At 63.0% G+C, this 56,516-nt stretch carries 51 protein-coding genes, 1 tRNA gene and 3 pseudogenes (2 of these 55 cut by a window edge); 33 read left to right on the top strand and 22 right to left on the bottom strand.

Features of this window, described 5'->3' with window-relative positions:
- A pseudogene (gene secA / locus ACVDG8_RS23755) lies at positions 1-918 on the top strand (preprotein translocase subunit SecA); it begins 1,814 nt to the left of the window's first position.
- Between the two features lie 80 nt (positions 919-998).
- Here secA and ACVDG8_RS23750 read toward each other — a convergent pair.
- A complete protein-coding gene (locus tag ACVDG8_RS23750) occupies positions 999-3,359 on the bottom strand; it encodes a helix-turn-helix transcriptional regulator (protein WP_455707240.1) in 2,361 nt (786 codons plus the stop codon).
- Positions 3,260-3,595, bottom strand: coding sequence for an ATP-binding protein (locus tag ACVDG8_RS23745; protein ID WP_455707239.1), 336 nt, complete (start codon positions 3,593-3,595; stop codon positions 3,260-3,262). The genes ACVDG8_RS23750 and ACVDG8_RS23745 overlap by 100 nt, the downstream gene beginning before the upstream one ends.
- A 243-nt stretch (positions 3,596-3,838) precedes the next feature.
- Here ACVDG8_RS23745 and ACVDG8_RS23740 point away from each other — a divergent pair, with 243 nt between their 5' ends.
- Positions 3,839-4,111: a DUF4242 domain-containing protein gene (locus ACVDG8_RS23740; RefSeq protein WP_371013070.1), complete on the top strand. Its 273-nt coding sequence runs from the start codon at positions 3,839-3,841 to the stop codon at positions 4,109-4,111.
- 455 nt (positions 4,112-4,566) lie between these two features.
- A complete protein-coding gene (locus ACVDG8_RS23735; protein WP_447257424.1) occupies positions 4,567-4,998 on the top strand; it encodes a hypothetical protein in 432 nt (143 codons plus the stop codon).
- Positions 4,999-5,021: 23 nt separating this feature from the next.
- Here the strand turns inward: ACVDG8_RS23735 and ACVDG8_RS23730 are convergent, their stop codons facing one another.
- Positions 5,022-5,981 (bottom strand): restriction endonuclease, encoded by a 960-nt coding sequence (locus ACVDG8_RS23730; protein WP_455707238.1) that lies wholly within the window; start codon positions 5,979-5,981, stop codon positions 5,022-5,024.
- Positions 5,978-8,839 (bottom strand): type ISP restriction/modification enzyme, encoded by a 2,862-nt coding sequence (locus ACVDG8_RS23725; protein ID WP_455707237.1) that lies wholly within the window; start codon positions 8,837-8,839, stop codon positions 5,978-5,980. The genes ACVDG8_RS23730 and ACVDG8_RS23725 overlap by 4 nt, the downstream gene beginning before the upstream one ends.
- A 250-nt stretch (positions 8,840-9,089) precedes the next feature.
- Between ACVDG8_RS23725 and ACVDG8_RS23720 the strand changes: the two genes are divergently transcribed.
- The 4 genes from ACVDG8_RS23720 to ACVDG8_RS23705 are packed head-to-tail and all read left to right on the top strand — an operon-like array spanning position 9,090 to position 13,787.
- Complete coding sequence (locus ACVDG8_RS23720) at positions 9,090-10,493, top strand: lipopolysaccharide biosynthesis protein (protein WP_447256889.1); 1,404 nt, start codon at positions 9,090-9,092, stop codon at positions 10,491-10,493.
- The gene (locus ACVDG8_RS23715; protein WP_447256888.1) at positions 10,493-11,773 is read left to right on the top strand and encodes a GNAT family N-acetyltransferase; all 1,281 of its coding nucleotides are present in this window, start codon (positions 10,493-10,495) and stop codon (positions 11,771-11,773) included. The genes ACVDG8_RS23720 and ACVDG8_RS23715 overlap by 1 nt, the downstream gene beginning before the upstream one ends.
- Positions 11,770-12,627 carry a creatininase family protein gene (locus tag ACVDG8_RS23710; protein WP_447256887.1) on the top strand — a complete coding sequence of 286 codons (858 nt, stop codon included), beginning with the start codon at positions 11,770-11,772 and terminating at the stop codon, positions 12,625-12,627. The genes ACVDG8_RS23715 and ACVDG8_RS23710 overlap by 4 nt, the downstream gene beginning before the upstream one ends.
- On the top strand, positions 12,624-13,787 hold the full coding sequence (locus tag ACVDG8_RS23705; protein ID WP_447256886.1) for a YVTN family beta-propeller repeat protein: 1,164 nt from the start codon (positions 12,624-12,626) through the stop codon (positions 13,785-13,787). The genes ACVDG8_RS23710 and ACVDG8_RS23705 overlap by 4 nt, the downstream gene beginning before the upstream one ends.
- A 198-nt stretch (positions 13,788-13,985) precedes the next feature.
- Here ACVDG8_RS23705 and ACVDG8_RS23700 read toward each other — a convergent pair whose 3' ends face one another.
- Positions 13,986-14,528, bottom strand: a complete 543-nt coding sequence (locus ACVDG8_RS23700; RefSeq protein WP_447256885.1) for a phosphatase PAP2 family protein — start codon at positions 14,526-14,528, stop codon at positions 13,986-13,988.
- 39 nt (positions 14,529-14,567) lie between these two features.
- On the opposite strand from ACVDG8_RS23700, the gene ACVDG8_RS23695 reads away from it, so the two are divergent.
- Entirely contained in the window at positions 14,568-15,050 is a 483-nt protein-coding gene (locus ACVDG8_RS23695) for a DUF2127 domain-containing protein (protein ID WP_447256884.1), read from the top strand.
- A gap of 337 nt (positions 15,051-15,387) precedes the next feature.
- On the opposite strand, the gene ACVDG8_RS23690 is transcribed toward ACVDG8_RS23695, so the two are convergent.
- Positions 15,388-15,472: transfer RNA gene (locus ACVDG8_RS23690), tRNA-Leu, on the bottom strand.
- Positions 15,473-15,751: 279 nt separating this feature from the next.
- Between ACVDG8_RS23690 and ACVDG8_RS23685 the strand changes: the two genes are divergently transcribed.
- Entirely contained in the window at positions 15,752-16,339 is a 588-nt protein-coding gene (locus ACVDG8_RS23685) for a YqaA family protein (protein WP_447256883.1), read from the top strand.
- Between the two features lie 22 nt (positions 16,340-16,361).
- Positions 16,362-16,880: a disulfide bond formation protein B gene (locus ACVDG8_RS23680; RefSeq protein WP_447256882.1), complete on the top strand. Its 519-nt coding sequence runs from the start codon at positions 16,362-16,364 to the stop codon at positions 16,878-16,880.
- A 159-nt stretch (positions 16,881-17,039) separates the two neighbouring features.
- Here the strand turns inward: ACVDG8_RS23680 and ACVDG8_RS23675 are convergent, their stop codons facing one another.
- Positions 17,040-17,597, bottom strand: a complete 558-nt coding sequence (locus ACVDG8_RS23675; protein ID WP_140533775.1) for an HNH endonuclease — start codon at positions 17,595-17,597, stop codon at positions 17,040-17,042.
- 109 nt (positions 17,598-17,706) lie between these two features.
- Positions 17,707-18,365 (bottom strand): annotated as a pseudogene (locus ACVDG8_RS23670) (DNA-3-methyladenine glycosylase family protein).
- 81 nt (positions 18,366-18,446) lie between these two features.
- Here ACVDG8_RS23670 and gluQRS point away from each other — a divergent pair.
- A complete protein-coding gene (gluQRS, locus tag ACVDG8_RS23665) occupies positions 18,447-19,316 on the top strand; it encodes a tRNA glutamyl-Q(34) synthetase GluQRS (RefSeq protein ID WP_447257423.1) in 870 nt (289 codons plus the stop codon).
- Here gluQRS and ACVDG8_RS23660 read toward each other — a convergent pair whose 3' ends face one another.
- Positions 19,317-19,574, bottom strand: coding sequence for a hypothetical protein (locus ACVDG8_RS23660; protein ID WP_447256881.1), 258 nt, complete (start codon positions 19,572-19,574; stop codon positions 19,317-19,319).
- Between the two features lie 185 nt (positions 19,575-19,759).
- Between ACVDG8_RS23660 and ACVDG8_RS23655 the strand changes: the two genes are divergently transcribed.
- The gene (locus tag ACVDG8_RS23655) at positions 19,760-20,656 is read left to right on the top strand and encodes a DMT family transporter (RefSeq protein WP_447256880.1); all 897 of its coding nucleotides are present in this window, start codon (positions 19,760-19,762) and stop codon (positions 20,654-20,656) included.
- 193 nt (positions 20,657-20,849) lie between these two features.
- On the opposite strand, the gene ACVDG8_RS23650 is transcribed toward ACVDG8_RS23655, so the two are convergent.
- Positions 20,850-21,701, bottom strand: a complete 852-nt coding sequence (locus ACVDG8_RS23650) for a YihY/virulence factor BrkB family protein (protein WP_447256879.1) — start codon at positions 21,699-21,701, stop codon at positions 20,850-20,852.
- 58 nt (positions 21,702-21,759) lie between these two features.
- On the opposite strand from ACVDG8_RS23650, the gene ACVDG8_RS23645 reads away from it, so the two are divergent.
- The 7 genes from ACVDG8_RS23645 (at position 21,760) to ACVDG8_RS23615 (ending at position 27,328) form a co-directional block, all read left to right on the top strand.
- Complete coding sequence (locus ACVDG8_RS23645; RefSeq protein WP_447256878.1) at positions 21,760-22,626, top strand: SDR family oxidoreductase; 867 nt, start codon at positions 21,760-21,762, stop codon at positions 22,624-22,626.
- A gap of 23 nt (positions 22,627-22,649) precedes the next feature.
- Complete coding sequence (locus ACVDG8_RS23640; protein WP_447256877.1) at positions 22,650-22,841, top strand: twin transmembrane helix small protein; 192 nt, start codon at positions 22,650-22,652, stop codon at positions 22,839-22,841.
- A gap of 78 nt (positions 22,842-22,919) precedes the next feature.
- Positions 22,920-23,501, top strand: coding sequence for a cob(I)yrinic acid a,c-diamide adenosyltransferase (locus ACVDG8_RS23635; RefSeq protein WP_447256876.1), 582 nt, complete (start codon positions 22,920-22,922; stop codon positions 23,499-23,501).
- A gap of 21 nt (positions 23,502-23,522) precedes the next feature.
- A complete protein-coding gene (locus tag ACVDG8_RS23630; RefSeq protein ID WP_447256875.1) occupies positions 23,523-24,326 on the top strand; it encodes a rhomboid family intramembrane serine protease in 804 nt (267 codons plus the stop codon).
- A 206-nt stretch (positions 24,327-24,532) separates the two neighbouring features.
- Positions 24,533-25,282, top strand: coding sequence for an electron transfer flavoprotein subunit beta/FixA family protein (locus ACVDG8_RS23625; RefSeq protein ID WP_447256874.1), 750 nt, complete (start codon positions 24,533-24,535; stop codon positions 25,280-25,282).
- 22 nt (positions 25,283-25,304) lie between these two features.
- Positions 25,305-26,234 (top strand): electron transfer flavoprotein subunit alpha/FixB family protein, encoded by a 930-nt coding sequence (locus ACVDG8_RS23620; RefSeq protein ID WP_447256873.1) that lies wholly within the window; start codon positions 25,305-25,307, stop codon positions 26,232-26,234.
- Positions 26,235-26,449: 215 nt separating this feature from the next.
- On the top strand, positions 26,450-27,328 hold the full coding sequence (locus tag ACVDG8_RS23615; protein ID WP_371013049.1) for a 3-hydroxybutyryl-CoA dehydrogenase: 879 nt from the start codon (positions 26,450-26,452) through the stop codon (positions 27,326-27,328).
- Positions 27,329-27,338: 10 nt separating this feature from the next.
- Here ACVDG8_RS23615 and ACVDG8_RS23610 read toward each other — a convergent pair whose 3' ends face one another.
- The 4 genes from ACVDG8_RS23610 to ACVDG8_RS23595 form a co-directional block, all read right to left on the bottom strand.
- Positions 27,339-29,243, bottom strand: coding sequence for a PAS domain S-box protein (locus tag ACVDG8_RS23610; protein ID WP_455707236.1), 1,905 nt, complete (start codon positions 29,241-29,243; stop codon positions 27,339-27,341).
- A gap of 199 nt (positions 29,244-29,442) precedes the next feature.
- Positions 29,443-30,081 (bottom strand): NrsF family protein, encoded by a 639-nt coding sequence (locus ACVDG8_RS23605; protein WP_447256871.1) that lies wholly within the window; start codon positions 30,079-30,081, stop codon positions 29,443-29,445.
- Position 30,082: 1 nt separating this feature from the next.
- Entirely contained in the window at positions 30,083-30,619 is a 537-nt protein-coding gene (locus ACVDG8_RS23600) for a sigma-70 family RNA polymerase sigma factor (protein WP_447256870.1), read from the bottom strand.
- A gap of 109 nt (positions 30,620-30,728) precedes the next feature.
- Complete coding sequence (locus tag ACVDG8_RS23595) at positions 30,729-31,745, bottom strand: hypothetical protein (RefSeq protein WP_447256869.1); 1,017 nt, start codon at positions 31,743-31,745, stop codon at positions 30,729-30,731.
- A 125-nt stretch (positions 31,746-31,870) separates the two neighbouring features.
- Between ACVDG8_RS23595 and ACVDG8_RS23590 the strand changes: the two genes are divergently transcribed.
- From ACVDG8_RS23590 to ACVDG8_RS23570, 5 genes are all read left to right on the top strand, one after another.
- Positions 31,871-32,476 (top strand): hypothetical protein, encoded by a 606-nt coding sequence (locus ACVDG8_RS23590; protein ID WP_447256868.1) that lies wholly within the window; start codon positions 31,871-31,873, stop codon positions 32,474-32,476.
- Between the two features lie 8 nt (positions 32,477-32,484).
- A complete protein-coding gene (locus ACVDG8_RS23585; protein ID WP_447256867.1) occupies positions 32,485-33,699 on the top strand; it encodes a cytochrome P450 in 1,215 nt (404 codons plus the stop codon).
- Positions 33,700-33,845: 146 nt separating this feature from the next.
- A complete protein-coding gene (locus ACVDG8_RS23580; protein ID WP_447256866.1) occupies positions 33,846-34,850 on the top strand; it encodes an iron ABC transporter substrate-binding protein in 1,005 nt (334 codons plus the stop codon).
- 171 nt (positions 34,851-35,021) lie between these two features.
- Positions 35,022-36,596 carry an ABC transporter permease gene (locus tag ACVDG8_RS23575; protein ID WP_447256865.1) on the top strand — a complete coding sequence of 525 codons (1,575 nt, stop codon included), beginning with the start codon at positions 35,022-35,024 and terminating at the stop codon, positions 36,594-36,596.
- A complete protein-coding gene (locus tag ACVDG8_RS23570) occupies positions 36,593-37,675 on the top strand; it encodes an ABC transporter ATP-binding protein (protein ID WP_447256864.1) in 1,083 nt (360 codons plus the stop codon). Before ACVDG8_RS23575 ends, ACVDG8_RS23570 begins: the two co-directional genes overlap by 4 nt.
- Before the next feature lie 154 nt (positions 37,676-37,829).
- On the opposite strand, the gene ACVDG8_RS23565 is transcribed toward ACVDG8_RS23570, so the two are convergent.
- From ACVDG8_RS23565 to ACVDG8_RS23545, 5 genes are all read right to left on the bottom strand, one after another.
- Positions 37,830-38,627, bottom strand: a complete 798-nt coding sequence (locus ACVDG8_RS23565; RefSeq protein ID WP_447256863.1) for a phosphodiesterase — start codon at positions 38,625-38,627, stop codon at positions 37,830-37,832.
- Between the two features lie 46 nt (positions 38,628-38,673).
- A complete protein-coding gene (ugpC, locus tag ACVDG8_RS23560; protein ID WP_447256862.1) occupies positions 38,674-39,774 on the bottom strand; it encodes a sn-glycerol-3-phosphate ABC transporter ATP-binding protein UgpC in 1,101 nt (366 codons plus the stop codon).
- A gap of 10 nt (positions 39,775-39,784) precedes the next feature.
- A complete protein-coding gene (locus ACVDG8_RS23555; protein ID WP_447256861.1) occupies positions 39,785-40,699 on the bottom strand; it encodes an ABC transporter permease subunit in 915 nt (304 codons plus the stop codon).
- A gap of 7 nt (positions 40,700-40,706) precedes the next feature.
- A complete protein-coding gene (locus tag ACVDG8_RS23550; protein ID WP_447256860.1) occupies positions 40,707-41,591 on the bottom strand; it encodes an ABC transporter permease subunit in 885 nt (294 codons plus the stop codon).
- Positions 41,592-41,749: 158 nt separating this feature from the next.
- Positions 41,750-43,102: an extracellular solute-binding protein gene (locus ACVDG8_RS23545; protein WP_447256859.1), complete on the bottom strand. Its 1,353-nt coding sequence runs from the start codon at positions 43,100-43,102 to the stop codon at positions 41,750-41,752.
- A gap of 241 nt (positions 43,103-43,343) precedes the next feature.
- Here ACVDG8_RS23545 and ACVDG8_RS23540 point away from each other — a divergent pair, with 241 nt between their 5' ends.
- A complete protein-coding gene (locus ACVDG8_RS23540) occupies positions 43,344-44,384 on the top strand; it encodes an endonuclease/exonuclease/phosphatase family protein (RefSeq protein WP_447256858.1) in 1,041 nt (346 codons plus the stop codon).
- 180 nt (positions 44,385-44,564) lie between these two features.
- Positions 44,565-47,012 carry a bifunctional diguanylate cyclase/phosphodiesterase gene (locus tag ACVDG8_RS23535; RefSeq protein ID WP_455707235.1) on the top strand — a complete coding sequence of 816 codons (2,448 nt, stop codon included), beginning with the start codon at positions 44,565-44,567 and terminating at the stop codon, positions 47,010-47,012.
- Between the two features lie 7 nt (positions 47,013-47,019).
- Here the strand turns inward: ACVDG8_RS23535 and tlpA are convergent, their stop codons facing one another.
- The gene (tlpA, locus tag ACVDG8_RS23530; protein WP_455707234.1) at positions 47,020-47,700 is read right to left on the bottom strand and encodes a thiol:disulfide interchange protein TlpA; all 681 of its coding nucleotides are present in this window, start codon (positions 47,698-47,700) and stop codon (positions 47,020-47,022) included.
- Positions 47,701-47,734: 34 nt separating this feature from the next.
- Here tlpA and argH point away from each other — a divergent pair, with 34 nt between their 5' ends.
- From argH to lysA, 3 genes and pseudogenes are all read left to right on the top strand, one after another.
- Positions 47,735-49,135 carry an argininosuccinate lyase gene (gene argH, locus ACVDG8_RS23525; protein ID WP_447256855.1) on the top strand — a complete coding sequence of 467 codons (1,401 nt, stop codon included), beginning with the start codon at positions 47,735-47,737 and terminating at the stop codon, positions 49,133-49,135.
- Between the two features lie 73 nt (positions 49,136-49,208).
- Positions 49,209-49,415 (top strand): hypothetical protein, encoded by a 207-nt coding sequence (locus tag ACVDG8_RS23520; RefSeq protein ID WP_447256854.1) that lies wholly within the window; start codon positions 49,209-49,211, stop codon positions 49,413-49,415.
- A gap of 54 nt (positions 49,416-49,469) precedes the next feature.
- Positions 49,470-50,737 (top strand): annotated as a pseudogene (gene lysA / locus ACVDG8_RS23515) (diaminopimelate decarboxylase).
- 21 nt (positions 50,738-50,758) lie between these two features.
- Here the strand turns inward: lysA and ACVDG8_RS23510 are convergent.
- Positions 50,759-51,061 (bottom strand): ArsR/SmtB family transcription factor, encoded by a 303-nt coding sequence (locus tag ACVDG8_RS23510; protein WP_447256852.1) that lies wholly within the window; start codon positions 51,059-51,061, stop codon positions 50,759-50,761.
- Positions 51,062-51,111: 50 nt separating this feature from the next.
- Between ACVDG8_RS23510 and ACVDG8_RS23505 the strand changes: the two genes are divergently transcribed.
- The 3 genes from ACVDG8_RS23505 to ACVDG8_RS23495 all read left to right on the top strand — a co-directional run bounded on the left by ACVDG8_RS23505 (position 51,112) and on the right by ACVDG8_RS23495 (position 55,153).
- Complete coding sequence (locus ACVDG8_RS23505) at positions 51,112-52,053, top strand: threonine/serine dehydratase (protein ID WP_447256851.1); 942 nt, start codon at positions 51,112-51,114, stop codon at positions 52,051-52,053.
- Between the two features lie 115 nt (positions 52,054-52,168).
- The gene (locus tag ACVDG8_RS23500; protein ID WP_447256850.1) at positions 52,169-54,751 is read left to right on the top strand and encodes a TIGR02302 family protein; all 2,583 of its coding nucleotides are present in this window, start codon (positions 52,169-52,171) and stop codon (positions 54,749-54,751) included.
- Between the two features lie 33 nt (positions 54,752-54,784).
- Complete coding sequence (locus ACVDG8_RS23495; protein WP_447256849.1) at positions 54,785-55,153, top strand: glyoxalase superfamily protein; 369 nt, start codon at positions 54,785-54,787, stop codon at positions 55,151-55,153.
- Between the two features lie 30 nt (positions 55,154-55,183).
- Here ACVDG8_RS23495 and ACVDG8_RS23490 read toward each other — a convergent pair whose 3' ends face one another.
- On the bottom strand, positions 55,184-56,068 hold the full coding sequence (locus ACVDG8_RS23490) for a LysR family transcriptional regulator (RefSeq protein ID WP_447256848.1): 885 nt from the start codon (positions 56,066-56,068) through the stop codon (positions 55,184-55,186).
- Between the two features lie 210 nt (positions 56,069-56,278).
- Here ACVDG8_RS23490 and ACVDG8_RS23485 point away from each other — a divergent pair, with 210 nt between their 5' ends.
- A protein-coding gene (locus tag ACVDG8_RS23485) for a DMT family transporter (protein WP_447256847.1) crosses the window boundary here: on the top strand, positions 56,279-56,516 show its 5' end (the start). Its footprint extends 716 nt past the window's final position; only the first 238 of its 954 coding nucleotides appear in the window; its start codon is at positions 56,279-56,281; the stop codon falls past the right edge of the window.

Below are 56,516 nucleotides of genomic sequence, written 5' to 3'. Positions count from 1 at the left end.
GCTCGGCCTCAAGGAAGACGAGGCCATCATCCATCCCTGGATCAACAAGGCGCTGGAAAAGGCGCAGAAGAAGGTCGAGGCGCGCAACTTCGACATCCGCAAGAACCTGTTGAAATATGACGACGTCTCCAACGATCAGCGCAAGGCGGTGTTCCAGCGGCGTATCGAGCTGATGGACGGCGAAGGCCTGACGGAAACGATCGCCGAGATGCGCGAAGGCGTCATCGAGGATATCGTCTCCAAGAACATTCCCGAGAACGCCTATGCCGAGCAGTGGAATGTCGCCGGCCTCAAGGAGGAAGTGGCGCAGTATCTCAACCTCGACCTGCCGGTCGAGGACTGGGTCAAGGAAGAAGGCATTGCCGAGGACGATATCCGCGAGCGCATCACTGCGGCCGCGGACGCTGCCGCCAAGGAACGCGCCGACCGCTTCGGCCCCGACGTCATGAATTATGTCGAGCGCTCGGTGGTGCTGCAGACGCTTGACCATCTGTGGCGCGAGCACATCGTCAATCTCGACCATTTGCGCTCGGTCGTCGGTTTCCGCGGCTATGCCCAGCGCGACCCGCTGCAGGAATATAAGAGCGAAGCCTTCGAGCTGTTCCAGGCCATGCTCGGCAATCTGGAACAGGCCGTCACCGCGCAGTTGATGCGCGTCGAGCTGGTGCGGGAGGCGGCCGAAGCGCCGCCGCCCCAGGCGCCCGACATGTTCGGCAGCCATATCGACGGCAGCACCGGCGAGGACGATTTCCAAGGGGCGAGACAGCGCTTCTGCTGCGCCAGGATACCAACGCTGTCGTCGCACCGGAACACCGCGATCCCAAGAACCCCGCGACCTGGGGCAAGGTCGGCCGCAACGAGGCCTGCCCCTGCGGCTCCGGCAAGAAATACAAGCACTGCCACGGCGCCTTTGCCTGATCCCTTTCCTTCCCCCGTCACTATATGGGGAGAAGGTGTCGCCGAAGGCGACGGATGAGGGGCAGCGCCAGCGATTGTGATTAGGTCATAAACCTCACAAGAGCCCCGACGCGCGCGGCCGCCGCCGCCTCGCCGCGCGAGATGACTTCCAGCTTCTCCAGCACCGCCGAAACATGATGATCGACCGTCTTGGGCGAGATGGTCAGATGCGCGGCGATCTTCTTGTTGGAAAAGCCCCGCTCGAGAAGTTGCAGGACTTCCATCTGGCGTTGTGTGAGGCCCGCCTGATTTGAGCGCGTCGCCTGCCTTGGTCCGCGTGCGATGTGGATCAATCCGCTCTGCCGCATAAGGCCGCGCACATGCTGCGCCACCGGCCTTGCGCCAAGCGTTTCGAAAATGTCGAGCGCTTCGCGCCGCGCCGCCTCGTCGCCCTGCAGCAAGGCGAGCGCCTGCTCGAAGGTTGCGCCCATATCCGCCCAGAGTGCGGCGGCGCGGCGCCAGTCGCCGGCGAGTTGCAGCCGGTGTGGCTCCGCCATGCCGGCAGTGTCCCCAGGATCGCTGCCCGGCAACAGCAGCTGCCGCCATATCGCCAGCTCGCCGAACAGGGCTCTGGTCGGCGACAGGTTCTCGGCGATATCGATCAGGCGCAGCGCCTCGTCTCTCTCCCCCTGCTCCAGCCATGCGCGTTCCGCCATCGCCGCCGCATAGGACACCAGCCGCTGCAGCTCCATGCCCTTGTCCAGGAACCGCTTCATCTCGTCGAGCACCTGCTCCGCCGACGGGTCGCCGCGCCTGATGCGCAGCCGCGCCAGCGCCACCAGCGCCGGATAGCGTACCAGTGCGGTCGTTGCCTCGTCGTCGATGACTTCATGCGCGATTGTCGCCGCGTCGTCCCACAGGCCGCGCCGTAACAACAGCTGCGCCTGCACGCCGCGCATATAATCGCGCCAGGTCGCGAGATCGTTCTCGACGCAATAGGCAATGCCCCGGTCGAGGAAGGATTGGGCGCGGGCAAGACCCTGCTGGTTCATCTCGAGGCAGGCGCTGTTGGTGAAGGCGCGCGCCGCGTGCTCCTGGAAATTCTCTTCCAGTGCGATGTCGAGACTGCGGGCAAGGTCGCGCTGGCCTTTGGCAAGGTCCAGCCATTGCCCGGCGGCGCCGAGATTGTTCAGCGCATGGCACAGGATGTCGCGTCTGTTCAACCGCTCCGCCAGCTCGACCGCCTTACCCCCGAAAGACACCGTCTCGTCCAGCCTTTCGGCCAGCATCGCCAGTTGCGAAAGGTTCGAATAGGCCATCGCGAGCTCGGCGCTGTCGGGCGCCGTTTCCAGAAGCGCGACGGCCTGCGCCCCGAACCGGTCCGCCGCCTCGCGGTCGCCCAGAAGATAGGAGAAGCGCGACAGGCATCTGAGGCTGTCGCCCTCTTTCAGTCGATCTCCGAGCGTCTGTCGCAGCCGGCGCGCCTGGCTTTGGGCTTCTATTGCCGCATCGATGCGGCCGATCAGGTGGCATTCGAAGGCGTGGCCTTCATGGAGTTCCGCGCGGCTCTCCATCGACATCTCGTCGCAATGACGCAAGGCGACCTCGTAATAACCGGCCGCGTCGCGATGCGCGCCGAGGCGGGACGCCTCGCGCGCGGCGAGCGGCGCCAGCTCACGCACCGCCTCCAGGTCCTGCGCTTCCACAGCGTGATGCACCAGCTTCGCCGTGGCGACGTCCGGATTTTCCCGCAGGGCTGCCAGCGCGCGCTGGTTGTACTCGCGCCGCAGGCTCGGCGTCAGCGCCACTTCGACGGCACGGCGAGCGATCTCGTGCCGGAAGGCATAGCCATCGCCATGATCCTCCAGCAGCCCGTGCGAAACACATTCGGCGATTTGCCCCGCGGCTGCGATGCCGCACAGGCCACGCAGCGCCCAGGGGTCGGCGCGGCGTGGAAACACCGAAACCGCATCGAGCATGGAGCGGGCGCCCGACGACAGGCGTTCGGCCCGCGCCAACACGGCGTCGCGCACGCTCGCCGGCAACGCGCCATCGCATTCGGCGGCGAGCAGCTCCGTAACGAAGAAGGCGTTGCCGGCGCTCGCCCGGTAGATTGCGTCGCCGTCGCGCTCGGCCGCCGCAGCAAGCGACTTGACCGCCATTTCGCTGAGCAGCGGCACTTCGATGCGCTGGACATTGCCGGCCGGGATCTCGCCGAGCGCCCGGCGCACGCGCATCTGCCCCTCGCTGCGGTCGGTGCGGGCGGTGACCACAAGCAATATGTGGGTGTTTGCAACACGCCGGCCGAGGAAGCGGACGAAATCGAGCGTGGCGTCGTCAGCCCAGTGCAGGTCCTCGATGATCAGCAGGCTCGGCCCTTTTGCCTCGAAAATGTCGAGCGCGTCGGAAAACAGCGGCAGCCTCTGGGCCTGCCTGGCATCGATGGCGCGCGGCAATTCCACTGCGCTTCGCGGGCAAGGTCGTAGAGCGGCCCCAGTGGATCGGGGATCGACAGGTCTTCACAGGCGCTGCGGAAAACGACCGCGCTCCGGCTGGCAGGGCCCGCGAAGGTCTCGACCAGCGCCGTCTTGCCGGCGCCGGCCTCTCCGAGCAGCGCCGCCACATGGCCATGGCCCCGCGCGGCATCCGCCAAGAGCGCCTCCAATTGCCGCAGTTGCGCCTGTCGTTCCAGAAGCATCGTCACTCTCTCACCGATAGGATTTTACCATGGCGGGCTGTCGTCGCGATAGTATGGGATGGGTGGTCGGAAATGTGACCTTCCACACATTGCGGTGCCACTCTCCACGAAAATAACGTCGCCGACATAGGGAATCGTCCCGCCCAATATGGGGAAAGGCTCCGATGCGCGGCATTTGCGATCGTGGTCTTAGTCCGGCCGCGCTCAAGCCGAGCGTCAGTGAATTACGAAAGGAAGACGATCGTGCCACGTTACCTGATTGAACGGACATTTCCCGACGGCCTCAACATCCCGATGAACGACGCCGGCGCCGACGCGCTCGGCGGCGTGATCATGCGCAATGCCGAAAAAGGAGTTACCTGGGTGCAGTCCTTCGTGACGCCGGACAAGGGCAAGACTTTCTGCATCTACGACGCCCCCTCGCCCGAGGCGATCCGCAGCACTGCGCAGAAAAATTCCCTGCCTGTCGACAAGATCACGGAGGTGCGGGTCCTCGACCCCTACTTTTACCGCTGATCCAGCGGACGAACGGCGGAGCGATGAAGACCACATCCCTGTCGATGGCGGATCTGATGTCCTGCCGGACAGCGCGGGAATATCCGCCACGGATACTCCGGCGCCACGGCGCGGCCTCGTGCGACGGGCTTTGTCGGCGCTGCTTTCGCCATTGCGAAGCCGGCGTCGCATTCGGCCACCGCCGGACCCTATCTGAGACGCGACATCGGGCTCGGCGAGCGCGAGTTGCCGCGCGAATACTGGGAATATTGGTGGCATCACCATTGATCCGGCGACTGACGGATCAGCGTCACCCTTTTGACCAAGGCATCGCAACGATCCGGAGCCGGCCTTGACGGGCCGACCCGCCGTTTGCGTGCCTCAATGAAATTGGAGAGACAATGCGCATTCACAAATTGACCAGATGCCTGATCGGCGCCTCCGCATCGACCGTCTTGCTGGTGGCGAGCGCCGCCATGGCGGAAACGACCAATCCACTTGCCGAAAAGGTGCGCGCGCTCGACAGCCGCTTCAAGGACGTCGCCGTGGCGAAGGCGGAAGGCTACGCCCCAATCCCCTGCGCCAGCGGCCTGACAGGCGGCGCCATGGGCATCCACTACGTCAATGCCGCCTATCTGAAGGACGACGCCATCGACGTCGCCAAGCCCGAGGCGGTGATGTACGAACCGATGGCTGACGGCTCGCTGAAGCTGATCGCCGTCGAATACATCACCTCGAAGGGTCCAGCCTCGCTCGACGGGCAGCTGTTCAATTTCAACACCGCGCCCAACCGCTACGGCCTCGGCCCGTTCTACGAACTGCATGTCTGGGCCTGGAAACGGAATCCGACCGGCGCCTTCGCCGACATGAACCCGAACGTGTCCTGCGACGCGATGAAGGGGATGTAGGCACCTCTCCCTTCTCCCCGTCACTATACGGGGAGAAGGTGGCCCGAAGGGCCGGATGAGGGGCGGCGCCGGCGTTTGACTTGCCACATACTGCACGGCGGAAGGGGATGCCTTTTCGGTTGGCTAAATTCCGCGAAAGCAGCTTGATCCACCGCCACTTCTTCGACCATTTTGACCCGAACCCCGATCTTCTGCTCTTTCAGCAGATCACAAAGTCCGTCACCGTCGATCAGGTCGATGGCGGGTGCTCCGTCCCGCACGGCCTCTCGCCGCGCCTCGGCCGTGAATGTTCCGGTGGTGATAATCAGGCCTTTGTCGGCACGACCTACCATCGCGCCGCGAAAGTCCCGCACAACACCAGCACCAACCGATCCCTTCCAACGCTTGCATTGGAAGAGAACGTGGAACGATAGCAGGTTAACCCGCAATACACCGGTGCCGTCGATACCACCGTCGCCGCTTCTCCCCGTCACCTCAACCTTGATAAACCCCGCCTCTCGGAGGAGCCGCTGGCATAACCGCTCGAAGGCCGCCGGATCTAATGCCAGGAGAACGTCAAGCAATTGCTCGCGCCAGTCCTTCAAAGCGATTTCTGCCGCCTCCGCTTCGGCCTCCGCGCGTTCGGGCGCCACGTTGGCTTTCGACTTGCGTAAGACCGAATCTGCTCGCCTCACGCGCCGAACGATCTCTTCCGAATCAAGTGACAGCGAGGCTCGACCTTCAGGAGTGAGAGTCCAAACGCCGCGTTCGCTATTGTTGGTGAAGCCGGCATTCTTCAGCCAACTCCGCGCCCAGGCGCAACGGTAGTCGAACTTCGACCTTGGCCCATCGCCGACCAGCACCGCTCTTGCCGCATCGGAGATGTTCATCAACGCAGCCGTTTTGTCGTCGATTTCTTCGATCGAAGCTGAGCCGCCAAGGGAGTCCAGTGCTCTGAGGACCGGCACGAAGAAGTCGGCGAAGGGAGGAACGGCCGTCTTCATCGTCTCGCCGCCTTCATCGCCTCGGTGATTGCCACCGTTTCGACGCTCACCCGCGTTACCCGCATTAGCAGATCGATGATCTTCTCCTTATAGTCTGCGAAACGATAGGTGTTGAATTTTTCTCGAATCGTCGGGTCTTTCGGCGTCTTTTCCTTGTATTGGTCGAGAATCCAGTCAAGGGCGGAACGGTTTCCGAGCCCATAGTCCCACGCCTCCGTCGGAACACCGGAAAGCTGCGTTTCTGTGTCAAGCCGAATGACGCCGTTGTCACGGTCGGCCCTCAGCATCGCCTTAGGTGCAACACCTGCGTTGCGCGCCCTCTCGTCTATCGAGTCCAAACGTTCCAGCGGCCATGGCTCGACCGATTCGTAGTTGATATGCAATTCCATTAACTGCTTGCCCCAGCCGGCCCAGCACCAGAAATCCGAATAGAATGGAATGCGCGGAAATTCGCGCTTCAGATTGAGTGCATATTTCTCGCGATAAATCGGGTCGTGCAGAACGCCATAGACATAGTGAAAAATCGAGTTGGGCTCGGAACCGGATTCTCCAAAGAACCTTGTCTGCAGGTACTGAACCTCAATGAGCTTCCCATTGAAGTAGAGCATCAAAGGAAAGAATGGTCGATACGCCGCATTTACTACGATACCTAAGTCCTCGCTATACCGCTTTCCAGCTTGTAGATCTGACTTAACCGATCGTGTCCATTTTATCGAATAGTCCAGATTTGCAGCATCGATACGCATTCCTGATAAAAAAAGTCGCTGCAAATCGGCGTTGTAGACGCTGATTAACGATCGAATTTTCTCAAGTATGCTGTCCGGCGTTTGACCGTACACCCATTCGTCTCGGCTGGTAGAAACCCCCAATGAAAATAACCGAAAGATCGCCTTCTCTTGCGCCTTTCCCTTCGCCGCCTTGGTCTTCTTGTCCGCCACTGGGATCATCTCATCCCAGTCGTTCTCAGTCAGATTGACCCAGTTGGCGTGCTTGTCCGGCTCGACGCGCTGGAACGAAATTGCCGAGGCCGGCGTGTTGCTCAGAAACGCTAGCTTGTCTTCGGCCGTATCCATCTCCGGCCGGCGCGCGTAGAAAATCTTGCAGCCTTTCTGCTTGTGACGCTTGACGAAGAACGAGATCGCCACGCCGGTCTGGATGCCGAAGACATTGTGCTTGGTCCCTGACAGCTTCGGATTGGCCCGCACGTCCCCGCCAAGATCGACGACATGAATCTCATTGAATTCCTGTGCGACCGCCCTGCGGAACCCATCAAAGGTTCGGCTTTCAATGAAGCTGCGATTGGTGATGAACGCCAGCACGCCATCATCGGCCATTCGGTCTGACGCCCAACGGAAGAACCGGGCATACATGTCGTAGACCTTGGTCTTCTGCGCGGTCGAAAGCCTGATGTAGCTCGACTTGATGAGCTGATCGATGCGGGGATATTCGCGGTTCTTGTTGTTGTCGTTCTCGTTAGCCTGGTTCGCATTGTAGGGCGGATTGCCGATGATGACGGAAATCTTGCGCTTATTTTGCCGCCTGACACGCGCGACGTTCTCATCCGACAACCCGGCAAACATGTCGTGCTGATAGCCAGCCTTGATGCCAAGCCCGGCAACATTATCCAGCGTGTCGACAAAACAGAGATTGGGAAACTCCGCGAATTGCCCCGAGATCGCGGCGTAGGTCGCCTCGATATTCAGGTTCGCCACGTAGTAGGGCAGGATCGCCACCTCGTTGGCGTGCAATTCGTTCTTGTACTTGTGCGCCAGCTTCTGCGGCTGGCCGCGAAAGTGCTCCAGCAACTCGCAGATAAAAGTGCCCGTGCCGGTCGCCGGATCGAGAATCTCGACATGCTCGTCGATCAGGTTCCTGCCGAAGTGCTTCTGGGTCAGCCAGTCAGCACCCTCGATCATGAACTTCACGATCTCGTTCGGCGTGTAGACGACGCCCAGCCGGTCGGCCTTCTTCTTGTCGTAGACCTTGTAGAAATTCTCGTAAATCAGCTTCAGGAACTGCTGCTTTTCCTGATGGCTTGAGATCAGCGCCGCGTTGGCGCGGATCGTCGCGTAGTAGGTCTCCAGACGCTTCAGCGTCTCGCGCTTCACCTGGCCGGTGAAGAAGTTCGCCTCCAGCGCGTAAAGTTCCTTCGCGATGTTGTTCTCGCGATGGAAATCGCTGTTGTCGAAGACGTGCGCAAAGATTTCCTCGGTCAATACGTGCTGGATCAGCATCTCGCGCACATCGGCTTCGCCGACCGAAGGGTTGATCGTGTCCTTGGCGTGCTGCAGGAACTTGTCCGCCGCTTCGCGGAAATCGGGATTCTTGTCATAGGCCGCGTCGATGCGTTCGCGAAGTGCGGTCAGCACTGCCGGAATGTCATGCTTGAACTGTTCCACGGCTTTGCGAAAGTCGCGGATTTCCTCCCGCTCATATTTGAAGAACAGCGAGACCAGCTTCAGCAGCTTTTCGGTGTCCGTCATCGAGCAGCGAAAAACTTCTTGCCGATTCTGTATCAGGACCGCCGTGTTCGAATTCTCAAAGATGATGTTGTCTTGCGGATAACCCTTGGCCAACTTCTTGCGGATTTCCTCGTCGAGATCGTCAGCAGTATCTTTTGCTTCCCAATAGCCGAGCGGCACACGCAGATCATGAAGGATTGTACCGTCCGGGCGGATCCTGTTCTTCTGTGGAGACAGGAATTCATACTGGCTAATAAAGTGCAGATTGTGCTGGCGCGCCCACGCCTTCAACAGATCCTTGAACGCCTCCGAGATCACACCCTCGGTGAACGAGCCGGAAAATTTCCGCAACCTGTCGATTTCGTTTAGATATTGCTGAACTAAAAGCTGGCTCATGTCCCCTCCACCCCGGCGGCATTAGAGCCGAACATTTTCGATTGTCAAAGGCCGACTGCATCGTTTGACAGCGGGTTGATCTAGCCGCGCCTGGGGTTCTGTTTTCCAAGCCAGCGCCGCCCCTGATCCGCCCTTCGGGCACCTTCTCCCCGTATAGTGACGGGGAGAAGGAAGCACCCACCCAACCGTTTCTTAATGTGTTTCGCATACACCGAAACCTTGGAAAGAGGCGGAAAACGGAGAGTTGTGGGTGCGCTTTTCCGCGGCAACGACTGCCGGGCGGTTCCTGCCGCAGCGCTGGGCGCTGCGCATGCGTCCGCTGCTTGGCCGTATCGATGCCGCCCTGTTCACCGCCGACGAGCGCGGCGAAGCCGGGCGCATGTCGCTGATCGCATTTTCGATCCGCATCATCAGCGCCTTCATCGCCTTTGTCAGCCAGGTGCTGATGGCGCGCTGGATGGGCTCGTTCGAATACGGCATCTCGGTGCTGGTCTGGGTGACGATGGTCATCGTCGGCAATCTTGCCTGCCTCGGCTTCCACACCTCCGTCATCCGCTTCATTCCCGAATACCGCGAGCGCGGCATGCTGGCCGAACTGCGCGGCATCGTGCTGGCAAGCCGCCTCTTTGTGCTCCTTGCCTCGACGCTGATCGCGGGCTTCGGCGCGCTTGGCGTCTGGCTGTGCTCGGACTGGATAGAGAACTACTACGTCATCCCCTTCATCCTCGGCGTCATCTGCCTGCCGATGATTGCGCTCGGCGATCTCCTGCAGGGCCTGGCGCGCGCGAATTCCTGGGCGCTGCTGGCGCTCTCGCCCACCTATCTGGTGCGGCCGGTGCTGATCTTGGCGTTCATGGCGCTGATGCTCGCCATGCATTATGTGCCCGACGCTAAAACCGCTATCTTCGCCTCGATCGCCGCCACCTATGTCACCACGCTTGGCCAGCTGATGGCCGTCACCTCGCGCATGGACAAGAAAATCCCGGCCGGGCCGATGACGGTGCATTTTCCCCAATGGTTCCTGGTCTCGCTGCCGATCTTCCTGGTCGAGAGCTTTTTCTTCCTGCTCACCAATGCCGACGTGCTGATGGTCGGCGCCTACATGGACCCCAATGACGTCGCCGTCTATTTCGCGACGGTCAAGACGCTGGCGCTGGTGCACTTCGTCTATTTCGCCGTCAAGGCCGGTGTCGCCCAGCGCTACGCGCAGTTCACCCATGGCGAACCGTCGAGGCTCGCCGCCTTCGCCCGCGAAACGGTGTCCTGGACCTTTTGGCCGTCGCTCCTGATGGCGCTCGTCGTGCTGGTGCTCGGCGAGCCGATGCTCGTGCTGTTCGGTCCCGAATTCACCGCCGGCTATCCGCTGCTGTTCCTGCTCGTGCTCGGCGTCGTGGCGCGCGCCGCCGTCGGCCCTTGCGAAAGCCTGCTGACGATGAGCGGCAACCAGAACATCTGCGCCGCCGTCTATGCCATGACGCTTGCCTTCAACATCGGCCTCAATGTGTTTCTGATCCCACACTTCGGCCTCTGGGGCGCGGCGATCGCCACCAGCCTTGCCATGGTGTTCGAGGCCAGCGCGCTGTCCTTCACCGTCTGGCGCAAGCTCGGCATCGTGATGGCGATCTTCGTGCCTGCAAGGAAGGAAATCGCCTGATGGCAGCCATCCCGTTGCTTGAAGAGACCAGCGGCGGCCCTGCCGGCGCCATGGTTTCCAATCTTGCCGGCTTGGCGCGCGAGGCCGATCCCGCCCATATCGAGATCCTTGCCAACAACCGGCCGGAGCGGAAGCTTGCCATCTATCCGGCCTCGGCCGGCTTCGACCTCGTCGAGGAGCTCGACTATCTGTGCGCCCGCACCATCGAGCCCAACGTCTTCTTCAACCCGCGCTTCCTGGCGCCGGCCATGCCCCGGCTGGAAGATCGCGAGGTGCGGCTGGCCGTCATCCGCGACGGCGACGAATTCCGCAACCGTCTGCGGCTTCTGGTGCCGTTCTCGGTCGAGCGGCCGGCAATGCCGCTCGGCGTTCCGGTGATGCGCACCTGGTCGAGCCCGTTCGGCCCGCTCGGCACGCCGCTCGTCGACCGCGACGATCCGATCGGCGTCGTCGAGGACTTCTTCTCCATGCTCTCGCGACCGCACCTCAAGCTGCCCAAGGTCTTCGTGCTGGCCGATATCCGGCTCGACGGCCCGGTGGCCAGCCTGCTCACGTCCTTTGCCGACAGCCGCGGCCTGACCCTGGTCACCACGGGCAAGGTGGAACGCCCGGTGCTGCAAAGCGATGCCGATGGCGAGGACTATCTCAAGGTCTCCTTGCGCGCGCATCATTACCGCGAGTTCCGCCGGCTGAAACGTCGCCTCGGCGACCTCGGCAAGCTCGAGCATGTCGTGGCGCGCGGGCCGGATGAGATCCGCCACGCCATCGAAAGCTTCTTGACGCTGGAGACGGCCGGCTGGAAGGGCCGTGAGCGCACGGCAATGGCGATCGACCGCTACCGCGCCGCCTTCGCCCGCGAGGCCGTCCACAGGCTGGCCGAGCAGGATATGTGCCGCATCCATTCGCTGACGCTGGACGGACGCACCATCGCCTGCCTGGTCGTCTTCGTCGAGGCCGGCGTCGCCTACACCTGGAAGACTGCCTATGACGAGACGCTCGCCGCCTATTCGCCAGGCACGCTGTTGATGATCGAGGTGACCAAGCAACACCTCGACGACCCCAACATCGTCATGACCGATTCCTGCGCGGTGCCGGACCATCCGGTGATGAGTCGGCTGTGGACCGAGCGCAAGCCGGTGGGCACGCTGGTGGTCGGGCTGACCCCGGACGCCGATCGCCTGGCCCGCCAGGCAGCCTCGCAGTTGCACCTCTATCGCGAGACCCGCAACATGGCGCGCATCCTGCGCAACCGTATGAAAAGCCTGCTGAAGCGTCGATGATGGTCAGCGGATTTCGGCGCATGGTTCTTGCAATTGGGGGCGGCATGCTGAGGCTGTTCGTGGCTAGCCTCACTGCGGGGCTGGCCTTGTCTGCGGCGACTCCGGCCCAGGCATCTGTTTTCCTCGAGGACCTCACCTGGACCGAACTGCGCGACCTCGTCGCGGCGGGAACGGACACGATCATCATTCCGATCGGCGGTACCGAGCAGAGTGGCCCGGCAATGGCGCTGGGCAAACACAATGTGCGGGTGAAGTTTCTTGCCGAAAGAATCGCCACGAAACTGGGCAACACGCTGGTCGCGCCGGTCATCGCCTATGTGCCGGAAGGCACCATCGATCCGCCTACCTCTCACATGCGTTTTCCGGGAACCATCACCATTAGCGACGAGACTTTCGAGCAAATGCTCGAGTCAGCGGCACGCAGCTTCAGGCATGCCGGCTTCAAGACCATCGTGCTTCTCGGCGATCACGGCGGCTACCAGGCCGACGAGCGCCACGTAGCAGATCGGCTCAATGCCGAATGGAAGAGGACGCGGGCGCGGGTCTTCGCCGCGGTTGATTACTACGAATTCGCGCAAGCGCCCTTTACCGACAAGCTGCTGGCTGCCGGGGCCACCCGCGCCGAAATCGGAACGCATGCCGGTTTGGCCGATACCTCACTGATGCTCGCCATCGATCCCTCCCTGGTGCGCAAGGATCGACTTGCAGGTCCACCAAAACTCGGACCCGGGGATGGCGTTTTTGGCGGCGATCCAGCAAGGTCTTCGGCAGAGTTCGGGCAGCTTGGGGTAGATCTCATCGTCAACGGGACCACCGACGCGATCCACGCCTTCATCGCAAGTCAGCCAAAATGATCGGGACTTTTCTGCGCGTCATCCGTCTTTGCGTGCCGCTTGCTTTACTGGCGTCGCTGCAGCCCGGCATATCGCATGCCGGTTCCTGCCCGGAGGATTGCAGTGATCCGACGCCCAAGCCGGTCAATATCTACAGCCAGACCACCGCCGGTCACCTGAGCGCCGCCACGGCCGGTGCGCTGCCGCGTGTCTATGTGCCCAACCGGTCATCGAACAGCGTGTCGGTGATCGACACCACGACCCTCAAGCAAGTCGACCGCTTCGAGGTCGGCAGCAAGCCGCAGCATGTCGTCCCGTCGTGGGATCTGAAGACGCTTTGGGTGGCCAACAACGGCACCGGCAGGAATGGCAGCCTGACGCCGATCGACCCGATGACCGGCAAGCCTGGCCAGCAGATTGCGGTCGACGACCCCTACAATCTCTATTTCATGCCGGACGGGAGTGCCGCCATAGTCGTCGACGAAGCCATGAAGCAGCTCGACTTCCGCGATCCGCACACCATGGCGTTGAAATCGAGGCTGCCGACGCCGACCTGCCCCGGGATCAACCATGCCGATTTTTCGGCCGACGGGTCCTATGCGATCTTCACCTGCGAATATGGCGATGGCGGGCTGGCCAAGATCGACCTTAAGAACCAGAAAGTTCTCGGCCATCTCGATCTCTCGAAAATGGGCATGCCGCAGGACATCCGCCTGTCGCCCGACGGCAAGGTCTTTTACGTCGCCGACATGATGAATGACGGCGTGTTCCTGATAGATGGCGACAGTTTCCGGGAGATCGGCTTCATCCCGACCGGCATCGGCACGCACGGATTTGTGGTCAGCCGCGACGGCAAGCGGCTTTATGTCTCGAACCGCGGCTCGCACAAGATGGAGCAGGGCAAGGCGAAGGGTCCTGGCAGCGTGACGGTAATCGACTTCGCCACGCGCTCGGTGGTCGCGCAATGGCCGATCCCTGGCGGCGGCAGCCCAGACATGGGCAATGTCAGCGCCGACGGCAAGCAGCTATGGCTCTCGGGCCGCTTCGACAGCGATGTCTACATGATCGACACGACGAGCGGCGCCGTCACCAAGATCCGCGTCGGCGTCGAGCCGCACGGGCTGACGGTATGGCCGCAGCCCGGGCGGTACTCACAGGGCCATACGGGCAATATGCGATAGCGTCGCCTTTAACGGCCTGCCAGGCCGGTTTGCTGCATCCGACCACACGCCGCGTGGACATCGCGCTGTGCTCTTCTGTGCCCCACCGGGACGGGGAGGCGGGCGTCCATCCGGAAGGATGCGAGTCTCACATAACAAATGATGGTCAATGCCGAGCCGAGGAGGTCGCGGCCCAATGCAATGGCGGAGCCCGTCCGTCTACAGGATTTTGGTTGCGAGATTGTCCAGCCGGGAGTTCTCGTGGTAGGCCAAGCGCACCGCAACGGCGCCTACGATGCCGGTGACGACACCACCGATCACGTCAGTAAGGTAGTGCGTGCCGATGTAAATTCTCGACCAGCAGACCAGAAATGCCAGACCGCCAAGGGCAATCGTTCGGCGCGGCAGAGCTTGCATCGCGAACGCCGCAACGATCGCTACGGTCGCAGTCGCGTGATCTGAGGGGAATGACCAGTCGGCGCTGGGCGAAATCAACAAATGCGTCACCCCGGCATCGTAGGGCCGTATCCGATGCACGAACAACAGTATGAACTGGTTGATCGCCAGACCCAGCAAGAACGCGAGCCCAGCCGACAAGGCCGCATGTCGAACATGGTAACGGTCGGCCTTCACCCACCATTGCAGAGCCACAGCCAACACCATGAGCGGCACGCCTATTTGCGAGACGCCGACCATTGCCCTGTCAAGCACGGGGTGGAACCCGGCAGCCGCGTTGATCCAGTGAGTGAGAGTTGCATCCATTCGTTCTTGCTTCCGTTATGGTGGTTCGTGAGGTGATTTATGAGAGCCGTCGACGAACGCCACATCCATCAGATTTTTGAAGTCAGCGTCTGGCTCAAGGGCGCGCATGCCCTGATCGAATGTCTCGGTGGTGTGCTGCTCTATTTCGTCACCACGGACGCGATTGCGTCGTGGGTCAATGCCCTCACCCAAGATGAGTTGATCGAAGATCCGAACGATTTCATAGCTGGCCATCTGTCGCAGATGGCGAGCCATTTCTCGGTCGCCAGCAAGGAGTTCTACGCCTTCTACCTGCTCAGCCACGGCCTGATTAAGCTGCTGTTGGTTGTCGGCCTTCTGCGAGGCAAGCTGTGGTCCTATCCTGCCTCGCTCGTGGCGCTCGGAGCGTTCATGGTCTACCAAATCTATCGCTGGTCCTACACCCATTCTGCCGGCCTCTTGGTGTTGACCGTCTTTGACGCGGTGGTGATGGTGCTGATCTGGCACGAATGGGGCGTGATGCGGCGACACAAGCCGGCATGATAGCCGAGCTATCGACTCCGCCTTTGCCCAACCCATCTGATGACGGACCAGCACAAAATTGCCCAAGCGGAACCAACGCACCAACCTGCGAGGACATCGGTGGGATAAGTGTACACCGATCACCTCAGCCCAACCCATGATCGTCAAGAACGAGGCGAGCGATACGAAGCAGGCTTCAACACGATGATCAGGACCGCAGCCCGGGCGGTATTCACAAGGCCATACGGGCAATATGCGATTGCGTCGCCTTTAATGGCCTGCCATCCGAAGCTCGGAGCAAAGGATGAGATAGCGTCACTTTTGATGGCCTGCCATCCGAAGCTCGAAGAGCGAAGGATGGTGCCCCTAGCCGGGATCGAACCAGCACTCCTTGCGGAACTCGATTTTGAGTCGAGCGCGTCTACCAATTCCGCCATAGGGGCTCAGGCCGGGCGGCCTGGATGGGCGCGGACTATACGGTTGGACGGCCTTTCGTCAACTGGCCTGTTGCCGATTTTGGCGATGCCGACTGCGCACGAAGCAGGCCTTTTCGCCTTGGGAAGGCTCAACCATTGTGCGGTGCGGAAAATCTTTCTAGAGAAGCCGGAGTTTAAGCCGCTCTGGTCGAAAAGGGCGGCTGCGGCGCTTTGGGCTCTTGTTTCGCGCATGCCCGCAGCCGAAAACCGCTGCGCCGTTCCAGGCGATATGCACTAGGAGAGCCGATGCTACGCGGACTTTACGACTGGACGCTGTCGCTGGCGGCGCGCAAATCCGCCGAATGGTGGCTGGCTTTCATCGCCTTCGTCGAAAGCTCGGTGTTCTTCATTCCGGCCGACGTGCTGTTCCTGCCCATGGCGCTGGCGCGGCCCGAACGCGCCTATCGCTACGCGCTGACCGCCACCGTCGCGTCCGTGCTGGGCGGCATTGCCGGCTGGTTGATCGGCTACTATGCCTACGACACGATAGCACGGCCGATGCTGGAGCATTTCGGCGGCCTTGCCACGTTCGAGAAATGGCAGTCGTCCGGCACCGGGCTGATGCTGGTGCTGCTGGTCACATCCGGCGCTGCGCACCTGCCGCCGATCAAGGTGGTCACCATTCTGGCCGGGGCGCTTCACGTCAATCTTGTTGTCTTCATCGTCTCGGCGATCGCGGCGCGCGGCGCCCGCTTCCTGCTGCTTGCCTGGCTGCTTCGCCGCTATGGCGAATCGATCAAGGAGTTCATCGAAAAACGCCTGGGATTGATTGTCGGCGCCGGCGCCGCTGCCCTTATTTTGCTCTATATCCTCGTCAGATACGCCCACGGATAACCAACCGAGCGGACCAGCCCAGATGACAGCGACCATGACTGCCGACACCGGACGCCAGCGGACGCGCGCCGCGCTGTTTCTCGCCGTTGCCATGGCTGCGACTGTCGGCTCGGCGCTCGCCTTCCAGTATATCGGCGGCTACATCCCTTGCCATCTCTGCCTGGAGCAGCGCACGCCCTATTACATCGGCGTGCCGCTGATGCTGCTGGCGGCGATCGCCTCGATGCTGCATGCGCCGGCCTGGGTGGCGCGTGGCCTGCTCGGCATCGGCGGCCTGCTGATGCTCTACGGCCTCTATCTCGGCGTCTATCATTCCGGCGTCGAATGGCAGTGGTGGGCCGGCCCGGCCGACTGCACGGCGGGCGCCGGCCCGGTCGACACCGGCGGCAAAGGCGTGCTCGACGCGCTCGATAAATTCGTGCCGCCCTCCTGCGACAAGGCGGCGCTCCGCATCCTCGGCCTGTCGCTCGCCGGCTGGAACGCCATCGCCAGCCTCGTCCTAGCCGCCGTCGCCTTCCGCAGCGCGCTGTCGCGCGATTGAAACTTCCAAAGCGCCGACGCAGAGTTCGTCCAGAAATTCGCCAGCCCGGATCGGCTGGCGCAGCTTTCGAGAACCGAAGCGGAGCGTACTTAAGTACGTGAGCATCGGAAGCGCAGAAAGCTGCGTCAGACGGCCGGGCTCGCGGATTTATGCCGAACTCTATGGTTCCAGTTCGACATCCCAGTAGAGATAATCCATCCAGCTTTCATGCAGATGGTTGGGCGGGAACAGGCGGCCGTTGTTGTGCAGATCGTGCACCGTCGGCTGGAACGGCTTCTGCAGCGGCCACATCTTGGCCTGGGCCGGCATCATGCCGCCCTTCCTGAGATTGCAGGGCGAGCAGGCGGCGACGACATTCTCCCAGGTCGTCGCCCCACCGCGATGGCGCGGGATGACGTGGTCGAAGGTCAGATCTTCCGGCGTGCCGCAATACTGGCACTGGAAACGGTCGCGCAGGAACACGTTGAAGCGCGTGAAGGCAGGGTGCCTGGACGGCTTCACATAGGCTTTCAGGCTGACCACGCTCGGCAGCTTCATCGAGAAGGTCGGCGATGAGACGGCATGCTCGTATTCGGCGACAATGTTGACCCGGTCGAGGAAAACAGCCTTGATGGCGTCCTGCCAGGACCAGAGCGACAAAGGGTAATAGCTGAGCGGACGGTAGTCCGCATTCAGCACCAGCGCGGGGAGCCCATCCGGAGATACGGCAACCGTCACGTCTTGGCCTCCTTAATCCAGAACCGAACGGCGCGGATACTGTAAGCCCGACATGACAGGGATGTGAAGCAGATTGTCTCTCGCCGAAAGCCGCAAAAATGCATAATTTTCAGGCTTTTTTGTTGATTTCCGCAGGAGGTGCGGCATCCCTGCCCTTCAATTCACGGTAGTAGGCCCAAAAAAGCCGCGACGCGACCCCCGCCAGGGGCTCCATGATTCGGCGAGGCGAACCAGCATTTTCTCCGGTGGGCGCGGGTCGATCCCAAGCGCATGGCCGACCGCCGTCTGCAGCGCGACGTCGCGCGCGGGAAAGATGTCGGGATGGCCGGCGGCGAATAGAAGATAGACTTCCGCCGTCCACGGACCGATGCCCGGCACGGCCATCATCGCGGCGATCGCCTCCTCGGCGTCGAGCGAGCAGAGGTGGTAGAGGTCGAGCCCGCCGGCCACGGCTTCAGCTACCGCAAGCAGCCCGCGCTGCTTCGGCCGCGAAAGCCCGGCATCGCGAAAGATGTCTTCGCCGGCGGCAAGGATCGCTTCCGGCGTCAACGGATCGACCAGCTTCGTCAGCCGCCCGAAAATGGCGTCGGCGCTCGCGCGGGAAACTTGCTGCGAAACGACGATCGAGGCAAGGCTCCTGAACCCCGGTTCCGACAGCCTGAGCGGCACCTCGCCGGCCATGCCTCGCACCGTCTCCAGCCGCGGATCGATCAGGCAGAGCGCGTCGAGCCCTGTCGTAATGTCGTCGAGCGAAGCGATGCGTTGCACGTTGCTGTTCCCAGGATCGTCGCAAAGTGGCAATTGATGGCTAGATATCAATCGCCTGGCAACCCGAATGCCGCTTCAGACATGACGCTCCTGACATTCCGCTTCGCGCCGAGCCCGAATGGCGAGCTGCATCTCGGCCATGCCTATTCGGCCCTGCTCAATCAGCGCCAGGCGGCGCAAGCCGGCGGCCGGCTGCTCTTGCGCATCGAGGATATCGACATCACCCGCTGCACACCGGAATTCGAAGCCGGCATCTTTCGCGATCTGGAATGGCTGGGGCTGAAGTGGGAGCAACCGGTGCGTCGCCAGTCCGAGCATTTCGCCGAATACCGTGCGGTGCTCGACCGGCTGATCGCCGAGGAACTGGTCTACCCCGCCTTCATGAGCCGTGGCGAAATCCGCGCCTTCATCGCCGAGACCGGCGGCCGCGACTGGCCGCGCGACCCGGATGGCGTGCCGGTCTACCCGTCGCTCGACAAGGCCTTGCCGATGAAGGAACGCAAGCGGCGGATTGCCGAGGACATGCCCTTCGCCTGGCGCCTCGACGTCGAAGCCGCAATTGCGCGCGCCTCCAAGGGTCTGTCATGGAGCGAATTCACCGACGAAACCATGACGGCGACGCGAACGGTTGAGGCGACATCGCGCGAATGGGGCGATGTCATCGTCGCCCGCCGCGACATCCCGACCAGCTACCACCTTGCCGTCATTCTCGACGATGCGCTGCAGGGCGTCAGCCATGTCGTGCGCGGCCTTGACCTCTATTCGGCGACCGGCGTGCAACGCCTGTTGCAGGACCTGCTTGGCCTCGCGCCACCGCGCTACTTCCACCACCGCCTGATCCTGGGGCCGGACGGCAGGAAGCTTTCGAAGAGTTTCAAGGATACCGGCCTCGCCGCCCTGCGTGATGACGGCGCGTCGCCACAGGACGTCCAGCGGCTTGTAGGGTTCTGATTACAGGCGCGCCAGACCCGCCTTCAGGAGCGCCACCGCGCTGATGAACGCGAAGGCGCCGCCAAGACCGCAGGCGGTCGCGAGCCTCAAGTCGTTGAGGGCGATGCCATGCCTGTTCGCGACCAGCACCGCGATGAAAAACCCTGCGATAAAGAGCAAGGTGTTGCCGGTCGGACCGAAACCGCTCTCCTTCAGGATCGCGTCGAGCACGGCACCGAAAAGGAAGCCGAAAGCGGCAATGATCGCGAGCGCGAGCACAAGATCGGTCGTATCGAGATGCAAAAACATGCCCTACCATGGCGCTGCGACACGCCATGCCTCCGTTGGCACCGTTCGTTGAATTCAACTTAGCTTATGGATCAACCGTTTCGCTTTGCTTGCCGGATTGAACGGCATTAGAGCAATTGCCGTCATCAACCTTTCACCCCACCCAGGCTCCGACAATGCAAAGCATCAAGCGGTTCATCCCCGCCTCTTTCGTCGTCCTGTGGGCGACCGGCTTCATCGGCGCGCGCTATGCCATGCCCTGGGCGGAGCCTTTCACCTTCCTCGCCATCCGCTTCGTGCTCGCGGCCATCATCCTGGCCGGCCTGACGGTCCTGCTCGGTTCGCGCCGGTCGACGCGCGCGGAAGCGCTGCACGCGACGATCGCGGGGATGCTCATGCATGGCGTCTATCTCGGTGCCGTCTTCTGGGCGATCCACAGAGGCATGCCGGCCGGGCTTTCGGCATTGATCGTCGGCCTGCAGCCGCTGATCACGGCGGTGCTTGCCGGCAAATTCCTCGGCGAGGCGATCCTGCCGCGCCACTGGGCCGGCCTTGCCGTCGGGCTCATCGGCGTCATCATCGTGCTGTGGCCGAAGCTTGGAGCGATGGGCGGCGGCGTCACGCCGGCAACGCTGATCGCGTCCTTGATTTCGGTGCTCGGCATGAGCGCCGGCACCATCTGGCAGAAGCGCTACGCGTCCGGCGGCGACCTGGTTTCGGCGACCATGTGGCAATATGTCGGCGGCTCGGCCCTGATGATCCTGGGCTCGTTGGCTTTCGAAACGCGCGCCGTCACCATCAATGGCGAGCTCATCTTCGCTTTTGCCTGGCTGGTCTTGGTGCTGTCGATCGGCGCGATCTTCCTGCTTATGGTGATGATCAGGGACGGCGAAATGTCGAAGGTGGCTTCGCTGTTCTACCTGGTGCCGGCCGTCACCGCCGTCATCGCCTGGGCCTTGTTCGGCGAACAGCTCGACGCGCTGCAGATCGCCGGCATGGCGATTGCCACGCTTGGTGTCGGCCTGGCCACCGCGCGGCCAGCCAAGGGAAGAACTGGGGAATTGAGGAATTGAGGAATTGAGGAATTGAGGAACTGAAGAACTGGAGAACTGGAGAACGAGAACTGGAGAAGAAGCACACGGCGGCGGATATGGCCGCTTTTCTCCTCAATTCCTCAGTTCCCCAGTTCCTCAATTCCTCAATTCCTCAATTCCCCAGCTCCTCAATTCCTCAATTCCCCAGTTCCCCAGTTCCCAGTCCGGCATCTCATCCGACCCTGGCGCGCGCTTCGAGATAGCGGCTTATCGAGGCGTTGAGCTCGCCGCCCATGATGAAAATTGCCGACAACATGTACAGGAAGACCACCGCGATCATGATCGAGGCAAGCCCCGCATAGGTCGTCACATAGGACGAGAAGTGGTCGAGATAGGTGGCGAAGACGGTTGAGCCGATCAGCCAGGCGACCAGCGTGAAGGCGATGCCCGGTATGATCGAGACGAACCGGCGTTTGCCGGCCGGCAGCCAGATGTGCACGGCAAACAGCCCGCCGACGATGACGGCGGAAGCAATGACGTAACGCCACAGTGTGATGGTGCCCATATAGGGCTGGATCCCTTCGATATGCGCTTCGGCCAGCCGCGCCAGCAGCGGCGCGAAGATCAGAAGTACGCTGATCGCCAGGAAGCAGGCCGTGGCGATCAACACGAAGATGATGCTCTGCACCCTGCGGTAGATGATGCCGCGCGTCTCCGTCACCCGATAGGCGCGGTTGAGCGAGGTGCGCAGCGCCTCGATGCCGTTCGAGGCGAAATAGGCGGCAAGCAGCACGCCGTAGGTGAGAAGGTCGGTGCGTCTGACGGTCAGCACATTCTGCACCTCCTGCGCGATCGGCTTGGCAATCTGCTCCGGCCAGGTGTCGAAGACCAGATGCACGGCCGTGTCGGCGAAGGCGCGCGCGCCGAGAAAGCTGCCGAGCGTCGTGGCGAAGATCAGGAACGGAAACAGCGCCATCAGCGAGGTGATCGCCAGATGGCTGGCCATCGCCCAGCCGTCATCGGTGTTGAAATGGCCTACCGCATCGTAGAGCACACGCTTGAGGGCGACGATATTCCGCAGCAATTGCCCTCGCTCCGCTCGATTGTGTCGACGCCGCGAATATGGGAAGTGATTGCGGCAAATGGCAACCCCGGTTCAGACAACGATTTCCACCGCCAAAGAGTTGCGCACCGTCATTGTCACCGGTGCCTCCTCCGGGATCGGCGCTTATTGCGCCCGCGCATTGAAGGCGGAAGGCTGGCAAGTGTTCGCCACGGCCCGCAAACCGGACGATATCGCCGCCCTAGCGGCGGACGGCATCGAGGCCTTCTATCTCGACTATCGCGAGCCGGAGTCGATCGCCGCCCTGGTCGATGCGGTGCTGGTTAAGACCGGCGGCACGCTCGATGCGCTGTTCAACAACGGCGCCTACGCGCAGCCCGGCGCGGTCGAGGACTTGCCTGTCGAGGCGCTGCGGGAACAGTTCGAGGCCAATTTCTTCGGCTGGCACGATCTCACCCGGCGCATCGTGCCGGTCATGCGCCGCCAGGGGCACGGCCGCCTTGTCCACTGTTCCTCGATCCTCGGACTGGCACCGGTCCGCTTTCGCGGCGCCTATTCGGCCTCCAAGCACGCCGTCGAGGGCTTGATGCTGTGCATGCGCCAGGAACTCGAAGGCAGTGGTATCCATCTATCGCTGATCGAGCCGGGGCCGGTGACCTCGAAGATCGCCAGCAATGCCCTGCCCTGGCTGCTGAAAAACATCGATGTCGAAAATTCCGCCCATCGCGCCGACTACGAGGCGCAGCTTGCACGCCTGCGGGCCGGCGGCAGCGTGTCGCGGCTGAAACCCGGACCGGAGATCGTGCATGCAGCGCTGCGTCACGCGCTTCTGTCACAGCGCCCGCGCCCGCACTATGTGGTAACGGTGCCGGCTAAGATCGGCGTGGTGCTGAAACGCATCCTGCCGGCGTCCCTGCTCTATCGCGTGCTTGCCAGGCGCGCCTGAGCGAACCGAACTGGAGCCGCCAGATGGTCACCGTCTTCAAAATTCTCGCCGTTGTGGCCATGGCCGCGGTCCTGATCGTGCTGATCCGCGGCCTCATCAACATGATGCGCGGCGGCGACGGCGTCACCTCGAACAAGCTGATGCAGGCGCGCGTGATGTTGCAGGCCGTCGCCTTGGCGCTGCTTCTGCTCGTCGTCTATTTCACCCGCAAATGACGGGCTTGGCAATTCCCGGAAAAGTGGGACAAGGTTTTCCGCCTGGAATTGCGTCAAAAACCGCTTAAGGGGGACGGCGTGGTCAAGCTCAACAAGATCTATACCCGCACCGGGGACGACGGCACCACTGGTCTGGGCACCGGTGAACGGCGGCTGAAATCCGACCTGCGCGTCGAGGCCTATGGCACCGTCGACGAAGCCAATGCCTGCATCGGCATGGCGCGCATCCACACCGGCGCCGGCCACCCCGCGATCGACGCCATGCTGGCGCGCATCCAGAACGACCTCTTCGATCTCGGCGCCGACCTTGCGGTCCCGGATGACGGCAAGCCGCTCGAATACGAACCTTTGCGCATCGTCGCCGCGCAGACCGACCGCGTCGAACGGGATATCGACCTCCTCAACAAGGACCTGCAACCGCTGAAATCCTTCGTGCTGAACGGCGGCACGCCGGCAGCGGCGGCGCTCCATCTGGCCCGCACCGTGGCGCGTCGCGCCGAGCGCCTCATGGTCGCGCTGGCGCAGGATCCAGCCGTGCATGTCAACCGCGAGGCGTTGAAATACATCAACCGCGTCTCGGACTTTCTGTTTGTCGCCGCCCGCGCGGTCAATGACAATGGAAATGCCGACGTGCTATGGGTGCCCGGCAAGAACCGCTGATTTTCGAAGCGGGAGGGTCCGATGTTCATCCCGCTTTACGACACCAACAGGCTGCGCCACATCCGTCTGCAATATGTGACGATCGGCCTGATCGTGGCCAATGCGCTGGTCTTTCTGGCAACCACGATCGGTGGCGAGAACTTCACCAATGCGGCGGTGCTCGGGCTCGGCTTCATTCCTTCGGTGGTCCATGACAAGGTCGAGCTCTCTCCTGAATTCGTCGTCATTCCCGAGAGCCTCAGCTACCTGACCTACTCGTTCCTGCATGCAGATATCTTCCATCTCGGCGGCAACATGCTGTTCCTTTGGGTGTTCGGCGACAATGTCGAGGATGCGCTCGGTCATCTCCGCTATCTGATCTTCTACCTGCTTTGCGCCGTCGCCGGCGCCTTCTTCCAGGGCCTGATGGCCTGGGATTCGCAGACGCCGCTGATTGGCGCCTCCGGTGCCATTGCCGGCGTCGTCGCCGCCTATCTGATCCTGTATCCGCGCGTCAAAGTCTGGGTGCTGGCCTTTGCCCGCATTCCGTTGCGCATCCCGGCCTTCATCCCGCTGATCCTGTGGATCCTGTTCCAGGTGGTGATGTTTGCCGCCGGCGGCGAGAACCAGATCTCCTGGTCCTGCCATATTGGCGGCATCATCGCCGGCTCGATCCTGGTGCTTGTCCTGCGCAGCCGTGGCGTGCCGCTGTTCGCCGGCGCCGATGGCGAGCCGGACCCGACGCCCAACGTCCAGCAGGCGCCGGTCCCGATCGAGCCGCCGGCAGACGACGCCGTCCAGCAGGCGCCGCAATGGGGCCGTGGCGCAACATCGCCTCGGGACTGAACCGATTGAGTGCGTCGTGGGATATTGACGCGCCGGACTGCCGCCACTACGGAAGCCCCACCCGATTAGGCTGTTGAAGACCAGAATTCCGTCCGGCCAGAATTCCGGTTGGCCGGAATTCAGTCAGGAATGTCGGCTTTCGACAACTCTAGGCATATGCGTGCTGCTATAGCGCGCCCGATCTATCTCAGAAGAGGTGACAGGAAATGAAGATCCTTGTGCCCGTGAAGCGGGTTGTGGACGCCAACGTCAAGGTCCGGGTGAAAGCCGACGGACTGGGTGTCGAGCTTGCCAACGTCAAGATGGCGATGAACCCGTTTGACGAAATCGCGGTCGAGGAAGCGATCCGGATCAAGGAAGCCGGCAAGGCGGAAGAGATCATCGTGGTATCGATCGGCCCGCAGCAGGCGCAGGAAACGCTGCGCACGGCGCTCGCCATGGGCGCCGATCGCGCCATCCTGGTCAAGACCGATGAGCAGACCGAGCCGCTGGGCGTCGCCAAGGTGCTGAAGGGCGTGGTCGATGCAGAGAAGCCCGGCCTGGTCATCCTCGGCAAGCAGGCGATCGACGACGATAGCAACCAGACCGGCCAGATGCTGGCGGCACTGCTTGGCTGGGCTCAAGGGACATTCGCTTCCAAGATCGTGCTCGAAGGCGACAAAGCCAAGGTGACGCGCGAAGTCGATGGCGGCTTGCAGACCGTCGAGCTGAAGATGCCGGCTATCGTCACCGCCGACCTGCGCCTCAACCAGCCGCGCTATGCGTCTTTGCCCAACATCATGAAGGCCAAGAAGAAGCCGCTCGACGAGAAGAGCCCGGCGGACTATGGCGCCGACGTCAAGCCGCGCCTCAAGGTGGTCAAGACCGAGGAGCCGAGCGGCCGTAAGGCGGGCGTGAAGGTCAAGAGCGTCGCCGAGCTGGTCGACAAGCTGAAGAACGAAGCCGGCGTGCTCTAAGCGGTCAGGAAAGGACAACGAAATGGCTATTCTCCTCATCGCCGAACACGACAATGCAAGCCTTTCCGATCAGACTGGCAAAGCGCTGACGGCCGCGCTGCAGATCGGCTCCGATGTCGACGTGCTGGTCGCCGGCAAGGGCGCCAAGGGTGCCGCCGAGGCCGCCGCCAAGCTGAAGGGCGTGCGCAAGGTGCTGCTGGCCGAAGCCGACGAGCTTTCCGAGCGTCTCGCTGAACCAACAGCGGCACTCGTCGTATCGCTCGCGGGCGGTTACGACACCATCATCGCGCCGGCCACCTCGTCCGGCAAGAATGTCGCGCCGCGCGTCGCGGCCCTGCTCGACGTCGCCCAGGTGTCGGAAATCATCGAAGTGGTCTCGCCCGACACCTTCAAGCGCCCGATCTATGCCGGCAATGCCATCCAGACCGTGCAGTCGACCGACGCCAAGAAGGTCATCACGGTACGCACCGCCTCGTTCCAGGCGGCGCCTGAAGGCGGTTCAGCCTCGGTCGAAACCGTTGGCGCCGCGGCCAATCCGGGTCTCTCTTCCTTCGTCGAGAACAAGCTCTCGGAGAACGACCGTCCGGAGCTGACCTCGGCCAAGATCATCATCTCCGGCGGCCGCGCGCTCGGCTCCTCGGAGAAGTTCCAGGAGGTCATCCTGCCGGTTGCCGACAAGCTCGGCGCCGCCGTCGGCGCCTCGCGCGCCGCCGTCGATGCCGGCTACGCGCCGAACGACTGGCAAGTCGGCCAGACCGGCAAGGTGGTCGCGCCCGACCTCTACATCGCCGTCGGCATCTCCGGCGCCATCCAGCATCTCGCCGGCATGAAGGACTCCAAGGTCATCGTGGCCATCAACAAGGACGAGGAAGCGCCGATCTTCCAGGTTGCCGATTACGGCCTGGTCGGCGATCTCTTTGTCATCCTGCCGGAGCTGCAAAAGGCGCTTTGACGCCTTCTGCCTTGACGTACTAAATTGTGAAGGGTGGGGTAGACGAAGTCGCCCCGCCCTTTTAGTTTGCACCGCACAAAAAATGCGGGCCATCAAGGCTCAAAGCAATTCCAGTGGAGCGCCGAGCAGTTTTCCGCCCGGAATTGCGTTAAACAAGCAGATGAGAGCGTTTCTCGCTTCCTAGAAGCGGAGATGCTCCAGACGGGATCGGGGTAATGAGCAAGATCGAAACGATCGGTATTGTCGGCGCGGGCCAGATGGGCGGCGGCATCGCCCATGTCTCGGCGTTGGGTGGCTACAAGGTGCTCATCCACGATTTGTCGCCCGACCGCATCGAGAAGGGCATTGCCACCATCAGCGGCAACATGGCCCGCCAGGTTGGGTCCGGTAAGCTTGAGGAGAAGGCGCGCAACGACGCGATGGCGCGCATCTCGGCCGCCCCGACCATGGCCGACCTCGCCGCCGCCGATCTGGTGATCGAGGCGGCGACCGAGGACGAGACGGTCAAGCGCAAGATCTACGCCCAGCTCTGTCCGCAGCTCAATCCGGAAGCGATCCTGGCGACCAACACCTCATCGATCTCGATCACCCGGCTTGCCGCGCAGACCGACCGTCCCGAACGCTTCATCGGCATTCATTTCATGAACCCGGTGCCGGTGATGAAGCTGGTCGAGCTGGTGCGCGGCATCGCCACCGAGGATCAGACCTTCGAGGCAGCCAAGTCCTATGTGAAGCATCTCGACAAGACGATCACCGTCTCCGAGGATTTCCCGGCCTTCATCGTCAACCGCATCCTTTTGCCGATGATCAACGAAGCGATTTACACGCTTTACGAAGGCGTCGGTTCGGTCGATGCCATCGACACAGCCATGCGGCTCGGCGCCAACCACCCGATGGGGCCGCTGCAGCTCGCCGATTTCATCGGCCTCGACACCTGTCTGTCGATCATGCAGGTGCTGCATGAGGGCCTGTCGGATTCGAAATACCGTCCCTGCCCGCTGCTGGTGAAATATGTCGAGGCCGGCTGGCTCGGCCGCAAGACCGGCCGTGGCTTCTACGACTATCGCGGCGAACATCCGGTGCCGACGCGCTGATCCTTCTAGCTCAGGACGCCGCCGCAAGCGGCGCTGGCGCTGTCTCGTCGCTGATATCCTCTTCAGGCGCCGCTGAAACGCAGCCTCGCCCGGCCGCCTTGGCGGCATAGCAGGCGGCATCGGCGCGGGCGATGATCTCATCCACCTCGCCGCAGCCGGCCCGGATCGGCGCGAGCCCGATGCTGGCGCCGATCGAATGCGGGCGGCCGTCCCAGCTGAAGTTCAGGTTGCGGATGGCGTCGATGATCGAGCGCGCCGCGATCGGTGCGCGGGCAATCGCGCCCGACTTCAAGATGACGGCGAATTCGTCGCCGCCGAGCCGCGCGACGATATCCTCCGCCCCCAGCACGTCGCGGATGGCGTCGGCCACGCGCTTCAGCAGCGCATCGCCCGCGGCGTGGCCACCGGTATCGTTGACCGCCTTGAAGTGATCGAGATCGACGAACATGAACTGATGCTCGCCGCCGCTGAGCCGGCACTGATCAACCAGGTCCTCCATGGTGCGGATGAAGCTCGAGCGATTGGCGAGCCCGGTCAGCGCGTCGTGAGCGGCGGCGTAGGCCAGCTGGCGCTGCAGGGCGCGCGCATCGGTGAAGTCCTGGAAGACGATGACCAGGCCGCAGAATTCGCTGCGGTCATTCATGATCGGCGACACCACCTGGCGGATGCTGCAGCGCGTATCGTCGCGGCGCACAAGAACGGCGCGGGTGTTCTGGTCGCTGTGACTGCGGTCACCGGCCAAAGGCCTTGTCAGGCCGATCCGCTGGCCGGTTTCTTCATCGACCGCCCAGTAGATGTGGCCGAGCACCTTGCCCAGCGCCTCGCCGGCGGCAACGCCGGTGAGCTTTTCGGCGACCGGGTTCATGAAAGTGACGCGGTTGGCGGCATCGGTGCAGATGACCGCATCGCCGATCGACTGTAGCGTCACTCTGAGCCGCTCCTTTTCGTCGGCCAGCATCGCCGCCGAAACCATGAGGCGCGCCTCGGCTTCCTTGCGCTGGGTGATGTCGGTCAAGCTGCCGATGGCCCTGACCAGCCGCCCTTCGGCATCACGCTCGATCGCCTTGCCGCGATCGAGGATCCAGACCCAGTGGCCGTCCTTGTGCTGCATGCGGAATTCGGCTTCGAAGAAAGGCGTCTCATCGGCAAGATGCGCCCGATCCGCGTCGGCGACGCGGTCGCGGTCGTCCGGATGGATCATGGTCAGCCAACGGTCCGGGTCGCCGTCGAGCTCGCCATCCGCATAGCCCAGCATCTTCACCCAGGTCTCGGAATAGGTCGTGCCGCCCTTGTGCATGTCGAGGCTCCACACGCCTTGTCCGGCGCTGGTGAGCGCGAAGTTCCAGCGTGTTTCGGCTTCAGCGATGCGCGCCTCGGCCTGTTTGCGCGCGTCGATGTCCTCGATTTGCGACACGAGATAGAGCGGCTTGCCGGTCTCTTCGTCGCGAATGACCGAGCCGGCGAGCTGCGACCAGACCGGGGTTCCGTCTTTCCTCAGATAGCGCTTTTCGAAATGGAAGGAATCGATCTTGCCTTCCTTCAGATTGATCATGGTCTCGCGCCCGATCTGCAGATCGTCGGGATGGGTGATCTCAAAGAAGGTCAGCGCCTCGATCTCCGCGCGGCTGTAGCCGAGCATTGCGGCAAAGGCCGGATTGGCCTGCAGGATACGGCCATCAAGGCCGACGATGGCAACGCCGATCGCCGAATCTTCCATGGCGCGGCGGAAGCGCTGCTCGCTCTCCGCGATCTGCCTGCGGTCGTCGACCAAGCGGTGAATGAACAGCGCCGAGAGGAACAGCATTGCGGCTGTGATGGCGACGGAAATCTGCAGGGCAAGCTTCAGCGCGTCCGCTCCAAGCTCCAGGCGAGGCGACAGGACCGACAGGGCAACGGCAAGTACACCGACGGCCACCAATCCCTGCGCGGCGTGCCTGTCGGCACGAAGCCTTTTCCAGTTCAACCACGTCACAATGCGATCCCACCCCAACACGCAACTGCATGTTGCCACAACCCTGGCGGATCGATTTTAAGGAATGGTTGCGTGGACGGTAGCGGTTACACCGGTAACCGGCAAACAATTGCCGGCATGATTAAGGATCGGTGAGCGACGGCTACCAGCGGACGAAAAGCCGCCCGCCGATCGCCCCGAGCAGAGCCAGGAAGGCGATGGCGATCGTATACCAAGTGGCGACGAACAGCGGCGAATCGTCGAAGCAATGCGCGGCGTAGAAGGTTGCCGCAAGCCCTCCGGCGAGCAGACCGGCGGCCGCTCCCGCAAGCACCGGCCGGGTCGGCGCGCCATAGCGCAGCATGCCGAGGAAGATCGCCAGCGGACCGATGCCGATCAGCGGAATGAAGCTCATGCAGATCATCATGTTGGAGCCGACCATCCGCCTGCCCCAGTCGGCTTCGGGCACAACATATAGCTCCAGCGCCACCGCCACGACGACCAGGAGCGGCGCGGCGATCATCCACGCCATCGCCCGCCTGGTGGAAGCACCCGGCATCGACAGAGCGCGGATCAGCGCAAAGGCGCTGGCGGCGAGCACCAGCGTGAAGACGAACTTCGACATGAAGCGCATGGTGTGCATGGCCGGCATGATGTCGGGGCGAGGCCCGATGGTCGCAAAGAAGATGGCCGCGGCGATCGCCACCGCCACGCCGACGGCCAGCCACCAGGCCTTGCCCAGCGGCATTGCCTTGTTGCGGGCATCGGCGTCGAGCGCCTTGATGAGATCCTCGGTCCTCATGTCACTGTCGTCCGAACCGTTTGGCGATCGCTGCCAGGCCGCGATGCAGCGACACGCGCACCGCCGTCTCGGTGATGCCGAGCTTGGTCGCCGTCTCGCCGATCGAACGGCCGTCGACCGAGATCGAGGAGACGACCGAGCGTTGCGCCGGCGGCAGGCCATCGAGCGCCCGGTTGATGTCGCGCTCGCTGACGGTCTCGGCTTCCGGTTCGGCAAAGGTCTCGGCGATATCGTCGACATCGATCTCGATGCGCCGACCTCGGCGGCGGAAGGCATCGATCAGCTTGAAGCGGGCGATCGCATAGATCCACGGCAACACCGGCGCGTCCTGGCGCCAGGTGTGACGTTTGACATGAATGGCCAGCAAGGTTTCCTGCACGACATCCTCGGGGTCGACCCCGCCCTGAACGATCTTGCGCCTGGCAAACCCGCGCACCAGCGCGGCAATCCGGTGCAGAAAGTCGGCGTAAGCCCTTTCGTCTCCCGCGATCGCGGCCCTGAGTAGCCCGGAGAGCTCGGCCTCATCCTTGCCGGTCACAAGAGTTTACCCCCGAAGTTCGCGTCTCGGCCCTGGTTTGTTACGTGGCCGGCGAAATAATGTCCAAGCCAAAACCACGGCAAATCACGAAAGTTTGCAGGCCTCGTTCTCACTTGGCGCCGAATGTGGCGCCCCAGAAATATCTCAGTCCCCTGCGAACCGTCAGCTTAACGCGCTTGCGACGGTATTTTTTTCGCAAGGCGCCCAGGATCTCAAGATGAGTCGTGTCGATGTCCGGGCTCGACTCGGGATCGTCCGCATGGGGCAGTTGCATCAATGCCCGCGCATGCATATCCGCGTAGGGCTGTGAATCATACGTATCGAAGGGTGTTGGCGGATAGTTCAGCACAGTGGGGTTGGTGTTGATCTCGAACACCTGGATGCGATCATCGACGACGGTGTAGTCGATCCGGCCGTATGAAATCCTGGCTTTGTCGAAGATTGGCATCAACGCGCCTGCATGCGGATTATCGCGGACATAGGCGGCATGTTCGGCTAGCTGTTGTCCCGACATGCCTTTGCCCGGGTCCTTTACGAACCATTGCTCGCTGGCGAAGCAATGCTGCGCGTAGCTGTGCGCACCGATGCGGTAGGCCGCGTATTTTCTGTAGCTGCCGTCGGCGGCCGCTTTCGATCCGAACTCCACCAGCATGGGGCGAACAAAGTTCATCTTGCCCAGCTTCGAAAGCTCCTGGTCGAGCTCGGCCCGTGATGACAGCAGCCGCGGTGTCTTGTAGGTCGCACCGGCCTCGTCGCGCAGGAAAACAGGAAACTGCACCCTCTCGGGTAAAGTTTCCGGCCGGTACACGTTGAAACCATTGGTGCCGTCCGAAAACAGCATGCGCAGCAGATCGAAACGCTGAACGGTTTGCCGGGGATGATTGAATTGCAAGAGGTCCGGCTGTTGCAGTCTCATGCGCTCTGCGAGATTGGCGCTTGCCTCGATCTCGGCGTCGCTCAGCCGGTCCATATCCGCCCAGATCGCCGAGCCGCTGGATATCCCAAGCAGATGCGCGCCTTCGTCATGGGGGACGATGCGGATAAAATCCTGCAGATCTGTTCGAAAATAGATCAGCAGGCTTGCCAGAGTATTGGCATGTGAGCGATGGCAAATGTAGAAGATCATGAGGTACCCACCCTCCCTGATGTATCCCCAACGGCGGGCATAAGGAAATCACCCATTTCACAAGCAACCATCCTACGATGATGGCGATCACATTTCGTCACCTTGCAGAGGCCGATATCCCCGGCATGGTTGCCATGGAGATGGCAACCTGGGGACCAATTGGGGCCAATGAAGAGGTGATCCGGCGTCGCCTGTCACTTGGGCATACTATGATCGTGGCCATGGTCGAAAACGCTATTGCTGGCGCTATCTGCTTCGTGGAGACCAGCCAGGATCCTCGCGAGACGGAAAAGTTCCCTCGGACTTTCGCCGCTTACTCTTCGTTTGCCAGGAGCGAACCGGCGCGATCGCTCTATGTCTACAATCTTGGCATACGGCCGGAGTTTCGCCGCACCGACATGGCGCGCCGCCTCTTGTCGCAGCTGACCGACCATGGCCGCCGGGTCGGTACGCGTTGGCTGGTCGGCGATGGACGTTGCCCGTCCTATGCCGGGGCGCAGGACGACTTTCCCGACAAGGTGCAGCCGGATCCGGCATTTCGCCAGACCATCGATGATTGGCATCGCACAGGTGTGATGCCTTCAGTCGGATCGATAACGAAAGACCCGCTGCTGCGCTTCTACAGGCGCGTTCTGCACTGTGAATTTCTGCACCTGGCGCCTAACTTTCTGCCCGAGGACCTGAGCTCTGGCGGGTTTCGCGTCATCTTCGCCGTTGATCTCGACCGATGACAGGCACGATGACAAGGAAGGTCGACCTTTTCGATCCGTTCGCGCTGGACGGCGATCCGTTTCCTGAATTCGCCCGCCGTCGCAATGCCGGCGCCGGCAGTTGGGGCAGGCCTCCTTATCCAGAGGTCGGCGAGGCGTTCTACGTATTCAGCCACGCGCTTGTGTCGCAGGCCTTGAAACACCCCTTGCTGTTGCAAGCGCCGCCCGGCGCATATCAGGAGGTCAGGCAGAAAATCAGCGCCAATCCAGCGTTGGATCTCTTGACCCGTTCCATGCTTTTGTCCGATCCGCCGCGGCACATGAACCTGCGTCGGCCGCTGGCTGGTTCGCTGGCTTTTTCCGCCGGCAGGGGACTGTTCGACCAACTCGCGTCCAGGGCATCGCAACTGGTGCAAGCCGCCGCGCAAAAGCCGGAGTTCGATGCGGTCGTCGATATAGGCCTACCCCTCGCCTTCTCGGGCCTGGAGCAGATCCTCGGCGTCGACATCGATGACCCGTGGCGCATCGGCCACGATGCCAAACTTATGGCCTATGCCCTGGACATGAGGATTGGCGGCGTCAACGAGGATGCAAACGAGGCCTGCCGCCGGTTGGAGACATGGGTATTGCAGGCGATAGAACGCGGCGCCGTGCACCCAAACGGCATTTCAGCCCAGATGCTGGCTGAGGTCGAGGCCGGTCGCTGGCGAAGAGATGATGCCGTTGCAAACATCGTGTTTCTGCTCTTTGCCGGGCAGGCGACGGTCGTGGATACATTCGGCAACGCGTTGCTTGCGCTGGCAAATTCTCCTGAGCAGCTGTCGTTGCTCGAACAAGGGGATGTCAGTTGGTCCGCGGCGGCCGAGGAACTGCTGCGTTTTTGCGCGCCGGTCCAATATGCCGGAGCGCGCATCGCGGCGGAAGATTTGCTGTTTGGTGGTGCAGCCATAAAGGCTGGGCAGGCTGTCGTGCCTGTGCTGGCGAGCGCCAGTCGAGACGTTTCAGTCTTCCCGGCCGGCGATCGGCTTGATCTGCGGGCCGGCAATTCATCGGCACTTGCGTTCGGCACCGGACTTCATGCCTGCCTTGGCCAGCATCTTGCCCGAGTGGAACTGGCAGTGTTGCTGGAGGCCCTGTTCACCCGGGCCAAAGGCTGGCGCCTCGATGCTTCAAGGGTTTTAAGGCGGCCTTCGGTGCTTTTCCACGGCCTGCAAACCGCTCCTATGATCCGACTGGTCAATTAGCCATCCGCTCGAATTCCACGCTGCTTCTTACTGCCCGTGGAATTATCTGCGCGCTCGCGACGTTGTGCGTCTGCAAGAACAATGTTGACTACCGCTGTCAGGTATCGATAGGTGGACTCGCCAAACCCAGATCGAGGACGATACCTATGAAATTTGCTCTTTCCACGCTTGCCGGCGCCGCGCTGGCGCTCGGCCTGGCTGCCAGCCCAGCCATGGCCGAAGACGCTGGCATCGTTGTCTACAATGCCCAGCACGAAAGCCTGGCCAAGGAATGGGCGAAGGGCTTCACCAAGGAAACCGGGATCAAGGTGACGCTGCGCAACGGTGGTGACAGCGATTTCTCCAACCAGATCGTCGCCGAGGGCGCCGCCTCGCCGGCCGACGTGTTCCTGACCGAGAACTCGCCGGCAGTGGCGCTGGTCGAGGGCGCGGGCCTGTTCGCGCCTGTCGACACCGATACGCTGGCGCAGGTGCCGCAGGAGTATCAGCCGTCGGGCGGCAAATGGATCGGCGTCGCCGCCCGCAGCACCGTCTTTGCCTACAACACGAAAAAGCTGAAGGAAGACCAGTTGCCCAAGTCGCTGCTCGACCTTGCCGATCCGAGCTGGAAGGGCCGCTGGGCCGCTTCTCCCTCAGGCGCTGACTTCCAGGCCATCGTCAGCGCCCTGCTTCAGCTCAAGGGCGAAGCCGCGACCGCCGGCTGGTTGAAAGCGATGAAAGAGAACGCCACCGCCTATAAGGGCAACGGCACGGTGATGAAGGCCGTCAATGCCGGCGAGATCGATGGCGGCGTGATCTACCATTATTACTATTTCGGCGATCAGGCCAAGACCGGCGAAAACAGCCGGAATGTCGCGCTGCACTATTTCAAGAACCAGGACCCGGGCGCCTTCGTGTCGGTCTCGGGAGGCGGCGTGCTGGCGTCCAGCAAGCATCCCAAGGAAGCCCAGGCTTTCCTGAAGTGGGTGACCGGCAAGGGTGGCCAGGAAGTGCTGAAGACCGGGACCTCTTATGAATACGCCATCGGCAAAGGCGTGGAATCCAACCCGAAGCTGGTGCCGCTGGCCGACCTGCAAGCGCCGAAAGTCGACCCGGCGGCTCTAAATTCCAAGAAGGTCATCGACCTGATGACGCAAGCCGGCTTGCTTTAGTCCCTGTTCGTCCTAAAAGGGCAAACGACCGTGCTCCCGCGGGAATTCGCGCGGGAGCGTTTTTGTTTTGGAGACCGCCTCGTCGATGACGATCGACCGCGCATCCGGCCGCATCGGCAGCATATTGGACCGCTTCCGCCGCTTGGCGGTGGCGAGGCACCGGCCTGCCTGATGCAGTCCGCGATCGACATCACGCCTTCAAGGCTGCCGGTAGCCGGGATGAAGAAACGACGGCCGGCGTCGTGGATCACGCTTGCTGCCGCTTTGGTGTCGCTCGTTGCGCTGCTGCCGCTCGGTTTCATCATCTGGGTCTCCATCCAGACCGGCTGGGACACCGTGGCGGCGCTGATCTTCCGCCCGCGCGTCGGCGAACTCTTGGTCAATACGATCCTGCTCGTCATCGTCGCCGTGCCGATCGCCATCGTGCTGTCGATGGCGCTGGCCTGGCTGACCGAGCGCAGCGACCTGCCGGGCAACCGCCTCTGGTCCTGGCTGTCCGTCGCGCCGCTCGCCATCCCCGCTTTCGTGCACTCCTATTCCTGGATCAGCCTGGTGCCTGGCCTGCACGGGCTCTGGGCCGGCGTGCTGGTCTCGGTCATCGCCTATTTCCCGTTCCTCTATCTGCCGATCGCGGCGGCGCTGCGCAGGCTCGACCCGGCGCTGGAGGATGCGGCGGCAGCACTTGGCCTTGGCCCGTGGCGCGTCTTCGCACGCGTCGTGGTGCCGCAGCTGAGGTTGGCCATCTGCGGCGGCTCGCTATTGGTCGGCCTGCATCTGCTTGCCGAATACGGCCTCTTCGTCTTCATCCGTTTCGACACCTTCACGACGGCGATCGTCGACCAGTTCCAGTCGACCTTCAACGGGCCGGCGGCCAATATGCTGGCCGCCGTGCTGGTCGTCTGCTGCCTGGTGCTGCTCGCCTTCGAGATGATCGTGCGCGGCGAGGAGCGCTATGCGCGTGTCGGCTCGGGCGCGGCGCGAAAGCAGCAACGGACAAAGCTTGGCCGCGCCGCGCTGCCTTGCCTGTTGTTGCCGGCCGCCGTCGCGCTGCTTTCGCTCGGCGTGCCTTTCGTCACCGTCAGCCGCTGGCTGGTGGCCGGGGGCGTTGATGTCTGGCGCTGGGACGAGATCAGCCTGGCGCTCGGCCAGACGCTGTTCCTTGCCATTGCCGGCGCACTGCTCGCCACCGTCGCAGCGATGCCGATGGCGTGGATCTCGATCCGGGCGCCGGGGCGCCTGCAGCGCCTGCTCGAGAGCTGCAACTACATCGTCGGCGCGCTGCCCGGCGTGGTGATCGCGCTGGCACTGGTCACCATCACCGTGCGCGTCGCTCTGCCGCTCTACCAGACACTGTTCACCATCCTGTTCGGTTACGCACTGATGTTCCTGCCGCGCGCTTTGGTCAGCTTGCGGGCCTCCATCGCGCAGGCGCCCGTGGAGCTGGAGCGCGCCGCCTCCAGCCTCGGCCGTCCGCCGATGAAAGCGTTGTGGTCGACGACCATCCGGCTCTCGGCGCCAGGAGCTGCCGCCGGCATGGCGATGGTGGCGCTCGGCATCACCAACGAACTCACCGCCACCCAGATGCTGGCGCCCAACGGCACCCGCACGCTGGCGATGGCCTTCTGGTCCTACAGCGGCGAGATCGACTACGCCTCGGCCGCCCCTTACGCGCTGATCATGGTGGCGATGTCGCTGCCGATGACCTGGCTGCTCTACGTCCAGTCGAAACGGATGGCCGGACGATGAGCTTGCTCGAACTCAACGGTGTGGCGAAGAACTACGGCCCTGTGGCGGCCCTCGGCGGCGTCGACCTCGCGGTTGAAAGCGGCAGCCGCACGGCGATCGTCGGTCCCTCCGGCTGCGGCAAGACCACCTTGCTCAGGCTGATCGCCGGTTTCGAGGCGCCCGACAGCGGCCGTATCGCGCTCGATGGCAAAGTGCTCGCCAACGGCCACGCCGCCGTGCCGGCGCACCGCCGCGGCATCGGCGTGGTGGCGCAGGACGGCGCCTTGTTCCCGCATCTCAGCATCGCCGACAATATCGGTTTCGGGATGGCGCGTGGCGAAGACAGGCGCAACGAGCGCATCGTTGAGCTCGCCTATATCGTCGGGCTCGACAAGGCGATCCTGAAGCGCCGGCCGCACGAGCTATCCGGCGGCCAGCAGCAGCGTGTCGCGCTGGCCCGCGCCATGGCGATGAAGCCGCGGCTGATGCTGCTCGACGAGCCGTTTTCGGCGCTCGACACCGGCCTGCGCGCCTCGATGCGCAAGGCGGTTGCGGAATTGCTGGAAGAGGCCGGCATCACCACCATCCTGGTCACCCACGACCAGGCCGAGGCGCTGTCCTTCGCCAGCCAGGTCGCGGTTATGCGTGACGGGCTGTTCTCGCAGGTCGGCACGCCGCGCGAGCTCTATTTCCAGCCCAAGGACAGGATGGTCGCCGAGTTCCTCGGCGATGCCATCATCCTGCCGGCCAAGATCGCCGACGGCTTTGCCGTCTCGCCACTCGGCCGCATCGCGGTGGATACGCGCGAGCGTCGCGACCTTGGCCGCATCATGCTCAGACCCGAGCAGGTCATGCTCAAGCGGACCTCGCGCGAAGGCATGTCAGGCACGCCCGACATGCTGTTCGGCGAGGTGACGGACTCCGAATTCGCTGGCTCTGTCTGCACGATCGCGGTGCGCCTGCTCAACAATCCCGACCCACCGGACGCCGCCGCGATCGGCAACACGCCGCTCATCTTGCGCAAGACGGGCATGGACGCGCCGGCAATCGGCGAGATCGTGCGGCTCACCGTCACCGGCAAGGCGCATGTCTTTCCCTGAAGATTCCCGACCAAAGCGTGTTGAGATTCAGGTCAGGCCGAGTCGAAAATGGTGGTTTCCGAGAACCGGCGCGGAGCGTACTTAAAGTACGTGAGCACCGGAAGCGCAGGAAACCGCCATTTGCAGGCCGGCCTCACCTGAATATCAACATGCTTTAACGCACGCGCTGCCCTGTCGCCGGCGACCACAACGGCCATTGCTCCAGGAAATCACAGCTGTGGATGACGACGCGCCGGCCGTCGATCAGAACGATCGAATAGGCGGGCGGCGCCTGCTCGACCACTTCGTCACCGACCAGGTCGAGCACGAAGCGGGCATGCAAGCCGCGCTGCACCGAGAACGGAATGCCGGCGACCGTGCCAGCGATATCGCGATGGACATGGCCGAAGAAGATGTAGGCGACATTGCCGTGACGGGTGAGCACATCGAGCAGACGCTGCGGCTGTTCGAGGCCAAGCGGATCGAGCAGGCTAAGCCCGAGTTCGACCGGTGGATGATGCAGGAAGATATAGGCCGCCTTGCCCGCCGCCTCACCCAGCCGCGCGTCGAGCCAGGCAAGCCGGTCGTCGCACAGTTCACCGGTGACGCGGCCTTCGGCCAGGCTGTCGAGGAAAACGAGGCGTCCTTCCTGCGTATCGACCACCGATTGTACGAAACCCTTGTCGTCCGAGCCGTTGTCCGGAAAAGCAGCGATCAGATTGGCGCGCCGGTCATGGTTGCCCGGCAGCAGCCGGTAGGGCACGGAAAGGCGGTTGAGCGCCGCTTTCAGGTCGGCGTAGGCTTGCGTGTCACCGGCATCGGTCAGATCGCCGGTGAAAATACAAAGCGTCGCGTCGGCGTGGCGGGCATTGATGTGATCGATGCAGCGATCGAGTCGGTCATGCAGATCGGCGCCGTAACGTATCTGGCCCCGGCGGCCGAGATGGACGTCGGTGACCTGGATGATCTTCATGCCATGAACCTTCAATCAAATTTCGCAACGCCGCCGGAGGCCAGCTTTACAGCGCCGGTTCCGGCACGGATGCCTTGAACACGTCAAGCCGGCTGCCGGTTTCGGACGAGAAGAAATGCAGATCGCCCTCGGCGAACTGCAAGCCGACCGCACTGCCCGGCTCGGGATGCACAGTCTCGGACGTCACCACCGAAAACGGCGCCCCGTCGAGATCGACATAGATGACGCGGCCAGCGCCGAGTTCCTCGACCAGATCGACGGTCGCTTCAAGCGCGCCCGGCGTTCCGGGCGCCACCAGGCGCACGGCCTCGGGCCGGATGCCGACGGCGACCTTCGAGCCGACCGGCAGGCCGGCGCGGGATACGTTGAGTTTGCGGCTGCCGCCAAGCAGCGACAGCCCTTCGAGCGTAATCTCGCCCTCGAGCATGTTCATGGCCGGCGCGCCGACGAAGGTTGCCACGAAACGGCTCGCCGGCCGGCTGTAGACTTCGGCCGGCGTGCCGACCTGCTCGACACGGCCGCCGTTCATCACCACCAGCCGGTCGGCGAGCGTCATCGCCTCGACCTGGTCGTGGGTGACGAAGACGGAAGTGGCACTGAGCCGCCGGTGCAGCTTGCGGATTTCCGAACGCATCTGCACGCGCAGCTTGGCGTCGAGATTGGACAGCGGCTCGTCGAACAGGAACACTTTCGGTTCTCGGATCATGGCGCGGCCCATGGCGACGCGCTGCCGCTGGCCGCCCGAAAGCGCCATTGGCTTGCGGTCGAGCAGATGTTCGAGCTCCAGCGTCCGGGCGACCGCCTGGATGCGTTTTGTGCGCTCTGCGGCGGGAATGCCGGCGACCTTCAGCGAATAGCCGATGTTCTGCGCCACGCTCATATGCGGATAGAGCGCATAATTCTGGAACACCATGGCGCAGCCGCGCTCGCGCGGTTCCAGTTTGTTGACGACCGTGCCGTCGATCGCGATCGTGCCGCCCGAAATCTCCTCGAGCCCTGCGATCATGCGCAGCAGCGTGGACTTGCCGCAGCCAGACGGCCCGAGGATGACGACGAATTCGCCGGACGCAAAGTCGAGGCTGACACCGTGCACGACCTGCATCTTGGCGTAGCTCTTGGTGACGTCGCGAATGGTGATGGAGGCCATTGTTTGCTCCCTATTTTTCGGTGGCGATCAGGCCGCGCACGAACCAGCGCTGCATGAGCACCACGACGAGCAGCGGTGGCAGCATGATGATCAGTGTTCCGGCCATGGCGATGTGCCATTCAGGCGCGCCCCCGACATTGGGGATGAGCTGCTTGAGTTCGGTCACTGCCGTGGCGTGCGACTGGTCGGTGGTGATCAGCAGCGGCCACAGATACTGGTTCCACGCCCACAGGAACATGATGGTGCCGAGCGCGGCCATATTGTTGCGCGACAGCGGCAACAGGACGTCGATGAAGAAGCGCAGCGGACCGGCGCCGTCCATGCGCGCCGCCTCGGTCAGCTCGTCTGGAACGGTCAGGAAGAACTGCCGGTAGAGGAAGGTGCCGGTGGCGGTGGCGATCAGCGGCAGGATCAGGCCGGGATAGGAATTGAGCATCCCCAGGTTGAGCGCGACATGCACGCCCGAAACCTTCTCGATCAGCCAGGATAGGCCGGTCAGATCCATGATCGTCTGATAGGGTTCGAGCACGTTGGCGACGACCGCATAGGTCGGCACGATGCGCACTTCCAGCGGCAGCATCAGCGTGACGAAGATCAGCCAGAAGATAAAGGTGCGGCCGGGGTAGCGAAAATACACGATCGAAAAGGCGGTCAGCGCCGAGATGATGACTTTGCCCGCCGCCACACCGAAGGCCATGATGAAGCTGTTGAGCAGCTTCGGCCCGAGATCGGCCGTCGTCCAAGCGGTCTTGATGTTGACCCAGAAGTCGCTGCCCGGCAGCAGCGACATCGGCACGTCGTTCACATCTTTGATGTTGTGCGATGCGGCGATGGCCACGATGGCGAACGGCGCGATGCAAAACACGAAGCCGACGAACAAGATCACATGCGTGAAGAAATTCAGGAATGGGGTGCGCTCTACCATGGCCATCTCACCTGTAGTGCACGCGCCGCTCGATAAAGCGGAACTGGAAGATGGTGAGCACGATGATCAACAGCATCAGGATGATGCTCTGCGCCGCAGCGCCGGAGTAGTCGAGGCCTTTGAAACCGTCGGAGTAGATCTTGTAGACCATCAGATTGGTGGCGTTGGCCGGGCCGCCGGCGGTCATGATGTCGACGATGCCGAAGGAATCCTGGAAGCTTTCGGTGATGTTGATGACCAGAAGGAAGAAGATCGTCGGCGTGATCAGCGGGAACTGGATGTCCCAGAAACGTCTGATGACGCCCGAGCTGTCCATTGCGGCGGCCTCGATCAACGAGCGGGGTATGGCCTGGAACGCGGCGAGGAAGAAGATGAAGTTGTAGCCGACATATTTCCACGAGAAGGCGACGATGATCGACGCCATGGCATCCGCGCCATCGAGACCCGGATCCCAGATCCCCGGCCACATCCGGTTGATGACGGAAAGGAACCCCGCCTCCGGCGCCAGGATGAAGCGGAACGCCAGCGCCAGCGCTGGTGCGGCGATGCCGTAGGGCCAGATCAGCACCACGCGATAGAGACGCGAGCCGGTGAGCTGTCGATCTGTCAAGGCGGCGAGCACGAGCGCGATGAACATTGCAAGCCCGGTGCTGATTCCGGCAAAGACGAGGCTGGCGGTAATCGAGTTCCAGTAGTCGGCGTTGGCCAGGATCGAGCGAAAATTGTCGAGCCCCACCCAGATGTTGCCGCCGCCCCAGGGCTGCTGCAGCGTCAGCGACCAGTAGACCGCCTGGCCGGCCGGCCAGTAGAAGAAAGTGAAGATCAGCAGCAGCTGCGGCACCGCAAACAGGATGCCTATCGTCCATTTGCTGAAAGTGACGCGTTTTTCCATCGATCCGCCGATGCCGTTGAACCGCCAGCCCGCTTGGGCAGATTAGAGCATGTCTCCCGAAAGTGGGAACCGGTTTCGGGGGACATGCGCAAAATCAAAAACCTGTAGGAAATGGCCGCCCGTCGATTCTCGGCGGGCGGCCGTTCCGCTATCCGGGATCAGGGCAGGGTCTTACCCGGATAGGTCTGCTGGAAGCGATCGAGGATGGCGTCGCCGTTCTTGACCAGCGCGTCGAGGCCTTCCTGCACGGAGACCTTGTTGGCGAAGATCGCCTGCATCTGGGTGCCGAACTCGGCGCGGATCTGGGTGAAGTTGCCGAGGCGCACACCACGGGTGATGTCGTTCGGCTCCGACGCGGTCAGGCTGGCGATCGCGACTTCACGGCCCTTGTAGGGCGCCTTGTCGTAGAAGCCTTGCGACTTCATGAAATCGAAGCCCGATTTGGTCACCGGGATATAGCCGGTGTTGGTCGACCAGAACAAAGCCGTCTTGGGATCGTGGATGAAGTTGAGGAAAGCGGCCGCGCCCTTGTATTCGGCGTCCGACTTGCCCGACAGGACCCACAGCGAAGCGCCGCCGACCAGCGAGTTCATGCGCGTTGTGCCGGCATAGACCGGCAATTCGGCGACATCCCAGTTCATGCCTTCCTTCTGGGTGCGGGCGACCGTGCCGTGATCGCCGACCGAGGTCAGGATAACCTGGCAGGTGCCGGTGGCGAAAGCCTGCACCATATCCTGGCCGAGATCCTTCGACTTGATCTTGATCAGGCCGGAATCATACCACTTCTTGAGGTCGGTGACGTACTGTACGAACTTGGTCTTGTTGACTTCGAGACGAGCGTCGAGGCCGTCATAGCCGTTGTTCTTGGTGGCGACCGGCTGGTTGTGCAGCGCCGAGAACTGCTCCATCAGCTGCCAGCTTTCGTTGGCCGAGATGTTGATGGCCATCGGGCACTCATAGCCGGCCTCCTTCAGCGCCTTGAGGTCGGCGGCGACGTCTTCCCAGGTCTTCGGCGCTTCGGTCTTGCCGATCTTGGCGAAGGCGTCCTTGTTCCAGTACATCAGCGGGGTCGACGAATTGAACGGGAAGGACAGCATCTCGCCCTTCGAGGTCGCGTAATAGCGGGCGATGCCGGGGAAATAATCGCTGTAGTCGATCTTGTAGCCGTTCTCTTCCATTAACTTGTCGGCAGGCTTGTAGGCGCCCGACAGCATCATGGTGGCGGTGCCGACGTCATAGACCTGGACGACGGTCGGCTGCTTGCCGGCGCGGAAGGCGGCGATGGTGTTCTGCAGCGTGGCGTCGTAATTGCCCTGGCTGGTGCAGACCACCTCGTAATCGGACTGCGATGCGTTGAAGTTCTTGCACAGCGTGTCGACGACGCGGGCGAGATCGCCCGAAAGGCCGAACCAGAAGTCGAACTTAACCGGCTCTGCAAAAGCAGGCGCCGCAAGCGCGGTGCTGAGCGCGCAGGCGGCAAGGGCAGCGAAGCCCCGCTTGATCATGGTCATGGGTTTTTCCCTCTTGAGTGGCAGTATGACAAGGGTTTTGCGCAAGTCCTTGCCGCTCTCATAGAGAAGGTATGTGACAGTTCTGTTGTGACCCTGAAGGCCTCGTGGACAGCCAGTCTCTCCTCCCCTGGCAGCGGTCGCGCCGGCATCAAAATGTCATATCGGCGCTCTAGGAAGCTAGGGCGACCCGAAGCGATGAAAAGACTTTCCGTAATTAACCGGCTAACTGGATTGTGAAGACATGCTGGTCCCGAAGCTCACGCACGTGCCTGTCTCTGAACGCAACGCAATGCGCGACGGCCCGCGCGACAGCGCTACCCATCTTCGCCATGCGGCCGCTGTTCCCGCGCTGGCCGAGATAGAGATCGGCGGCAAGGCATCACGGCAAAGCATTGGCGACAGCCTGACCGTCATGGCCTGGAATGTCGAGCGGCTGCGCCATGTCGACGCCATCGCCGCGACGATCGCCGGCCAGGCGCCCGACGTCGTTTTGCTGACCGAGGTCGACAAGGGCATGGCGCGCTCCGGCAATAGCCATCTTCTGAGCCGGCTTGCCGACAGGCTCGGCCATGCTTACGCCTATGGCGTCGAGTTCCTGGAGCTCGGCACCGGCAACGAGGCGGAGCAGGCGGCAAACGCAAAGGCCGAGAACACGGAAGGCTTCCACGGCAACGCCATGACCAGCGCCGTTCCGCTGCTTCGTCCGTTCCTCATTCGCTTCGACGCCGCCGGCGCCTGGTTCCTGCCCGAGCACGGCCAGCCGCGCATCGGCGGCCGCATGGCGATCGGCGGCCAGGTAATGGTCGGCGATCACCGGGTGACGGTCGTTTCGGTGCATCTCGAAAACCGCACCGATCCCGCCGGCCGCGCTGACCAGACCCGCCATCTGCTCGATGCTATCGACAGATATGACGCCGAAGCGCCGGTTCTGATCGGCGGCGACTTCAACACGCTGACCGCCACTTATCCGGAACGCAATGCCGATCCGGCCGCCTGGCAGGCGCGCATCGCCGCCGAACCTGACCGGCTGATGCGTCCCGACCGCCACGAGCCCTTGTTCGCGGTCTTCGCCGAGCACGGTTACGACTGGCGCGACGCAAACGCATTCGACAAGCCGACACAGCGCCGCCCGGCGGGCGACCCGACACCCATAGGGCATATCGACTGGTTCTTCACGCGTGGCCTTGCGGCAAGCGCGCCCGCGACATTGCCCGCAGTCTTGCCGGATGGCAGCCCGAGCGCCGACCACGAAGCGCTGGTGGTCACCATCCGCGTGAAGTGAGGCTGCCCGGTTCACCCCAATCCAAAGCCGGCGCAGAAATGCTTTGCCGCGCCATGGCCTGCGACGGAGATACAACCTGAAAGACACGCGACGGTTGCGCGCGACATAATCGATTCTTCAATCGTCAGGCCCTAATAATCTTATTGCCTTGATTGACGCGGGAAGATCAGGTGAAGAAAGATGCTGACCGTCTATAATTGCATCGTGAACAAGCACGATCTGAGACTTGTCGCACTGGCTGCTCTCATTTGCGGAATCTCTTCATTCTTCGCTGTCAACCTTCTTCGCCATGTCGAGCAATCGACCAGTCGAAATCGTTACACGTGGCTGCTGATCGCTGCGACGTCGACCGGGTTCGGTATCTGGGCGACGCATTTCATCGCCATGATCGCCTTCACGCCAGGCATACCCAACGCCTACAACGCGGAGCTTTCCGTGCTTTCGCTGGCGGCGTCCGTCATTTTGACGGCGGCCGGAATGTGGATCGCAACGGTGCGCGGCGGCACCGACGACTACCTTGTCGGCGGCGCGGTGCTTGGCGCCGGCATCGCGGCGATGCATTACACCGGCATGGCGGCTTTCGAGGTCGAGGGCAGGATCGTCTGGAACCCATTGTTGGTCGCGGTCTCGCTGGCCTCGGGCATGGCGCTTGCGGCGCTCGCGATGCTCGTCGTGCTGCGCCGACCGTCGACCCTTTCGACCGTCGCTGGCGCCATCCTGCTCACGCTTGCCATCTGCACGTTGCATTTCATCGCCATGGCCGCGGTCTCGATCTATCCGGATTCCTCGATAAAAATCTCGAAATACACGATTGAGCCGATGTCGCAGGCTTTTGCCGCGGCTACGGCGAGCCTCATCATCCTGGTGCTTTCGGCCAGCGCGCTCTGGATCGACCTGCGTTTTCGCCGTCATAGGGCCGAGGCCGAGCGCATGCATGGCCTGGCCAATGCCGCTGTCGAAGGCCTCATCGTCTGCGACGGCGACCGCATCGTCAGCGCCAACGACAGCATGGCCGCGCTGAGCGGCATCCCCGCCGGCCTGCTGAACACGATGACTCTTGGCGACCTGTTCGGCGAGCGGATTGTCACCGGCATCATCAGTGGCAACGGCCAGGCGCAGGAAGCCGACATCCGTGGCCGGAGCGAAAACCCGATCCCGGTCGAACTGATCGCCAGGAGCATCGACTATTGCGGCAAGCCGCATCTGGTCGTTGCCGTCCGCGACATACGCGAACGCAGGCAGGCCGAACAGGAAATCATGCGGCTTGCGCATTACGACCCGCTGACCGGCCTTGCCAATCGCCGCAACTTCACCGGCCGGCTGGAAGCCGAGATCGCCGCGTCCGCCCGAGGCGGCAAAGCGGGCGGCAAAGGCGGGCAGCTGGCGCTCATGCTTCTCGATCTCGACCGGTTCAAGGAAGTGAACGACCTCTTCGGCCATGCCGCCGGCGACGCCGTGCTGCAGAAGGTGGCGCACTGCGCCTCGAGCGTTCTGCGCCACGGCCAGATGCTGGCCCGTCTCGGCGGCGACGAATTCGCCATCATCGCGCCTGACCTCCCGGACCCGCGGGCGGCCGGCCGCATTGCCGAAGCAATGCTTTTGGCCCTGCGCCAGGAAAACCGGTTGTCGCCCGGCGGCATGGTGTCGGCCAGCATCGGCATCGCGCTTTATCCGCTCGATGCCGACGAACAGGCGGCGTTGATCAGCCATGCCGATACCGCGCTCTATCGAGCCAAGGCCGAAGGCAAGGACACCTACCGTTATTTCGAGGCCTCGATGGGCGCCGAGGCCCGCGACCGGCGCAGCCTGGAGCAGGACCTGCGCCAGGCCGTGGCGCGCGGCGAGTTCAGCCTTGTCTACCAGCCGCAAAAAGAAATCTCGAGCGGCAGGATGCTCGGCTTCGAGGCTTTGATCCGCTGGCATCATCCCGAACGCGGAGATGTCGCGCCGTCGGCGTTCATCCCGATTGCGGAAGACAGCGGCGCCATTGCCCAGATCGGCGAGTGGGTGCTGGCGACCGCCTGCGCGGAAGCCGCGAGCTGGACAAACCCGCTGACGGTCGCCGTCAATGTCTCGGCGGTGCAGCTTCACAGCCCCGATTTCAGCCGCAAGGTGCATGAGGTGCTGCTGCGCTCGGGTCTCGCCGCCGGCAGGCTCGAGCTCGAGATCACCGAGACGGCGCTGGTCAAGGACATGCCGCGGGCGCTGGCGACCTTGCGCCAGATCAAGGCGCTTGGCGTGCGCGTGGCGATGGACGACTTCGGCACCGGCTATTCGTCGCTCTCCAACCTGCGCGCCTTTCCTTTCGACAAGATCAAGATCGACGGGTCTTTCATCAAGTCGGTCGACAGGAACGACCAGGTCGCGACCATCGTTCGCGCCGTGCTGGGGCTCGGCCGCGGTCTCGGCCTGCCGGTGCTGGCCGAAGGTGTCGAGACACTGGGCGAATTGCGCTTCCTCGACGCCGAGGATTGCCAGATAGGCCAGGGCTATTATCTGGGCAGGCCTGGCCCCATCGAGGCCTTCGGCGAGCTCACCGGCGTTGCGGCCACCAATGAGGGCGCCAAGGCCAATGGCGGCGGCAGCATTCTTATGCTGCAGCCCGCCGCGGCCGCGGGCTCAGCCTAAACAAACATCACGGCTCAAGCGCTGCGTCCACCAGCCGCTTGGCGTCGGCGCTCGACCATTCGGCCGGACCGTTCATATGCGCGACCAGGCAGCCTTCGCCGTCGATCAGCATGGTGACCGGCAAGCCCAGCGCCAGTCCGCGCGTCTTGGCCTCGTTGAACAGCGCGATCGTCGGGTCCCTGTAGAAGCCGAGCGTCCGAACGCCGATCTCGCTGAGGAACTTCTTCGGCTTGGTATCGTCACCGGTGTCGACATTGACCGCGATGACTTCGAAATCCTTGCTGCCCTTTTCCTTCTGCAGCGCGTCGAGCGCCGGCATCTCGGCGCGGCAGGGCGCGCACCAGGTCGCCCACAGATTGAGCAGAATTGTCTTGCCGGCATGGTCGGCGATCGTCATCGGCTTGCCGTCGGGGCCGTTGAAGGCGAGGCTTTTCAGCGACTGAGGCGGGTCGGCCGGCTGCAGCGCCGCGACCTGGCCGACGGCTTTTGCCGCAACAGCCTTTGCCCGCCCGGCTTTCGCCACGCAGGCGACATCGTCTTGGCTGCTGTTGGCGGCCACCTGGGGCGCGGCATTGTTGCCAGACCGGCTCAGGCTGACATATACCGCGATCGCGCCGGCCAGCGCGCCCGCCACCAAGGCGGCGAGGATGAGGCGCTGGGCCGGGAAGAATCTATTACCGTCTGCCATATCTCAAAACTGCTCCGGAACGCGGGTTATATAAATGAGCGACAAGAAGGCCAGCAACCAGATGTGGGGCGGACGTTTTGCCTCGGGTCCGGCCGCCATCATGGAAGCGATCAACGCATCGATCTCGTTCGACCGCAAACTCTACGCACAAGACATACGCGGCTCGATCGCCCATAGCGAGATGCTGGCGCAAACGGGCATTATTTCGGCGGCCGATCAAGAAAAAATCGCTCACGGCCTGAACACGGTTCTGAAAGAGATCGAGGCCGGCACATTCGAATTCTCGACCAGGCTGGAAGACATCCACATGAATGTCGAGGCGCGCCTGGCCGACCTGATCGGCCCGGCGGCGGGCCGCCTGCACACCGCCCGCTCGCGCAACGACCAGGTGGCTGTCGATCTCAGGCTCTGGGTCAAGGAAGAATGCCAGCGTGTCGCCGAGGCGCTGAAGGACCTGATCGCCGCCTTCCTCGAGCGCGCTGAGGAGCATGCCGCGACCGTCATGCCGGGCTTCACCCATCTGCAGGCGGCGCAGCCGGTGACCTTCGGCCACCATTTGATGGCCTATGTCGAGATGTTCGGCCGCGACCTGTCGCGCGTGCGCGACGCCATGGAACGCATGGACGAAAACCCGCTTGGCGCGGCAGCGCTCGCCGGCACCAGTTTCGGTATCGACCGCCATATGACGGCGAAGGCGCTCGGCTTTCGCGAGCCGACGCGCAATTCCCTCGACAGCGTTTCGGATCGCGATTTCGCGCTCGAATTCTTGAGCGCCGCCGCGATTTGCGCCACGCATCTGTCCAGGCTCGCCGAGGAGATCGTCATCTGGTCGACGCCGCAATTCGGCTTCATCCGCCTGTCGGACTCGTTTTCCACCGGATCCTCGATCATGCCGCAGAAGAAGAACCCGGATGCCGCCGAACTGGTGCGCGGCAAGACGGGCCGCGTCAACGGCCATCTCGTCGGCCTGCTGACGGTGATGAAAGGCATGCCGCTGAGCTATGGCAAGGACATGCAGGAGGACAAGGAAGCTGTCTTCGACGCCGCCGAGACGCTCGACCTGATGCTGGCGGCGACCGCGGGCATGGTGCGCGACATGACGGTCAACGCCGCCGCCATGAAGAAAGCCGCAGGCGCCGGTCACGCCACGGCCACCGACCTTGCCGACTGGCTGGTGCGCAATCTCGGTCTTCCCTTCCGCGAAGCCCATCACGTCACCGGCCGCGCCGTGGCGCTGGCCGAGGAAAAGAAGGTCGGACTGGAAAAGCTCTCGCTGGAAGACCTGCAGTCGATCCATGCCGGCATCACCGGCGACATCTTCTCGGTGCTTGCGGTGCAGAATTCGGTGAAGAGCCGCACCAGTTTCGGCGGCACCGCGCCCTCGGAAGTGAGGAAGCAGGTCCGCTATTGGAAAAAGCGCTTGGCCAAGGCCTGAGCCAGGGGTGCAATGCGCCGAAAACTCGGTTAAAAGCGGCAGCACGACAAAACAGTTTCGAACGGATGGATCGATGACCGGAAGCAGGATCTTGGTGACGCTCGCGCTGCTGGCGGCGGTTGTCACCGTCACGGCCTGCGGCAGGAAGTCCGGCCTCGATACGCCCTATGAAGCCGCCGAGCAGGCGCGCAAGGACGCGGAAAAGGCCAAGCAGCCGCTGCCGCCGGAGCCGGAAAAACCGGTCAAGGACAGGAAGTTCATCCTCGATCCCCTGCTCTAGAGCCGATGGGATCGCCCGGTCTCATCGTGCTTCAACTTTTCGGAACCAATTCCCGTGAACCATTTCGATTACCGCGACGGCGTGCTGTATGCCGAAGACGTCGCCATCCCTGATATCGCAGCCGAAGTCGGCACGCCCTTCTACTGCTATTCGACAGCGACGCTGACCAGGCATTTCCGCGTCTTCAGGAGGCTTTCGCCGGCCTCGACACGCTGGTCTGCTACGCCATGAAGGCGAATTCCAACCAGGCTGTGCTGAGAACGCTGGCAAAGCAAGGCGCCGGTGCCGACGTGGTCTCGGAGGGTGAGTTGCGCCGCGCTTTGGCCGCCGGCATTCCCGCCAACAAGATCCTGTTCTCCGGCGTCGGCAAGACCGCCCGCGAGATGGACTTCGCCCTGTCCGCCGGCATCCTCTGCTTCAATGTGGAGTCCGAGCCGGAACTGGAACTGCTGTCGGCCCGCGCGACGGCGCTTGGCAAAGTCGCGCCCATCTCGCTGCGTATCAATCCGGATGTCGACGCCAAGACCCATAAGAAGATCTCGACCGGCAAGGCCGAGAACAAGTTCGGCATCGCCTGGCAGCGGGCCCGCCAGGTCTATGCCCGCGCGGCCGAGCTGCCCGGCATCAAGGTGACCGGCATCGACACCCATATCGGCAGCCAGATCACCGAATTGCAGCCCTTCGACGATGCCTTCGCGCTACTCGTCGAACTGGTCGGCGCCTTGCGCGCCGACGGGCATGCGATCGAGCATGTCGATCTCGGCGGCGGCCTCGGTATCCCCTACCGCGTCGATAACAGCCCGCCGCCCCTGCCGGACGCCTATGCCGAGATCGTCAAGAAGCACGTCACGAAGCTCGGTCTCAAGGTGATGTTCGAACCGGGACGCCTGATTGTCGGCAATGCCGGCATCCTGGTGTCGGAAGTCATCTATGTGAAGGAAGGCGACGCCAAGAACTTCCTCGTCGTCGACGCCGCCATGAACGACCTGATCCGGCCGACGCTCTACGACGCGTTCCACGACATCAGGCCGGTGGTGCAGCCGCCGGCCTCAACGCCGCGCATGAAGGTCGATGTCGTCGGCCCGGTCTGCGAGACAGGCGACTTCATCGGTCTCGACCGCGACCTGCCGCGGCTGAAGGCCGGCGACCTGATCGCCGTCGCCACCGCCGGCGCCTATGGCGCGGTGCAGGCTGGAACCTACAACACCAGGCTGCTGGTGCCGGAGGTCCTGGTCGACGGCGACCGGTTCCATGTCGTGCGGCCGCGGCAGACTTATGAAGAATTGCTGGGGCTCGATTCGATCCCCGACTGGCTGAAATAGGCTTCCACGCGGGACGAGGCGCTATATCCTCTGCTGGATCAGCGCCTTGGCCTCGGCGATCCTGCCCTCGTCGCGACGGTAGAAGATCCATTGCTTGGTACGTTTGGTGGAGAGCAGGCCCGCTTGGGTCAGCACGCGCATATGTTCGCTGAGCGTGGCCTGGGTGATGCCAAGCTTTTCGGCGATCAGCAGCGCGCAGACGCCGTCCTCGACCAGATCGCCATCCGACTGCGGCCTGAAATGCGCGCGCGGATCCTTGAGCCAGTCGAGGATCTGGAGCCTGCGTTCGTTGGCGATCGCCTTGAAAATATCGACCTCTTGCATTTAGCCATTTTGCTAAGTTACTAATTGAAGTCAATCCCGAGGAGCAGTCCATGCTGAACAACAGGTCGATCACGCGCGAACGCATCGCGGCTGTCGAGCCGCGCATCCGGCCCTATGTCCGCCACACGCCGGTGATGCGTGTCGACATGGCGGATTTCGGCTGGCCGTCCTTGCCTATCGATCTGAAGCTCGAATGCCTGCAGCATTCGGGCTCGTTCAAGGCGCGCGGCGCCTTCACCAATCTGCTTGAGCGGCAGGTGCCGGAAGCCGGCGTGGTGGCAGCCTCCGGTGGCAATCACGGCGCCGCGGTGGCCTACGCCGCCATGAAACTTGGCCACAAGGCGTCGATCTTCGTGCCCGAGGTCAGCCCGCCGGCGAAGATCGAACGCATCCGCGGCTATGGCGCGGAGCTGGTGGTCGGCGGCGCGCGCTACGCCGAAGCACTCGCCGCCAGCGAGGCGTTCGCCGCCGAAACCGGCGCCTTGCAGGTCCATGCCTTCAACCAGGAGGAGACGCTTCTCGGCCAGGGCACGCTCGGCCTCGAGATCGAGGCGGATCTGCCGGATATCGATACGCTTCTGGTGGCGGTCGGCGGCGGCGGTCTGATCGGCGGCATCGCGGCATGGTTCTCCGGCCGCATCCGCATCATTGCCATCGAACCGGAAGGCGCGCCGACGCTTCATCGCGCCTTCGAGGCCGGCAAACCGGTCGACGCGCCGGCCGAAGGCATTGCCGCCGATTCGCTGGCGCCGAAGCGCGTCGGCGAGATGATGTTTCCGATCGCCGAGGCCTTTGTCGAGCGCTCGATCCTGGTCAGTGACGACGACATTATCGCGGCGCAGAAAGCACTGTGGGATCGCGTGCGAATCATCGCCGAGCCGGGTGGCGCCGCGGCCTTCGCCGCCATCCTATCCGGCCGTTATCTGCCGGCCGATGGCGAACGTGTCGCCGTTCTGGTCTGCGGTTCCAACACAAATCCCGCGAATTTCTGATCATAACCGGGCCTCGCCCCTTCACGATTTCGGAACGCGCCTCGCCTTTGCCGCGTTTGCTGGTATTCTTTCTGTCGAGACGTCCGGGCTATTCCTGCCCGGGCAGGAAGGGCCGATGACGCAACGACCCACTTCCGGCAGTGAACGCGGCCTGGCCGGGCGCCTGGCGCTCAGCCGGCTGGCAACACGGGCCTCGATGATCTTCGAGCGCGGCTGGCCTTTGCTCTTGCCGCTGCTGGTCGTCGCCAGCCTGTTCCTCAGCCTGTCCTGGTTCGGCCTCTTCCCACGCCTGCCCGAGGCGGGGCGCATCGGCCTGCTCGTCCTGTTCGCATTGTCGGCGCTCGCCGCGCTCTATCCGTTGCGTTTCTTCCGCATGCCGTCGGCCGCCGAAGTCGACAGGCGCATCGAAGCCGCCAATGAATTGCTGCACAGTCCGGTGCAGGTGCAAACCGACCGGCCGAGCGGCGCCGACAGCATCTTCTCGCAAGCATTGTGGCGCGAACACCAGAGGCGCATGGCCGAGACGCTCTCGAGCCTGGGCCCTGGCAAGCCGCGAACCCGCGTGCCGGATTACGATCGCTGGGGCCTGCGCGCCTTGGCCGGACTGCTGCTCGTCACGGCCTTTGCCTTCTCGTTTGGACCCTTTGGCGGCAGGATCAGCGATGGCTTCGTCGCCCGCGCGGCGCGCGACGCCGTGCCGCCGCGCATCGATGCCTGGGTGACGCCGCCCGCCTACACCGGCAAGGCGCCATTGTTTTTGACGGCGGACGCCAACCAGGCCGCTCAAACCTTCAGCGTTCCGCAAGGCAGCGACGTCTCGCTGCGCGTTACCGGCGGAACCGGCGAGGAGACGCTGAGCTACGCCGACGTTGACGGCAATGCCCGCGCCATCGACCCGGCCACGCCCAAAGGTCCGGCGCCGGCGAGCGAGACCGCGCCCAAGCTTCGCCAATTCACCGGCAAGCTGAACACCAACGGCACGCTGACGCTGAAATCCGGTGAGCAGGATCTCGGCCATTGGGCCTTCGCCGTCATCGCCGACAAGCCGCCGACGATCCGTTTCGTCGGCGAGCCGAAGCGCGCCGTCAACGGCTCCATCGAACTCAACTACCAGATCGATGATGACTATGGCGCGGCCTCGGCAAAAGCCGTTTTCGAGCTGCTCGATCAGCCTTCGGCCAACGCGCATCCGCTCTACGGTCCGCCCGAGATGCCGCTGACCTTGCCGCGTCGTGGCGGCAAGTCGACCGCGGCCAAGACGACCAAGGACCTGACCGAACATGTCTGGGCTGGCACTAAGATCAAGCTGACGCTCAGCGTCACCGACGATGCCGGGCACACCGCGACCAGTGACACCAAGACGCTTGTCATGCCGGAGCGGCCTTTCGCCAATCCGCTGGCGCGCGCCGTGATCGAGCAGCGCCGCCTGATTGCGCTTGATACCAACGCCAAGCCGCGCGCGCTCGACCTGATGGACGCCATCACGCTGCGCCCCGAGGACACGTTCAACAACATGCCGAACTACCTCGCCATCATGAGCGCGAGGAGCCGGCTGAAGCTTTCCGAGAGCGACGATCAGCTGCGCAATGTCGTGTCCTATCTCTGGGAGATCGCCCTCGGTATCGAGGAGGGCAATCTGTCGGCCGCCGAGCGCCGGCTGCGCCAGGCGCAGCAGGCGCTGCAGGACGCCATCAAGAACGGCGCGAGCGACCAAGAGATCGAAAAGGCGATGAAGGAACTGCGCGAGGCGATGAACCAGTTCCTGCAGGAATTCGCCCAGCGCGCGCAGCAGAACCCGAACGCGCCGCAGATGCAGCAGAATGGCCGCGAACTGCGCCAGAGCGACATCGATCGCATGATGGACCAGATCGAGAACCTCGCCAAATCCGGCGATCGCGACAAGGCCCAGCAGCTTTTGTCCGAATTGCAGGACATGATGAACAATCTGCAGGCCGGCCGCCAGCAGCAGAGTGGCGAGCAGGACAGCCAGATGCGCCAGCAGATGGACAAGCTCGGCGACATCATGCGCCGCCAGCAGGAGATGATGAACGACACCTTCCGCCTCGACCAGATGCAGCGCGGCGAACGCGAGAATGGCGAGCAACAGCTTGGCCAGGACGGCGACCAGGGCCAGTCGCAGGACGGGCAGAAGCCCGGCCCAGGCCAGGATCGCGATCCGCTCGGGCGGCCGAAAATGTCGCCGAAGGACCTCGCCGATGCGCTGAAGCAGATGCAGGAGGGCCAAGGCCAGCTTCAGAGCGAGCTCGACAAGCTGAAGAAGGGCCTCGAAGGCATGGGCATGGAGCCGAACGAAGGTTTCGGCGACGCCGGCAAGTCGATGGGCAATGCCGAACAGTCGCTGGGCGAAGGCGAAGGCGACCAGGCGGTTGGTCATCAGGGCCGGGCGCTGGAAGCGCTGCGCCGCGGCGCCAAGGAAATGATGAAGCAGATGCAAGCCATGCAAGGCGATCAGGGCGGCAGCGAACCGGGCGGGCGTCAACAGGATGCCGACCGCGATCCGCTCGGACGGCCGCGCACCACCAATGGCCCCGATGATGGCACCTCGGTCAAAGTGCCGGACGAGATCGATGTGCAACGCGCCCGCCAGATTCTCGATGCGATCCGCAAGCGGCTGGGCAATTCTTTGAGCCCGGATATCGAGCGCAGCTACCTCGAAAGGCTGCTGGAACTCAAATAACCGGCCCGCATCGTTTTGGATCGCAATCACATCATGCCGAAGCTTGGAACCGTCACGCCGATCCTGCGCATGTTCGACATCGCCAAGGCGCGGGAATTCTATCTCGACTTCCTCGGCTTCGCCGTCCGCTTCGAGCACCGCTTCGACGACAATACGCCACTTTACATGGGCATCGCGCGCGACGGCTGCGAATTGCATCTGAGTGAGCACCACGGCGACGGGTCGCCGGGCGCCCACATTCGCGTCGAAGTCGCCGACATCGCGGCGCTGCATCGCGAACTGACGGCGAAGAAATACCGCTACGCCAGGCCGGGATTGGAAGAGACGCCATGGCGGACATGGGAAGTCACGGTCGGCGACCCGTTCGGCAATCAGCTGACTTTCCACCAGGACATGCCGTAGCGATAGGCCACGGGAAGCAGTTCCCAGACTTCAAAGATCAGCCGTAACCGGTGCCTGCATGGTCAGCGTAAACGCGTCGCGGATCGCGTTCTCCATGCCGTCGATGGCCTCGCCGGTCGCCAAGGGATTTCGGTGCAGCACGACGTTGGACGAATCGATGTTGCCGAAGCCATCGGCCGCGGTCAGTTCGCGGCAGTCCGATGGAATGTTGCTGCGCGAGATCGGCGCGATCGCCAGGCCCGAGGTGACGGCGAGCGTCAGGCCGCCATTGGTGTCGCTGGTGTAGGCGACCCGATAGTCGAGCCCGCGCTGCTGCAGCGACTTGATGGCGAAGTCGCGGCACCAGCCGTTGCGGCTGTAAAGCGCGATCGGCACCGGCCGCTCCTCATGCATGTGATGCAGCGTCGACGTCACCCAGACGGTCGGGTCATGCATGAGCACTTCGCCGCCTGAAAAACCTTCCCACTCGAACACAACGGCAAGGTCGAGTTCGCCGGCCGCGAGCGCCCTCACCTGCGAGTCCGAATGCGCGTAGCGCACCGTGACCTCGACGCGCGGGTGCCGCTTGGCAAACTCACCGAGCGCCCGCGACAGGATCGACCGGCCATACTCGGCCGGAATGCCGATGCGCACCAGCCCACCGAGCGGCGGCGCGACCAGCGAGGCTGCGGTCTCGTCCAGCAGCGAGACGATGCGCCGGGCGTTGGCGATCAGCTCGCCGCCGCGGCGCGTCAGCGCCACGCCGCGCGAACCGCGCTCGAACAGGCTGTCGCCGACCATATCCTCCAGCTTCCTCATCTGCATGGAGACGGCGGACTGCGTGCGCCCCGCCTTTTCCGCCGCGCGCGTGAAATTGCCGGTTTCGGCTACCGCCACGAAGGTGCGCAGGAGGTCGCTGTCGAGCACGGGTTTCATTGAAGCCGCCATAAGAATTTCTGATTGCTGGCATCATTCCAATTCGTTTGCAACATGTCAAACGCCGCAGGATAGTCGTCATACCCATTGGATATGCGGTTGCGAAATCGACCGCGGACCAATCGAAGAGTCCTCACTCGATGCCCGCTGCCTGAAAATGGTAGCGGGTTCTTTTTTACTGGTAAGACGGCTCGCGGGGGGCCGAGACTGATGCAGAACCGGATAGTGCTTGGCATTCTGAGCCTCTGTCTCGGCGTGTTCGTCTTTTCGCTGCAGGACCCACTGGTCAAGGCTGTGTCCGGCGGCTATCCGGTGACCGAGGTCATGGCGATCCGCGCCATCGTCGCGCTGCCGATCCTGATAGTTCTCGTCCAGGCCGATGTCGGCCTGAAGGCGATCCTGTCGAAGCGATTCGGCATGCTGACGCTGCGCGCCTTCATCCAGTTCT

The organism is Mesorhizobium sp. ORM8.1, from assembly GCF_053005525.2.
This window is presented reverse-complemented; position numbering and strand designations above follow the sequence as displayed.

Bases quoted from the DNA above. Each gene is read 5' to 3' on its own strand.
- ACVDG8_RS23745 (WP_455707239.1), bottom strand. From the start codon at position 3,595: ATGCTTCTGGAACGACAGGCGCAACTGCGGCAATTGGAGGCGCTCTTG.
- ACVDG8_RS23735 (WP_447257424.1), top strand. From the start codon at position 4,567: ATGGCGGAAACGACCAATCCACTTGCCGAAAAGGTGCGCGCGCTCGAC.
- ACVDG8_RS23730 (WP_455707238.1), bottom strand. From the start codon at position 5,981: ATGAAGACGGCCGTTCCTCCCTTCGCCGACTTCTTCGTGCCGGTCCTC.
- ACVDG8_RS23725 (WP_455707237.1), bottom strand. From the start codon at position 8,839: ATGAGCCAGCTTTTAGTTCAGCAATATCTAAACGAAATCGACAGGTTG.
- ACVDG8_RS23715 (WP_447256888.1), top strand. From the start codon at position 10,493: ATGGCAGCCATCCCGTTGCTTGAAGAGACCAGCGGCGGCCCTGCCGGC.
- ACVDG8_RS23710 (WP_447256887.1), top strand. From the start codon at position 11,770: ATGATGGTCAGCGGATTTCGGCGCATGGTTCTTGCAATTGGGGGCGGC.
- ACVDG8_RS23705 (WP_447256886.1), top strand. From the start codon at position 12,624: ATGATCGGGACTTTTCTGCGCGTCATCCGTCTTTGCGTGCCGCTTGCT.
- ACVDG8_RS23700 (WP_447256885.1), bottom strand. From the start codon at position 14,528: ATGGATGCAACTCTCACTCACTGGATCAACGCGGCTGCCGGGTTCCAC.
- ACVDG8_RS23695 (WP_447256884.1), top strand. From the start codon at position 14,568: ATGAGAGCCGTCGACGAACGCCACATCCATCAGATTTTTGAAGTCAGC.
- ACVDG8_RS23685 (WP_447256883.1), top strand. From the start codon at position 15,752: ATGCTACGCGGACTTTACGACTGGACGCTGTCGCTGGCGGCGCGCAAA.
- ACVDG8_RS23680 (WP_447256882.1), top strand. From the start codon at position 16,362: ATGACAGCGACCATGACTGCCGACACCGGACGCCAGCGGACGCGCGCC.
- gluQRS (WP_447257423.1), top strand. From the start codon at position 18,447: ATGACGCTCCTGACATTCCGCTTCGCGCCGAGCCCGAATGGCGAGCTG.
- ACVDG8_RS23655 (WP_447256880.1), top strand. From the start codon at position 19,760: ATGCAAAGCATCAAGCGGTTCATCCCCGCCTCTTTCGTCGTCCTGTGG.
- ACVDG8_RS23645 (WP_447256878.1), top strand. From the start codon at position 21,760: ATGGCAACCCCGGTTCAGACAACGATTTCCACCGCCAAAGAGTTGCGC.
- ACVDG8_RS23640 (WP_447256877.1), top strand. From the start codon at position 22,650: ATGGTCACCGTCTTCAAAATTCTCGCCGTTGTGGCCATGGCCGCGGTC.
- ACVDG8_RS23630 (WP_447256875.1), top strand. From the start codon at position 23,523: ATGTTCATCCCGCTTTACGACACCAACAGGCTGCGCCACATCCGTCTG.
- ACVDG8_RS23625 (WP_447256874.1), top strand. From the start codon at position 24,533: ATGAAGATCCTTGTGCCCGTGAAGCGGGTTGTGGACGCCAACGTCAAG.
- ACVDG8_RS23620 (WP_447256873.1), top strand. From the start codon at position 25,305: ATGGCTATTCTCCTCATCGCCGAACACGACAATGCAAGCCTTTCCGAT.
- ACVDG8_RS23615 (WP_371013049.1), top strand. From the start codon at position 26,450: ATGAGCAAGATCGAAACGATCGGTATTGTCGGCGCGGGCCAGATGGGC.
- ACVDG8_RS23605 (WP_447256871.1), bottom strand. From the start codon at position 30,081: ATGAGGACCGAGGATCTCATCAAGGCGCTCGACGCCGATGCCCGCAAC.
- ACVDG8_RS23595 (WP_447256869.1), bottom strand. From the start codon at position 31,745: ATGATCTTCTACATTTGCCATCGCTCACATGCCAATACTCTGGCAAGC.
- ACVDG8_RS23590 (WP_447256868.1), top strand. From the start codon at position 31,871: ATGGTTGCCATGGAGATGGCAACCTGGGGACCAATTGGGGCCAATGAA.
- ACVDG8_RS23585 (WP_447256867.1), top strand. From the start codon at position 32,485: ATGACAAGGAAGGTCGACCTTTTCGATCCGTTCGCGCTGGACGGCGAT.
- ACVDG8_RS23580 (WP_447256866.1), top strand. From the start codon at position 33,846: ATGAAATTTGCTCTTTCCACGCTTGCCGGCGCCGCGCTGGCGCTCGGC.
- ACVDG8_RS23575 (WP_447256865.1), top strand. From the start codon at position 35,022: ATGCAGTCCGCGATCGACATCACGCCTTCAAGGCTGCCGGTAGCCGGG.
- ACVDG8_RS23570 (WP_447256864.1), top strand. From the start codon at position 36,593: ATGAGCTTGCTCGAACTCAACGGTGTGGCGAAGAACTACGGCCCTGTG.
- ACVDG8_RS23565 (WP_447256863.1), bottom strand. From the start codon at position 38,627: ATGAAGATCATCCAGGTCACCGACGTCCATCTCGGCCGCCGGGGCCAG.
- ugpC (WP_447256862.1), bottom strand. From the start codon at position 39,774: ATGGCCTCCATCACCATTCGCGACGTCACCAAGAGCTACGCCAAGATG.
- ACVDG8_RS23555 (WP_447256861.1), bottom strand. From the start codon at position 40,699: ATGGTAGAGCGCACCCCATTCCTGAATTTCTTCACGCATGTGATCTTG.
- ACVDG8_RS23550 (WP_447256860.1), bottom strand. From the start codon at position 41,591: ATGGAAAAACGCGTCACTTTCAGCAAATGGACGATAGGCATCCTGTTT.
- ACVDG8_RS23545 (WP_447256859.1), bottom strand. From the start codon at position 43,102: ATGACCATGATCAAGCGGGGCTTCGCTGCCCTTGCCGCCTGCGCGCTC.
- ACVDG8_RS23540 (WP_447256858.1), top strand. From the start codon at position 43,344: ATGCTGGTCCCGAAGCTCACGCACGTGCCTGTCTCTGAACGCAACGCA.
- ACVDG8_RS23535 (WP_455707235.1), top strand. From the start codon at position 44,565: ATGCTGACCGTCTATAATTGCATCGTGAACAAGCACGATCTGAGACTT.
- tlpA (WP_455707234.1), bottom strand. From the start codon at position 47,700: ATGGCAGACGGTAATAGATTCTTCCCGGCCCAGCGCCTCATCCTCGCC.
- argH (WP_447256855.1), top strand. From the start codon at position 47,735: ATGAGCGACAAGAAGGCCAGCAACCAGATGTGGGGCGGACGTTTTGCC.
- ACVDG8_RS23520 (WP_447256854.1), top strand. From the start codon at position 49,209: ATGACCGGAAGCAGGATCTTGGTGACGCTCGCGCTGCTGGCGGCGGTT.
- ACVDG8_RS23510 (WP_447256852.1), bottom strand. From the start codon at position 51,061: ATGCAAGAGGTCGATATTTTCAAGGCGATCGCCAACGAACGCAGGCTC.
- ACVDG8_RS23505 (WP_447256851.1), top strand. From the start codon at position 51,112: ATGCTGAACAACAGGTCGATCACGCGCGAACGCATCGCGGCTGTCGAG.
- ACVDG8_RS23500 (WP_447256850.1), top strand. From the start codon at position 52,169: ATGACGCAACGACCCACTTCCGGCAGTGAACGCGGCCTGGCCGGGCGC.
- ACVDG8_RS23495 (WP_447256849.1), top strand. From the start codon at position 54,785: ATGCCGAAGCTTGGAACCGTCACGCCGATCCTGCGCATGTTCGACATC.
- ACVDG8_RS23490 (WP_447256848.1), bottom strand. From the start codon at position 56,068: ATGAAACCCGTGCTCGACAGCGACCTCCTGCGCACCTTCGTGGCGGTA.